Annotated in this window: 52 protein-coding genes, 1 tRNA gene, 1 riboswitch and 1 other annotated feature (1 of these 55 running past the window's edge); of the genes, 21 read left to right on the forward strand and 32 right to left on the reverse strand. The window is 58.9% G+C overall.

Features of this window, described 5'->3' with window-relative positions; all coding sequences use genetic code 11:
- On the forward strand, window positions 1–1492 hold a 1492-nt coding region (locus tag Q0K43_RS00220; RefSeq protein WP_297288555.1), incomplete at its 5' end, for a sodium-translocating pyrophosphatase.
- A 48-nt stretch (window positions 1493–1540) separates the two neighbouring features.
- Here Q0K43_RS00220 and Q0K43_RS00225 read toward each other — a convergent pair.
- The 3 genes from Q0K43_RS00225 to Q0K43_RS00235 are packed head-to-tail and all read right to left on the reverse strand — an operon-like array spanning window position 1541 to window position 5503.
- A complete protein-coding gene (locus Q0K43_RS00225) occupies window positions 1541–3343 on the reverse strand; it encodes an ABC transporter ATP-binding protein (protein ID WP_297288556.1) in 1803 nt (600 codons plus the stop codon).
- The gene (locus tag Q0K43_RS00230) at window positions 3312–5072 is read right to left on the reverse strand and encodes an ABC transporter ATP-binding protein (RefSeq protein WP_297288557.1); all 1761 of its coding nucleotides are present in this window, start codon (window positions 5070–5072) and stop codon (window positions 3312–3314) included. The genes Q0K43_RS00225 and Q0K43_RS00230 overlap by 32 nt, the downstream gene beginning before the upstream one ends.
- Window positions 5069–5503: a MarR family winged helix-turn-helix transcriptional regulator gene (locus tag Q0K43_RS00235; protein WP_297288558.1), complete on the reverse strand. Its 435-nt coding sequence runs from the start codon at window positions 5501–5503 to the stop codon at window positions 5069–5071. Before Q0K43_RS00235 ends, Q0K43_RS00230 begins: the two co-directional genes overlap by 4 nt.
- 155 nt (window positions 5504–5658) lie before the next feature.
- Between Q0K43_RS00235 and Q0K43_RS00240 the strand changes: the two genes are divergently transcribed.
- The 3 genes from Q0K43_RS00240 (at window position 5659) to Q0K43_RS00250 (ending at window position 9101) form a co-directional block, all read left to right on the forward strand.
- A complete protein-coding gene (locus tag Q0K43_RS00240; protein WP_297288559.1) occupies window positions 5659–7650 on the forward strand; it encodes a fructose-1,6-bisphosphatase in 1992 nt (663 codons plus the stop codon).
- 145 nt (window positions 7651–7795) lie between these two features.
- Window positions 7796–8284 (forward strand): DUF6530 family protein, encoded by a 489-nt coding sequence (locus Q0K43_RS00245; protein ID WP_297288560.1) that lies wholly within the window; start codon window positions 7796–7798, stop codon window positions 8282–8284.
- 196 nt (window positions 8285–8480) lie between these two features.
- Window positions 8481–9101, forward strand: coding sequence for a YczE/YyaS/YitT family protein (locus tag Q0K43_RS00250; protein ID WP_297288561.1), 621 nt, complete (start codon window positions 8481–8483; stop codon window positions 9099–9101).
- Between the two features lie 52 nt (window positions 9102–9153).
- On the opposite strand, the gene Q0K43_RS00255 is transcribed toward Q0K43_RS00250, so the two are convergent.
- From Q0K43_RS00255 to Q0K43_RS00265, 3 genes are all read right to left on the reverse strand, one after another.
- Window positions 9154–10524, reverse strand: a complete 1371-nt coding sequence (locus tag Q0K43_RS00255) for a radical SAM protein (protein WP_297288562.1) — start codon at window positions 10522–10524, stop codon at window positions 9154–9156.
- A gap of 199 nt (window positions 10525–10723) precedes the next feature.
- Window positions 10724–11962: a DNA polymerase IV gene (gene dinB / locus Q0K43_RS00260; RefSeq protein WP_297288563.1), complete on the reverse strand. Its 1239-nt coding sequence runs from the start codon at window positions 11960–11962 to the stop codon at window positions 10724–10726.
- Window positions 11963–12117: 155 nt separating this feature from the next.
- Window positions 12118–12723 (reverse strand): ECF transporter S component, encoded by a 606-nt coding sequence (locus Q0K43_RS00265; protein ID WP_297288564.1) that lies wholly within the window; start codon window positions 12721–12723, stop codon window positions 12118–12120.
- 82 nt (window positions 12724–12805) lie between these two features.
- Window positions 12806–12937: riboswitch (FMN riboswitch) on the reverse strand.
- Window positions 12938–13096: 159 nt separating this feature from the next.
- On the opposite strand from Q0K43_RS00265, the gene Q0K43_RS00270 reads away from it, so the two are divergent.
- Window positions 13097–13594 carry an SLOG family protein gene (locus Q0K43_RS00270; RefSeq protein WP_297288565.1) on the forward strand — a complete coding sequence of 166 codons (498 nt, stop codon included), beginning with the start codon at window positions 13097–13099 and terminating at the stop codon, window positions 13592–13594.
- A gap of 48 nt (window positions 13595–13642) precedes the next feature.
- Here the strand turns inward: Q0K43_RS00270 and Q0K43_RS00275 are convergent, their stop codons facing one another.
- From Q0K43_RS00275 to Q0K43_RS00305, 7 genes are all read right to left on the reverse strand, one after another.
- Window positions 13643–14197: a helix-turn-helix domain-containing protein gene (locus tag Q0K43_RS00275; RefSeq protein WP_297288566.1), complete on the reverse strand. Its 555-nt coding sequence runs from the start codon at window positions 14195–14197 to the stop codon at window positions 13643–13645.
- A 156-nt stretch (window positions 14198–14353) separates the two neighbouring features.
- Window positions 14354–15961 carry a potassium/proton antiporter gene (locus Q0K43_RS00280; RefSeq protein ID WP_297288567.1) on the reverse strand — a complete coding sequence of 536 codons (1608 nt, stop codon included), beginning with the start codon at window positions 15959–15961 and terminating at the stop codon, window positions 14354–14356.
- A gap of 71 nt (window positions 15962–16032) precedes the next feature.
- Window positions 16033–16905, reverse strand: a complete 873-nt coding sequence (locus Q0K43_RS00285) for an ABC transporter permease (RefSeq protein ID WP_297288568.1) — start codon at window positions 16903–16905, stop codon at window positions 16033–16035.
- A gap of 4 nt (window positions 16906–16909) precedes the next feature.
- Window positions 16910–17869: an ABC transporter permease gene (locus Q0K43_RS00290; RefSeq protein ID WP_297288569.1), complete on the reverse strand. Its 960-nt coding sequence runs from the start codon at window positions 17867–17869 to the stop codon at window positions 16910–16912.
- A 102-nt stretch (window positions 17870–17971) separates the two neighbouring features.
- Window positions 17972–19546, reverse strand: coding sequence for an ABC transporter substrate-binding protein (locus tag Q0K43_RS00295; RefSeq protein WP_297288570.1), 1575 nt, complete (start codon window positions 19544–19546; stop codon window positions 17972–17974).
- Between the two features lie 19 nt (window positions 19547–19565).
- A complete protein-coding gene (gene glmS, locus Q0K43_RS00300) occupies window positions 19566–21398 on the reverse strand; it encodes a glutamine--fructose-6-phosphate transaminase (isomerizing) (RefSeq protein WP_297288571.1) in 1833 nt (610 codons plus the stop codon).
- A gap of 98 nt (window positions 21399–21496) precedes the next feature.
- A complete protein-coding gene (locus Q0K43_RS00305) occupies window positions 21497–21766 on the reverse strand; it encodes a YlmC/YmxH family sporulation protein (RefSeq protein WP_297288572.1) in 270 nt (89 codons plus the stop codon).
- A gap of 130 nt (window positions 21767–21896) precedes the next feature.
- Between Q0K43_RS00305 and Q0K43_RS00310 the strand changes: the two genes are divergently transcribed.
- From Q0K43_RS00310 to Q0K43_RS00320, 3 genes are all read left to right on the forward strand, one after another.
- A complete protein-coding gene (locus Q0K43_RS00310) occupies window positions 21897–22844 on the forward strand; it encodes an AEC family transporter (protein WP_297288573.1) in 948 nt (315 codons plus the stop codon).
- Between the two features lie 139 nt (window positions 22845–22983).
- Complete coding sequence (locus tag Q0K43_RS00315) at window positions 22984–24336, forward strand: MATE family efflux transporter (RefSeq protein WP_297288574.1); 1353 nt, start codon at window positions 22984–22986, stop codon at window positions 24334–24336.
- Window positions 24337–24354: 18 nt separating this feature from the next.
- Complete coding sequence (locus Q0K43_RS00320; RefSeq protein WP_297288575.1) at window positions 24355–25209, forward strand: patatin-like phospholipase family protein; 855 nt, start codon at window positions 24355–24357, stop codon at window positions 25207–25209.
- 42 nt (window positions 25210–25251) lie between these two features.
- On the opposite strand, the gene Q0K43_RS00325 is transcribed toward Q0K43_RS00320, so the two are convergent.
- From Q0K43_RS00325 to Q0K43_RS00335, 3 genes are all read right to left on the reverse strand, one after another.
- Window positions 25252–25725, reverse strand: a complete 474-nt coding sequence (locus Q0K43_RS00325) for a hypothetical protein (RefSeq protein WP_297288576.1) — start codon at window positions 25723–25725, stop codon at window positions 25252–25254.
- 52 nt (window positions 25726–25777) lie between these two features.
- Entirely contained in the window at window positions 25778–26284 is a 507-nt protein-coding gene (locus Q0K43_RS00330) for an RNA polymerase sigma factor (RefSeq protein ID WP_297288577.1), read from the reverse strand.
- Window positions 26285–26402: 118 nt separating this feature from the next.
- Window positions 26403–27713 (reverse strand): MATE family efflux transporter, encoded by a 1311-nt coding sequence (locus Q0K43_RS00335; protein ID WP_297288578.1) that lies wholly within the window; start codon window positions 27711–27713, stop codon window positions 26403–26405.
- A gap of 190 nt (window positions 27714–27903) precedes the next feature.
- On the opposite strand from Q0K43_RS00335, the gene Q0K43_RS00340 reads away from it, so the two are divergent.
- Window positions 27904–29079, forward strand: coding sequence for a M20 metallopeptidase family protein (locus tag Q0K43_RS00340; RefSeq protein WP_297288579.1), 1176 nt, complete (start codon window positions 27904–27906; stop codon window positions 29077–29079).
- A gap of 449 nt (window positions 29080–29528) precedes the next feature.
- Here Q0K43_RS00340 and Q0K43_RS00345 read toward each other — a convergent pair whose 3' ends face one another.
- Together Q0K43_RS00345 and Q0K43_RS00350 are read right to left on the reverse strand one after the other, a co-directional pair.
- Window positions 29529–31376 (reverse strand): family 10 glycosylhydrolase, encoded by a 1848-nt coding sequence (locus Q0K43_RS00345; protein WP_297288580.1) that lies wholly within the window; start codon window positions 31374–31376, stop codon window positions 29529–29531.
- A gap of 22 nt (window positions 31377–31398) precedes the next feature.
- The gene (locus Q0K43_RS00350; RefSeq protein WP_297288581.1) at window positions 31399–33186 is read right to left on the reverse strand and encodes an ABC-F family ATP-binding cassette domain-containing protein; all 1788 of its coding nucleotides are present in this window, start codon (window positions 33184–33186) and stop codon (window positions 31399–31401) included.
- Window positions 33187–33343: 157 nt separating this feature from the next.
- Between Q0K43_RS00350 and Q0K43_RS00355 the strand changes: the two genes are divergently transcribed.
- From Q0K43_RS00355 to leuA, 7 genes are all read left to right on the forward strand, one after another.
- Window positions 33344–33736, forward strand: coding sequence for a GntR family transcriptional regulator (locus Q0K43_RS00355; RefSeq protein ID WP_297288582.1), 393 nt, complete (start codon window positions 33344–33346; stop codon window positions 33734–33736).
- Window positions 33733–34458 carry a hypothetical protein gene (locus Q0K43_RS00360; protein WP_297288583.1) on the forward strand — a complete coding sequence of 242 codons (726 nt, stop codon included), beginning with the start codon at window positions 33733–33735 and terminating at the stop codon, window positions 34456–34458. The genes Q0K43_RS00355 and Q0K43_RS00360 overlap by 4 nt, the downstream gene beginning before the upstream one ends.
- Complete coding sequence (locus Q0K43_RS00365) at window positions 34448–34963, forward strand: hypothetical protein (RefSeq protein WP_297288584.1); 516 nt, start codon at window positions 34448–34450, stop codon at window positions 34961–34963. Before Q0K43_RS00360 ends, Q0K43_RS00365 begins: the two co-directional genes overlap by 11 nt.
- Window positions 34951–35688 (forward strand): ATP-binding cassette domain-containing protein, encoded by a 738-nt coding sequence (locus Q0K43_RS00370; RefSeq protein WP_297288585.1) that lies wholly within the window; start codon window positions 34951–34953, stop codon window positions 35686–35688. The genes Q0K43_RS00365 and Q0K43_RS00370 overlap by 13 nt, the downstream gene beginning before the upstream one ends.
- A 4-nt stretch (window positions 35689–35692) precedes the next feature.
- A complete protein-coding gene (locus tag Q0K43_RS00375) occupies window positions 35693–37120 on the forward strand; it encodes a hypothetical protein (RefSeq protein ID WP_297288586.1) in 1428 nt (475 codons plus the stop codon).
- Window positions 37117–38172, forward strand: coding sequence for a hypothetical protein (locus tag Q0K43_RS00380; protein ID WP_297288587.1), 1056 nt, complete (start codon window positions 37117–37119; stop codon window positions 38170–38172). The genes Q0K43_RS00375 and Q0K43_RS00380 overlap by 4 nt, the downstream gene beginning before the upstream one ends.
- Before the next feature lie 44 nt (window positions 38173–38216).
- Window positions 38217–38452: a binding site (T-box leader), on the forward strand.
- Window positions 38453–38506: 54 nt separating this feature from the next.
- Window positions 38507–40198 (forward strand): 2-isopropylmalate synthase, encoded by a 1692-nt coding sequence (gene leuA, locus Q0K43_RS00385; RefSeq protein WP_297288588.1) that lies wholly within the window; start codon window positions 38507–38509, stop codon window positions 40196–40198.
- A gap of 69 nt (window positions 40199–40267) precedes the next feature.
- Here leuA and Q0K43_RS00390 read toward each other — a convergent pair whose 3' ends face one another.
- From Q0K43_RS00390 to Q0K43_RS00400, 3 genes are all read right to left on the reverse strand, one after another.
- A complete protein-coding gene (locus Q0K43_RS00390) occupies window positions 40268–40657 on the reverse strand; it encodes a NifB/NifX family molybdenum-iron cluster-binding protein (RefSeq protein ID WP_297288589.1) in 390 nt (129 codons plus the stop codon).
- 138 nt (window positions 40658–40795) lie between these two features.
- Window positions 40796–42289, reverse strand: a complete 1494-nt coding sequence (locus Q0K43_RS00395) for an S-layer homology domain-containing protein (protein WP_297288590.1) — start codon at window positions 42287–42289, stop codon at window positions 40796–40798.
- A gap of 233 nt (window positions 42290–42522) precedes the next feature.
- A tRNA-Leu gene (locus Q0K43_RS00400) sits at window positions 42523–42610 on the reverse strand.
- 179 nt (window positions 42611–42789) lie between these two features.
- Here Q0K43_RS00400 and Q0K43_RS00405 point away from each other — a divergent pair.
- On the forward strand, window positions 42790–43401 hold the full coding sequence (locus Q0K43_RS00405; RefSeq protein WP_297288591.1) for an FMN-dependent NADH-azoreductase: 612 nt from the start codon (window positions 42790–42792) through the stop codon (window positions 43399–43401).
- Entirely contained in the window at window positions 43402–44397 is a 996-nt protein-coding gene (locus Q0K43_RS00410) for an asparaginase (RefSeq protein WP_297288592.1), read from the forward strand.
- A 45-nt stretch (window positions 44398–44442) separates the two neighbouring features.
- Here the strand turns inward: Q0K43_RS00410 and Q0K43_RS00415 are convergent, their stop codons facing one another.
- Together Q0K43_RS00415 and Q0K43_RS00420 are read right to left on the reverse strand one after the other, a co-directional pair.
- Window positions 44443–44868 (reverse strand): flavodoxin, encoded by a 426-nt coding sequence (locus tag Q0K43_RS00415; RefSeq protein WP_297288593.1) that lies wholly within the window; start codon window positions 44866–44868, stop codon window positions 44443–44445.
- Between the two features lie 28 nt (window positions 44869–44896).
- Window positions 44897–45463, reverse strand: coding sequence for a DUF3793 family protein (locus tag Q0K43_RS00420; protein WP_297288594.1), 567 nt, complete (start codon window positions 45461–45463; stop codon window positions 44897–44899).
- A gap of 190 nt (window positions 45464–45653) precedes the next feature.
- Between Q0K43_RS00420 and Q0K43_RS00425 the strand changes: the two genes are divergently transcribed.
- Together Q0K43_RS00425 and proC are read left to right on the forward strand one after the other, a co-directional pair.
- Entirely contained in the window at window positions 45654–46607 is a 954-nt protein-coding gene (locus Q0K43_RS00425; RefSeq protein ID WP_366086118.1) for a tRNA dihydrouridine synthase, read from the forward strand.
- A 5-nt stretch (window positions 46608–46612) separates the two neighbouring features.
- Window positions 46613–47686 (forward strand): pyrroline-5-carboxylate reductase, encoded by a 1074-nt coding sequence (gene proC, locus Q0K43_RS00435; RefSeq protein ID WP_366086117.1) that lies wholly within the window; start codon window positions 46613–46615, stop codon window positions 47684–47686.
- A gap of 57 nt (window positions 47687–47743) precedes the next feature.
- Here the strand turns inward: proC and Q0K43_RS00440 are convergent, their stop codons facing one another.
- The 9 genes from Q0K43_RS00440 to Q0K43_RS00480 all read right to left on the reverse strand — a co-directional run bounded on the left by Q0K43_RS00440 (window position 47744) and on the right by Q0K43_RS00480 (window position 57172).
- A complete protein-coding gene (locus Q0K43_RS00440) occupies window positions 47744–50290 on the reverse strand; it encodes an ATP-dependent Clp protease ATP-binding subunit (protein ID WP_297288596.1) in 2547 nt (848 codons plus the stop codon).
- A 90-nt stretch (window positions 50291–50380) separates the two neighbouring features.
- Complete coding sequence (locus Q0K43_RS00445) at window positions 50381–50920, reverse strand: CDP-alcohol phosphatidyltransferase family protein (protein WP_297288597.1); 540 nt, start codon at window positions 50918–50920, stop codon at window positions 50381–50383.
- A 48-nt stretch (window positions 50921–50968) separates the two neighbouring features.
- On the reverse strand, window positions 50969–51673 hold the full coding sequence (locus Q0K43_RS00450) for a CvpA family protein (RefSeq protein ID WP_297288598.1): 705 nt from the start codon (window positions 51671–51673) through the stop codon (window positions 50969–50971).
- A gap of 15 nt (window positions 51674–51688) precedes the next feature.
- Window positions 51689–52921: a DUF5711 family protein gene (locus Q0K43_RS00455; protein WP_297288599.1), complete on the reverse strand. Its 1233-nt coding sequence runs from the start codon at window positions 52919–52921 to the stop codon at window positions 51689–51691.
- Window positions 52921–53670, reverse strand: coding sequence for a tRNA pseudouridine(38-40) synthase TruA (gene truA / locus Q0K43_RS00460; RefSeq protein ID WP_297288600.1), 750 nt, complete (start codon window positions 53668–53670; stop codon window positions 52921–52923). The genes Q0K43_RS00455 and truA overlap by 1 nt, the downstream gene beginning before the upstream one ends.
- Window positions 53671–53716: 46 nt before the next feature.
- Window positions 53717–54529 carry an energy-coupling factor transporter transmembrane component T family protein gene (locus tag Q0K43_RS00465; protein WP_297288601.1) on the reverse strand — a complete coding sequence of 271 codons (813 nt, stop codon included), beginning with the start codon at window positions 54527–54529 and terminating at the stop codon, window positions 53717–53719.
- Complete coding sequence (locus Q0K43_RS00470; RefSeq protein ID WP_297288602.1) at window positions 54530–55399, reverse strand: energy-coupling factor transporter ATPase; 870 nt, start codon at window positions 55397–55399, stop codon at window positions 54530–54532.
- A gap of 51 nt (window positions 55400–55450) precedes the next feature.
- The gene (locus Q0K43_RS00475) at window positions 55451–56296 is read right to left on the reverse strand and encodes an energy-coupling factor transporter ATPase (RefSeq protein WP_297288603.1); all 846 of its coding nucleotides are present in this window, start codon (window positions 56294–56296) and stop codon (window positions 55451–55453) included.
- Window positions 56297–56308: 12 nt separating this feature from the next.
- A complete protein-coding gene (locus tag Q0K43_RS00480; RefSeq protein ID WP_297288604.1) occupies window positions 56309–57172 on the reverse strand; it encodes a class I SAM-dependent methyltransferase in 864 nt (287 codons plus the stop codon).
- Window positions 57173–57320: 148 nt separating this feature from the next.
- Here Q0K43_RS00480 and Q0K43_RS00485 point away from each other — a divergent pair, with 148 nt between their 5' ends.
- A protein-coding gene (locus Q0K43_RS00485; protein ID WP_297288605.1) for a hypothetical protein crosses the window boundary here: on the forward strand, window positions 57321–57671 show its start. The gene runs 351 nt beyond the window's last position; the window shows 351 of its 702 coding nt (coding positions 1–351); its start codon is at window positions 57321–57323; its stop codon lies beyond the right edge, outside the window.

The following is a 57671-nucleotide window of genomic DNA, read 5'->3' on the forward strand; positions in this document are numbered from 1 at the left end:
AATCCCTGAGGATGACCCCCGCAACCCCGCTACCATCGCCGACAACGTGGGCGACAACGTGGGCGACGTGGCCGGCATGGGCGCTGACCTGTATGAGTCCTACGTTGGTTCTATCCTGGCTACCTTTGCCCTGGGCGCCGCCGCTTATGCCACTGAAAATCTGACCTGGAACGCCATGCTGCTGCCCCTGGCCATCGCTGTGGTGGGCGTGATCTGCTCCGTTCTGGGCAGCTTCCTGATCCGCACCAAGGAGAATGCCACTCAGAAGTCCCTGCTGGCCACCCTGCGTAAGGGTACCTACACCGCCGCTATTTTGGCTGCCATTGCCGCCGCCCCCATCACCTACTTTATCATGGGTTCCTGGGGTCCCTACATCTCCATCCTGGCTGGTCTGGTGGCCGGCTGCGCCATCGGTTACTTCACCGAGTACTATACCTCCGACACCTACAAGCCCACTCAGGGCCTGGCCGACTCCACCGAGACCGGCGCCGCCACCACCATCATCGGCGGTATCTCCCTGGGTATGATGTCCACCGCCGCTCCTATCATCATCATCGGCATCGCCATCATTGTCTCCTTCCTGGCCTCCGGCGGCTCCCTGACCACCGGCGGGGCGGAGTATGAGATTCTCTTCTCCAAGGGCCTGTACGGCATCGGCATCGCCGCTGTGGGCATGCTGTCCACCCTGGGCATCACCCTGGCTACCGACGCCTACGGCCCTGTGGCCGACAACGCCGGCGGCATCGCCGAGATGAGCGGCCTGGGCGAGGAAGTGCGCAACCGCACCGACGCGCTGGACTCCCTGGGCAACACCACCGCCGCTACCGGCAAAGGCTTCGCTATCGGCTCCGCCGCACTCACCGCTCTGGCTCTGCTGGTCTCCTATGTAGACGTGGTCAAGGGCAAGCTGGATCACGCCATGGATCTGTCCCTTACCAACCCGGCTGTGCTGGTAGGACTCTTCATCGGCGCTATGCTCACCTTTATCTTTGCCGCCCTCACCATGAGCGGCGTGCAGCGGGCTGCCCAGTCCATCGTGGTGGAAGTCCGCCGTCAGTTCCGTGAGATTTCCGGCATCATGGAGGGCAAGGCCGACCCCGACTATGCCTCCTGCGTGGATCTGTGTACCAAGGGCGCTCTGCATGAGATGGTCATCCCCTCCCTGCTGGCTATCATCGTTCCCGTCATTACCGGCCTGATCCTGGGTGCTGAGGCTGTGGTAGGCCTGCTGGGCGGCGTTACCGTCACCGGTTTCGTTGTGGCCGTATTCATGTCCAACGCCGGCGGTGCCTGGGACAACGCCAAGAAGTACATTGAGGCCGGCCACCACGGCGGCAAGGGTTCCGACTGCCATAAGGCCGCCGTTATCGGCGACACTGTGGGCGACCCCTTCAAGGACACCTCCGGTCCCTCTCTGAACATCCTGATCAAGCTTTGTTCTACCGTTTCCATCGTGTTCTCCGGCCTGATCACCACCATTCACCTGTTCTAAGAAACCATAAAAAAAGGACGCCTAAAGGCGTCCTTTTTTTATGCTATTTCAGCTCAACTCAAACATCCCATGATACAACTGGTAGTATTCCCCCTGCTGAGCCAGCAGGTCTTCATGGCTGCCCCGCTCCACGATCCGCCCGTGTTCCAGCACCATGATGGCGTCGGCATTGCGGACGGTGGACAGCCGGTGGGCAATGACAAATACCGTGCGCCCCTCCATCAACTGATCCATGCCCTTCTCGATCAGGGCCTCGGTACGGGTGTCGATGGAGGAAGTGGCCTCATCCAGGATCAGCACCGGCGGGTCGGCCACCGCCGCCCGGGCAATGGCCAGCAGCTGCCGCTGGCCCTGGGACAGGTTGGCGCCGTCTGCCGTCACCATAGTCTCATATCCCTGGGGCAAGCGGCGGATGAAGGAATCGGCATTGGCAATTTTCGCCGCCTGCTCCACCTCCTCCATGGTGGCGTCCAGTTTACCAAAGCGAATGTTATCGGCAATGGTGCCGGTAAAGAGGTGGGTGTCCTGAAGCACCATGCCCAGGGATCGCCGCAGATCGTCTTTCCGGATGTCTTTCACGTCAATCCCGTCGTAGATCACCCGCCCCTTCTGCACGTCGTAGAAGCGGTTGATCAGATTGGTAATGGTGGTCTTTCCTGCGCCGGTGGACCCCACGAAGGCAATTTTCTGACCCGGTTTGGCAAAGAGGCTTATATCCTTCAGAATGGGGTGGCCGGCGTCATAGCCAAAGGTGACATCCTCGAAGCGAACGTCCCCACGCAGGGGCACCGCAGAGCCGTCCGGCTTGCGCCAAACCCAGCCTCCGTCCCGCTTCTCCATTCTCACCTGACCCTCATCCACCTCCGGCGGCTGGTCCATAGCCTCAAAAACCCGTTCGGCACCTGCCAGGGCAGCCAGCATAAAATTACTCTGCTGGGTGAACTGGTTGATGGGCAGGGCTGCCTGCCGCACAAAAACCAGATAGCTGGCCAGGCTGCCCACATCGGTCATGCCCCGCATGGCCATATAGCCCCCCAGTGCAGCCACAATGGCATAATTAAAATAGGAAATGCTTACCACCGCCGGGATCATGGTGGCGGCATAACCCTGCGCGCCGGTGCCCGCTTTGCGCAGGGACTCGTTCTTCTCCCGGAAACGGCGCAGATTCTCCTCTTCATGGTTGAATACCTTGACTAGCTTTTGCCCGGCCACCATCTCCTCAATATAGCCGTCCAGATCCCCCAGTGCCGCCTGCTGCTTGTTGTAGTAAGCTTTGCTCCGCTTCCCGCTGTAGCGGATGTAGAGGAACATGACCACATAACACACCGCCACTACCAGAGTAAGCCGCCAGTTCAGGATAAAAAGCATGGTTAACGTACCGACCACCTGGATAAAACTCTGGATTACCATGGCAAAGCTATTATTCAAAGCGTCCGAAATGGTATCCACATCGTTGGTAAAGTAACTCATCACATCGCCGTGGCGGCGTGTATCGAAAAAGTGCAGCGGCAGCTTCTGGAGATGGGCAAACAGATCCCGGCGGATATCAAAAAGCACCTTCTGGGCCGCCTTGACCATGGTCTGGGTATAACCCCAGGCGGCCAAAGCGCCTGCCAGATAGATGAGGGCAGTGAGGGCCACCCCTCGCAGCAGGGCTTCCACCCCCCCTGTTGCCAGGTTGTTGACCAATGGCCGGATCATATAGGTGCCCAGCAGGTTAGCTAACGCACTGATCGTAACCAGCACGGCCACTGCCAGCAGCAAAAACTTGTGCCGCCCCAGATAGGATAGGAGGGTACGCAGGGTATAGCCCAAGTGTTTAGGTTTCCTGCTGCTGATCTGACGGGCCATCTTCCTCCCCTCCTTTCATCTGGGATGCGTAAATTTCCTGATATACGGGGTCCTGCGCCAATAGTTGTTGATGGGTACCGCAAGCGTGGATCTTACCGTCCTCCAGAATTACAATGAGGTCGGTATTCATCACCGAGGTGACCCGCTGGGCAATGATAATTTTGGTCACACCGGTCAACCTGGCCAGAGCTTCTCGAATTTTGCCCTCAGTAGCGGTGTCCACTGCGCTGGTTGAATCATCAAAGATCAGAATCTTCGGCTTTTTCAGCAGGGCCCGGGCAATACATAACCGCTGCTTCTGTCCGCCGGAGACGTTGACGCCTCCCTGCCCCAGATCGGTATCCAGGCCCTCCGGCATCCGCTCCAGAAACTCGTCTGCGCAAGCAGCCCGGCAGGCGTTCCACAGGGTCTCGTCATCCGCATTGGAGTCGCCCCATTGCAGATTCTCCCGGACGGTACCGGAGAAAAGCACATTTTTCTGAAGCACAATGCTGACCGCGTCACGCAATACTGTCAGGTCATAGTCCTTTACGTCATGTCCCCCTACCCTGACTACACCCTCAGTCGCGTCATACAGTCGCGGAATCAGCTGCACCAGTGTGGTCTTGGCCGATCCGGTGCCTCCCAGCACACCCACCGTTTGCCCTGCCCCAATGTGCAGACTCACTCCGGACAGGGCATACTCCCTGGCACGGGCGTGGTATTTGAAAGAGACCCCCTCAAATTCCACGCTACCGTCCGGCACCTCTTTGACAGGCTCCGGCGGATTAGTCAGAGCCGGTTCCTCATCCAGCACTTGAGCAATGCGGTGGGCGCTGGCCAGAGACCGGGTAAGCAGTAAAAAGACGTTGGAGATCATCATAAAGGAGTTCATAACCTGGAGTACATAGCTGAGAAAACCGGTCAGTTCCCCCACCTGAAGGCTGCCGTCCAGGATCATACCACCGCCGAACCACAAAAGAAGTACGATTGCGGTATACATGGTGAACTGAAACGCCGGCAGATTGAATACAGCAATATGGAACGTCCGCTGACTGGTTTCCATCAGTTCCTCATTGACCTGCCGGAATTTCTCCTCCTCATATTCGCCGCGCACAAAAGCTTTTACCGCCCGGATGGCTGTCAGCCCCTCCTGCACCACGTTGTTAAGCCGGTCCATGGCCCTCTGGAGTCTGCCGTACATGGGCGCCACTTTGCGCACCACAAAATAGAGAATAAGCCCCAGAATGGGGGCGGTCACTACAAAAATCATGGTTAGGCGTGCATTCATCCAAAAGGACAGGCCCAGACCCATCACCAGCATCACCGGACTGCGCACCAGGGGACGCAGCCCACCGTTGACGGCATTCTGGAGTACCGTCACATCGGTAGTCATGCGGGTAACCAGGGAGGCGGTCTCAAAATGGTCCAGATTAGAGAAGGCATAACCCTGCACTTTCTCATATTGCGCCTCACGGATCCGCGCGCCCCAGCCGTAGGCAGCCCGGGCGGCAAAGCGGGCATACAGCAAACCGGTAATCAGCGCCAGCAAGGCGCATCCACCCATCTGCAGTCCTTTTATTACAATGTAGTGCAGATCCCGGTTTTCCACACCCACGTCGATCAGATCCGCCATCAACACCGGTATCACCAGCTCAAACGCAGTCTCCACCAACACCAAAAGCGATCCGATGAGCATGTCCCGCCGATACGGCCCCAGGTAGGACAGCAGGCGCCTGAGTTCATTCACGGCTGCTCCTCCTTCCCCGTTTTCAGGTTGCAGTATGCCCGGCTCAGATAATCGGCAAACTGCTCCCGCTCTTCAGGCGCAAAACCTGCCAGCATTTGCTCCTCCATTTGCCGGCAGCAGGCCTGCCAGGCATCGTAAGCCTGACGCCCGGCAGGGGTGATTTCCAGCCTGTCCCGGCGTTTGTCCTGCCCGTCCGCACTGCGGGTCACAAACCCGCCCTTTTGCAGACTATCCAACATCCGACATACCGCAGCGGGATCAATCTCAAAGTAATCAGCCAGCCGCCGCTGAGAACTGGGGCCATGGCTGCTCAAATACCCCAGCAGTTTGGGCTGCCCTGTTCCCAGTCCCACCTGTGCCAGGCAGGGCCGCAACGCCCCCCGCTGAGCATGAAACGCCCGGTAGAGCAGCATATGGAACGATTTCTCCATCTCTCTCCCCTCCAAATTGATATGTCAATCATTGATATATCAATTATAGTTCTAAGAAAATGCCTGTCAAGCCCTTGTCGCGGCCTTTCCACTTGCAACACGGCCCGCAACGTGGGATAATATTACCACCCAATGCAAAAAAGGAGGCCCTCCCCATGGAAGGTAAGAAAGCATACCGCCCGGAAAACCTGCACTACCTGAAAATGCTGGCCCGACAGTACCCCAACGTCCAGGCCGCCAGCACCGAGATCATCAACCTCCACGCCATCCAGAACCTGCCCAAGGGTACCGAGCATTTTATCTCCGATGTCCACGGGGAGTATGAGGCCTTCCTCCATATCCTGAATTCGGCCTCCGGCGTGGTGCGGGAAAAGCTGGATTCCCTGTTTGCCACCACCGTGTCCAAGGCCGACCTGGATCAGTTGGCCACCCTCATCTACTACCCCCAGGAAAAGCTGGAGGAGATCGAACGAGAGACCCCCGACATGCGGGAGTGGTACCGGATCACCTTCCATCGTCTGATTGAGATGTGCCGGCTGGTCAGTTCCAAATACACCAGATCCAAAGTCCGCAAAGCCATGCCGCCGGAGTACGCCTACATCATTGATGAAATGATCCATACCCACTATGAGGATATGGACAAGCGGGACTATTACGAAAATATTATCTCCACCATTATCGACATCGACCGGGCCTCCAACTTCCTGGTGCAGCTGTGCGAACTCATCAAGCGTCTGGCCGTGGATCACCTCCACCTGGTGGGCGACATCTTCGACCGGGGCCCCCGTGCGGACATCATTCTGGACTCTTTGATGGACTACCACAGCGTCGACATCCAGTGGGGCAACCACGACGTGCTGTGGATGGGGGCCGCCTCCGGCTCCCGCACCCTGGTGGCCACCGTGCTGGCCAACTCCCTGCGCTACAATAACCTGGAGGTCATCGAAACGGGCTACGGCATCTCCCTGCGCCCCCTGTCCGTGTTTGCCAACGAGGTGTATAAGGACTGCGACGTCCACTGTTTTGAGGTCAAGCTGACCGGTGAAGACGCCGCTCACTACACTGAAAAAGACAAGCTGCTGGCCGCCCGGATGCACAAGGCCATCACCATCATCCTCTTCAAGCTGGAGGGTCAGAAACTGCTGCGCAATCCCTGCTTCGGCATGGCAGACCGGCTGCTGCTGGATAAGATCGACTACGAGAATAAGTGTATCACTATCGACGGTACCACCTATCCCCTGAAGGATACCGACTTCCCCACCGTGGATCCCAACGATCCCTATACCCTCACCCAGGAGGAGAGCGCCCTCATCAATCAGCTGACCAGCTCCTTCCTCCACAGTGAAAAACTTCAGCGCCACGTCCGCTTCCTCTATTCCAAGGGCAGCCTGTACAAGATCTACAACGGCAACCTGCTCTTCCACGGCTGCATTCCCATGACGGAAGACGGCCAGCTTCAGTCCTTCACCATCGGCGGCGTTACTCTGTCGGGCAAGGCTTTCCTGGACTATGCCGACACCAATGCCCGCCGTGCCTATTACAGTAAGCCTGGAACCGAGGAACGTGAGTTCGGTATGGACTTCCTTTGGTTCCTGTGGGCGGGCCGCAACAGCCCCATCTTTGGGCGGAACCGAATGACTACTTTTGAGCGGCGGCTCATTCTGGACGAGTCCACCTGGACCGAACCCAAAAATGCCTATTACCAGCTGTACAACGATCCCGCAGTCTGCGAATTCCTCCTCAGGCAGTTTGGGCTGGAGGGCCCTCACTGCCATATCATCAACGGCCACATCCCGGTGAAATCCAAAAAGGGCGAGAGTCCCATGAAGGCAGGCGGCAAGCTGCTGGTCATCGACGGCGGGTTCTGCAAGGCCTATCAGAAAACCACCGGCATTGCAGGCTATACCCTCATCTACAACTCCTCCTGCTTCCGGTTGGTCTCCCATGAACCCTTTGTGGGCAGGGCCAATGCCATTCGTGAGAATCAGGACATCGCTTCCACCTCTGTGGTATTCGAGCGGCTGGAGTCCCGGCTGAAAATTGCAGGCACCGACGTAGGCCGCCAACTCCAGGAGCAAATCGACGATCTGATGGCTCTGGTTCAGGCATTCCGCAGCGGCGAGATTGTAGAGGATCACAAGGATTAATACACCGACACAGGGGACGGCGTACTTGTACGGCGTCCCCTGTGTCAATCTCAGGATGCTCGGGGGCTTGACGATCTCCCAACAGCCTGATATACTTTTACTAATTTAGTAAATTAGTAATTTACTTATATTTTGGAGGTATACGATGCGGATTCCAACCAATTTAAAGCACAAGCCTGTCTTTGTAGTTGAAGATTACGGCAACATTGATGGCCGTTACGCTTATGATACCGATGCCCAGGGTCTTAGCCTTGGTCTGGCGCAGTGGAATGACCGAGGCCGGGTAGACGTCTCTGCAAAAGTCTGGCGGCATACCGGTGAGAAGTGGTCCCGCCAGTCGGAAGAACTGCCCCTCCATCGTGTGCTGGATCTGGCTATCCTCACCTGTCGGGCGGTTCACTACATCCGGGAGGAGAGTTACCGCTACCCCGCCCTGTTTGACCCCGATCATCCGCAAATTGATCGGGTGGGGCTTCAGGGCGATGCGATGACGGTGGCGGTATGTACGAAAAACGAGTGCATTGGCCAAGATATCGCCCTGTTCCGGGACGCGCTGGCCCGGGACGGCGATCTGCTTGGCGAGCGGATGCAGACACTGGCCCGCCTGCTGGCTGAGTTAGGCTATCACGGCTGAAGGCAGCAAGTTATCTTTTTTTGACAATTGTCTGGTAATTCGCTATACTGTTATAGGCTGTTTCAGCGGCGCCTCAATCTGTGCCCAGGAGCGTTTCCTCCGGCAGCGTAGATTTCTATTTGAGTCTGTTGGGAAAAGAGGTTCATACCACATGGTTTCTCACTATCCCCGCCGTTTGTTATGGGTCGTATTGGGAATGGTTGTCAGTGCAGTGGGCATTGTCATGATGCTTCAGGCCAATATCGGATTGGAGCCATGGAGCGTATTACAGCAGGGTATGGCTCAGACTTTCGGCATTACCTACGGTACCGCTTCCGTCATTGTCGGCGCCGCCGCCATCGGTGTTGCCATCCTTTTCGGAGAGGGCTTCGGCATCGGCACCATTCTGAATATCACCCTGTGCGCCATCTTTATTGATTTCATGCTGGCCCACGGCTGGATGCCCCTGATGCAGAATCTGTTCTCCGGAACGCTGATGCTGCTGGGCGGGCTGGAGTTGTTGGCCATTGGTACCTGGCTTTATATGAAGGCGGCGCTGGGCGCCGGTCCGCGGGACTCTCTGATGGTAGCGTTGGCTCGAAAAAGCCACCATTCTGTCGGCCTCTGCCGGGCTCTGGTGGAGATCGGCGTGATTATCATCGGCTGGCTGCTGGGCGGACAGGTCGGCATCGGCACCGTGATCTCCGCCGTGGTACTGGGTACCCTTTTCAATTTGAATTTTGCATTGTTTCGCTTTCGGGCCGCAGAGGTCCATCAGGAAAACCTGGCGGAAAGTATCCGCAATCTCACCAAACGCGGTACCACCACACGTTCATAAAACAAGGCCTCCGTCCCGCGGGACGGAGGCCTTGTTTTATTATGTAGGTTTTTTACTTGCCGCTGCAGGCGGTGCAGCCACCGCACTGGGGGTGCGCCTGCTGCCACAGCTTATCGGCAGTGGGCTTCCAGTTGTCGGCATAGGGATGAGTCTTGGCCGTCAGATGCTCCACGGTCTCAGGAGACTGGGGATCGGTAGAGTGGGCACCGGTCTCCCGTACGATCTTTTCAATACACTCGGGATTCTCCAGCATGGGGCAGGGACGAAGCATATTGTCGTTAAACGGCTGGTTGTTGTGGTACGCCATAAACAGCGGGGACTGCAGACACTCCAGCAGGGTCTTCTCATGGATGTTGGAGTCGGAGTAGTGAATGAAGACGCAGGGATCCACATCGCCGTTGGCGTTGATATGCAGGTAGCGGCGGCCGCCGGCAATGCATCCGCCCACATACTCACCGTCGTTCTGGAAGTCCATGGCGAAGATGCCCTTGGTCTGGCGCATGGCGCGGATACGGTGATAGATCTCCTCACGCTGCTCGGGGGTGGGCATCAGCTCGGGCGCGGCGTCATTGCCCACGGGCATGTAATGGAAGAACCACACAAAGTAGGCGCCCAGGTCGATGATCTTGTCGTAGAACTCCTCGCTGGTGATGTCCTTGTAGTTGACGCTGGTATAGCAGGTGGAGATACCGAAGGGCAGGTGATGGCTCTTCAGCAGGGCCATAGCATTGGTAACCTTCTCGTACACACCCTGGCCACGGCGGCTGTCGTTGGCCTCCTCAAAGCCCTCCAGGCTGATGGCGGGAATAAAGTTCTTTACCCGCAGCAGATCCTGGCAGAACTCCTCGTCAATCAGAGTAGCGTTGGTGAAGGACAGGAACGCCGCATCGCTGTGCTTCTCACACAGAGCGATAATATCCTTCTTGCGCACCAGAGGCTCGCCGCCGGTGTAGATGTACATATAGATGCCCAGTTCCTTACCCTGAGTAATGATAGAATCGATATCATCAAAGGTCAGGTTGAGCTTGTTGCCGTACTCAGCCGCCCAGCAGCCGGTGCAATGCAGATTACAGGCAGAAGTGGGATCCAGCAGGATAGCCCAGGGAATATTGCAGCCATACTTCTCCCGCATCTTCTCCTGCTTGGGCCAACCCACCAGGTTGGCGTTGACAAAGAAGTTGTTGAATACCGTCTTCAGGACATCGGGATCCGTCTGAGTCCAGACCTTCTCGATCAGCTGGTGCCAGCAAGAATCTTTATCGTTGATGACCCGATCAAAAGCCTCGCGCTGAAGAGACAGGGTATCCCCTGCAAATTTATTGACCAGATCCATGACCTTGCTCATATTGTTCATGGGATCTTTATCCAAATAATCAAACACCTTGGCCAGACCGTATCGCTTCAGGCTGTCAGGAATTTTCATCTTTCTTTACCCCTTTCACGGCATAACAATACCTATCGTTGTGGTCATAATACCGTTTTTGATGAAAATTGAAAATAGACAAAACCCGTTTCCTGTCCAAACTCTATACAAAAACGGCAGTTTGCTTAAAAACCTTTCAGAATCTTCCTCTCTATTTATATAATTTTTACCACTCCGCCATATAATATTTCATATTATATTAGCCAGACGGCGGCAATTTCTGGTTGTCACGCTCCCGCTTTTCTCCGGAATGGACGACGGAAGCAATGGCAATCGATTTGTGACCGTACTTGTCCCGAATGGAGTCCATGGCTCTTTCCAGCTTCTCCAGTTTATCCCGGCGAGGAATGGCATTGGCTGCGAACAGGTCTACCTGTTCCCCTGCCGTCTCTTCTTCCAGCAGATTCTGAGCGGTAACCGTAAGGGCGCGTACCGGCTGGCGCTCGCTCCAGCAGGAGCGCAGCAGTTCCATTGCCCCCTCGGTCAGATCCCGGGATACATAAGTGGGCGCGGTAAGCCGCTTCTGGCGGCAGATGTCTTTGAAAGCTGGGTCGCGAACTGTAATTTGCACAGTGGTACACTTCAGGCCGTGTTTGCGCAGGCGGACTGCCACCTCGTCGGCCAGTTCAGACAGCGCGGTATGCAGCTGCTCCCATCCAACCAGATTGCGTGGAAAGGTAAGCCCACTGCCCACCGATTTGGGGCCGGGCATTTCACGGGCCGGAATCACCGGCCCATGTTCCCTGCCGGTGGCATAGTCGTGGAGGGTGTAGCCACCCTTCCCCAGGATCTCCCCCAAACTCTCCCGGTCAAAGCGGGCCAGATCCCCAATGGTACGCACACCGTACCCTGCCAGTACCCGGGCCGCCGCCCTGCCCACAAAGAGCAGATCAGTCACCGGAAGAGGCCACAGCAACTCCCGATAATTCTCCCGCGTGATCACAGTGGTAGCGTCCGGCTTTTTATAGTCACTGCCCATTTTGGCAAAAACCTTATTGAAAGACACTCCCACCGACACGGTGAGGCCCAGCTCATCCCGAATCACACGGCGTATCTCATCGGCCAGCGCCTTCCCGTCCCCGCCGAACAGGTGGAGCGTTCCCGTCACATCCAGCCAGCTCTCATCAATGGAAAAGGGCTCCACCAGGTCGGTATATCGCTCATAGATAGCGTTGACTTTCCGGGAGTACTCCCGATATTTCCAGTGGTGGGCGGGCAGCAGCACCAGGTCCGGACATTTCCGCCGGGCCTGCCAGATGGTCTCGGCAGTCTGAACCTTATATCGTTTGGCCGGCTCATTTTTAGCCAGGATAATGCCGTGACGGCTCTCCGGGTCTCCACATACCGCCACCGGCTTGTCCTTCAACTCCGGATGGTCCAGCAGTTCCACCGAGGCATAAAAGCTGTTCAAATCACAGTGAAAAATGACCCGGTCCACATCCGCCCCCTCCTTCCTGCCAAAAGGATACGGTCTTTTCTTATATTATATGCCTTCTTTCTTTAGAAGTCAAACATCCGTTCTATATCTCCGTAGGTTTTATTTGCTGGAAGCAGCAAAAAAGACCGGCGTATGGGCCGGTCTTTTTGCTTGTATTACCGTTTACCGTGGATCAGAGGAGACAGGGGCTTATAGACCAAAAAGCAGATAGCTGCTACCAGTAATCCCTTCAACAGGGTAAAGGGCGCATTGAACACAATCAGGCACTCCAGCAGCCCGTTGACCGAGGGCCGGATGGCTTGATACATACTGATGATCGTATCAATGGGCATAAAGTTGGCATAAATAGGGTAAGTCACATAGTAGTTCAGCGGAATGGACAGCAGGGCCATGATGACCGCTCCAATCAGCGCACCAAGAATAGCGGTCTTGCGGGATTTATGCAGCCGGTAGATCAGGCCCGCCGGAAACACAAAGCAGGCGCCCAGCAGGAAATTGCACAGTTCCCCCGCACCACCGGTGGTGGTGATGAGCAGATGGAGCAGGTTTTTCACCAGGCACACCACCACACCGTACACCGGCCCCAGGCCGAAGGCTGCCAGCAAGGCAGGCAACTCGGATACATCCATTTTCACAAAGCTGGGGATGATAGGAAGAGAAAATTCCAGGAACATCAGCACAAAGGCCACAGCCGAAAACATAGCTGTGACCGTAACGGCACGAGCCCCAACCCGCCGCCGGGCGGAAACAGAATTCGTCATAACAAAACACTCCTCATTACTGGATCTGCTGAACCAAACTGCCGTTCAGAGTTCCAAGCAATGGGAGCGTGCCAATGGTATCACACGTCTTCTTCCATCCAGACTTCGCAAGTAAATGCGTCACTGTCGGTCCCGGAATTTCACCAGGTCAGCCACAAAACGGCTCGCGGACTATACCGCCGATCGGGATTTTCACCCTGCCCTGAAGACAGTCATTCAGTTATCATTCCCTATTATACACATTTCAGCTTTATTTGCAACCACTTTCTGTGTGCTGAAATTTGCAAAACAAATGTTCGATTTTTCATTGACTTGTCCTGCTGAATATACTACAATATGGTTCATAAGATGAACTTGGAGCGGGGGGTGCGCCATGCAACGGGAGATCAGCTGCTGTTTTACCGGCCACCGGCCGGAAAAACTGCCCTGGGGGGAAGCGGAACAGGACCCACGCTGTCTGGAGCTGAAAGACAAGCTGGCAACCGCCGTGGAAACGGCCTATGAGGCGGGATGCCGGCATTTTTTGTGTGGGATGGCCCGAGGCTCAGACTTCTATTTTTGCGAGGCGGTGCTGGCTCTGCGGGATCGGCTGCCCGGTGTTACCCTGGAGGCGGTCATCCCCTGTGAGGAACAGGCCGCCCGGTGGTCTGAACGGGACAGAGACCGATACTACGCCTTGGTCGCTTCCTGCGACGGCGAAACCATGGTACAACGTCACTACGACAAGAACTGCATGCTCCGGCGCAACCGTTATCTGGTAGACCACGCCGCCCGGCTCATTGCCGTTTACGACGGAATGCTGGGCGGTACGATGTATACCATTGGTTACGCTATGAAACAGGGCCTTACGCTGGATATTCTTTATCTTTAAACGTAAAAACGGTGGAAAAGGGGGCAGCCCCTTTTCCACCGTTTCATATTACAGATCTTTACCTGCCCGGTAGGCCAATACCACATACTCCCAATGTTCCTCTGCCTCCGGGCGGAGACCGCCATGCTCTTCCAGGTAGCGTTCTACCAATTCCATCAGTTCTATCCGCTGGGCGCTGTCCAGATGGAGGGCCCCAAACCGGAGTACCCCGTAGTCATGCAGCGTCTGTTCATCATAACGATACACATTGTCCAACAGGCTGCGGTATGTACTGTCCACCAGATTGGCTGCCAACGCCTCCCGTTCACCCTGGAAGGGATCTCTCCGCCCCAGGCACAGCCGCAGCTTCACGTCCCGCATCTGGTAATAAGTCGTCTGACTCCCGTCCACCCGCTTACCTTCCTTGGCGGATACCAGCCCCATCTTTACCAATTTAGTCAAATGGGTGTGGGCCGCATTGGGTGAAAGCTGCATCCGTTCCGCTACCTCGTTGGCGGACAGGGGCCTGGCCACCAGCCGCAGCAGATGGACCATCTCCTGCCGTACCGGATTGAGCATGACCCGGAACTGCTTTTTTTCCACCAGATCAATTATCCCGTCCACCGTTGTAGCCCCCTTGCTGGACAGTTCCTTTCCTGCCTCGGCGGTATATTAGGTATCAAAAGGCGTTCTCTCTGCTCTGTTGATATTATGATAACACTTTCCTTTTGGTAATGGCAAGGTTTTTTCTGGCTGGTGGCCTATTTTTTCCCTCTCATTTCAGGACTGAACATCCTCCCCTTCGCTGACTACCAGCGTGTCGCCCTGGCAGAGTACCGTACCTCCTTTCGGCACCACGGCAGTACCATCCGCACGGCGAACCAACACAATAAGTGCCTCCCCAGGCAGATCCAGCTCCCGGATAGTGCGGCCGATCCAGTCTTTGTGTTCCTTCACCGGTAATTCCTTCAGACTGACTCCTCCGTCGTCCTCATAGACCGGCGTACTCACCACCAGCAGGTCCCCTGCACAAATTACCGTGCTTCCATTGGGGATCAGATTTTCTTCGCCGCGCCGGATGGTGACGACCAGAGCATCGGCAGGCAAACTGCACTCTCCTACGGTTTTCCCTTCCCAATGATGTCCGGCCTCTATCCGAAAACGAGTTAAATGCAGTTGCCGCTGATCCTGGTAGTCGTTGAACGTACGGCTGACATTATCCTCAGTATCCACCATATTCAGCCGTCTGGCCACCAAAGGCAGCAGAGAACCCTGTACTGCCACCGACAGCAGCGAGATACAAAACACGATGTGAAACAAGTCGTAGCCGATCTCCGCTCCGCTGGCCAGAGCCATAATGGCAAAGACGATGGACGCCGCGCCGCGCAAGCCCGCCCACGATACCAGCAAGCACTGCCGCACCTTGCATCCAAATGGAAGCAGCATGAGAAAGACCGCCGCCGGTCTGGCCACAAAAGTAAGGAAGAGGGCGATAGCGACAGCAGGAAAAAGTACGGCGGGTATCTGTGTGGGATAGGAGAGCAGGCCCAGCAGAAAGAAAATCATGATCTGCGCCAGGCCGGTGAGCCCATCAAAAAAATGGACCAACGATACCTTGTGCGGGATCTTGGCATTCCCCAGAAGAATGCCCGCCAGATAAGCGCCCAGATATCCGTTGCCCCCTACGGCGGCAGGTAGGGCATAAGACAGCAGCGCGGCTGCCAACACAAAAATTGAATCCAGTCCATCAGCCAGGGGCAGCCAGCGTAACACCAGGATGGCCAGCCCCGCTACCGCCACCCCCAGCACAATGCCAAAGGCCACCTGAGCAAAAATCATTCCCGCCAGATTACCGTTCTCCCCCACACCCATCAGTGATAGTGCGATCATCGTCAGCATATAGGAGACCGGGTCGTTGCTGCCACTCTCCAATTCCAGAAGAGAAGCCGTGTGATACCGCAGGCTCAGTTTCTTGGATCTCAGGATGGAAAAGACCGAGGCGGCATCGGTAGAACTGATGACCGCACCGATGAGAAAACTAACAAGCGGCTGAAAGCCTAGCACAAAGTGGCAAAAAAGCCCGGTCAGCAAAGCCGTCGCCGCCACACCCAGGGTGGAAAGGGCCACCGCCCGCACTGCCGCCGGCCTGGCCGCCTCCCAGCGGGTGCCGAAGCCGCCATAAAACATAATAAAAATCAGCGCCACCGAGCAGGTTTGCTCCGCCACCGTAAAATCATCAAACGGAATCCGCAGCAGCCCGTCAGAACCAAAAAGCATTCCCAACGCCATAAACAGCAGCAGCGCAGGCACACCAGCCTTTTGGGACAGCCGTCCGGCCAGAATACAGGCTATCAGCACCACCGCGCACAAAAGCAAAACATTTACCATATATTCCCTTTCATTGTTTAAAAAATAGCTTCGGTCCTATACGGGCCGGAGCTGGACGTACAGTTTGAGCGTCACCGCGCAACTCTCCCAGCATAATATCGGGGATCCAGGGCATCCCTCAGCCCGTCGCCGATCCCCGCCAGACACAGCACTGTTAAAATAATACAAAGTCCCGGCGGCAGCCATACCCAGGGCCGGCCTGTCAATACCGTCAGGTTGCTGGCATACTGGATCATACTGCCCCAGGAGGCCTGGGGCGCCCGGATACCGAAACCCAGAAAACTGAGGCTGGACTCAGATAAAATGGCCCGCCCCGCCCGCAGGGGAATGGAACACCACACCGGGGAAATAACGTTGGGCAGTACGTTGCGCCGCAGAATGGTACCCGTCCTGGCGCCCAAAGCCCTGGCCGCCACCACATATTCCCGGTCGCGCACCGCCAGAGTATTGCCGTATACCAGCCGGGCGATGCCAGTCCATCCCAGCAGTCCCAATACCAGCACAAGATTGAGGACCGAGGCGCCCGTCAGCGTTACCAGGCACAATACCAGCACAATACTGGGAAAGGTTTGAAAGATATCGGCAAGCCGCATGATCCAAAATTCCCACGCGCCCCGGCGATAGCCTGCCAAAAGGCCCAGAGGCACGCCTACCGCCACACTGATGGCCGCAGAACTCAGGCCGATCAGCAGAGAGACCTGCCCTCCGCTGAGCAAACGGGCCAACAAATCCCGGCCCACATCGTCGGTACCCAGGGGGTGTTCCGCCGAGGGCGGCGCCCAGAAGCCGGCCTCCAGATCGCTGACATTGGGCGCAAGGCCCAGCATCGGGGGCAGCAGAAAGACTGCCAGCAGCTCCAAACTCAGGATCAACAGGCAGGCCATCGCTCGCCGATCCCTTCGAAACCGGGCCCAGGGGCCCCGGTCCAACCGTGTCATTTCCATGGCCCTACCCCTTCCCATAGCGCACCCGGGGATCGGCAATGCCGTAAATCAGATCCAGGAGCAAATTGGTCAGGAGTACCGTCAGGGCAATGATCACCGTGACTCCCATCACCACAGCATAGTCCCGACTTGAAATACCGGAAAACAGCAGGCTGCCCATACCGGGCCAACCGAATACCTGCTCCACCACCACGGACCCGCCGATGATGTGGGGAATATGGCTGAGAATGGTAGTGAGTACCGGGATCAGCGCACCGCGAAACGCGTGACGCACCATGACCGCCCGGTCGGTCAGTCCTTTGGCCCAGGCAGTACGGATATAGTCCTCACCCATTACTTCCAGGCAAGCAGTCCTGGTCTGTTTCACCAACTCCCCTACGCTGCTCAGGCAAACCACTCCGGCAGGCAGAATCAGATGGCGGATCAGGTCACCCAAACCGGTAAACCGCCCGGCGGAATACATCCCATTGGCCGGCAACCAGCCCAGGGTAACGGAAAAGAGGAAGATCCCCGCCAGGCAAAGGAAGAATCCGGGTACCCCGAAGCTGACCAGGCTGAGGGCGGAAGCCGTACGATCCCATCCGGACCGCGGCTTCCAGGCAGCCATCACACCCAAAGGCAAGGCAATCGCCACAGCCAGAACTACCCCTGTGCCGGTCAGCAGCAGGGACGGCCCCACCCGCTGGGCAATGAGATAGGCCACCGGCCTCCCATTGGCATAAGAGGTACCCAGATCCCCCTGGAGCAGGTCACCCAACCAGGCAAGATATCGCTGGGGCAGAGACTGATCCAGGCCCAGCGATGCGGCCAGGGCGGCGCGGTCGGCATCGGTTGCGCCGCTCCCCTCCCCCATCAGGTCCAGAATAGAACCCTGGGCCAGATTGAGCATGCAGAATACCAGGATTGTGATCCCGAAAAAAACCGGGATGGCCGTCAAAAGGCGACGTCGAATATAACATCCCATAAGTATCGCTTCCTCCTGCACTTCCGGCCCCGGGAACGAGGCACGGGCCGCTATGGGCGGCGGCCCTACGGAGGTTTATCATTTGATTTAGGCAAGGCCCCGTCAGGCCGCCTTCATGCGCCAGGCCCAGATATTCTCGTTGGAGAAGCTGGACGAGGGGTAGTCAATGTGATCCACGGTAGGCGACTGCACATGGAGGGTACGGCCAAACCACAGGGGAATAAAAGGCCGCTCATCCGCCAGCAGCTCCTGGAGCTTATCCAGCAGCACCTGGCGCGTCTCCCAGCCGGAAGCCGCTTTGATCTGGTCGATGTAGTAGGTATAGGGCTCCAGATCTGTAATGTGGAAGATATTATTGCTCTCACTGAGTCGGCTCTCGGTAAACCACAGGGGCAGAGCGCCGGGGGTATGGCTGGCAATGGCCATATCGTACTTGCCATCCGCCATACCGGAGAAGAGGGCGGCGGAGTCTACCGTCTCGATGGTCACATTCATGTCCACCTCGGCCAGTTCCTGCTGCATGAGGGCGGCAAGGCCCGAGCGGTTGGAGGTGCAGGCCAGCGTATAGGTTTGACCATCATACCCGCCCTGCTCCAGCAGCCTGCGGGCGCCCTCCACATCCCGTGACCAGGTCAGGGCGCAGGTATATTCCGTGCCCGGAGTCACATCGGTGGCAGTGGGCTCACCCAGGCCCCGGGTGGACTGAAGGCACAGGGCCTCCTTATCCAGAGCCAAATCAATAGCCCGGCGTACCTGGGCGCTGGGAATGGTCTCACAGTTGAGCATCAGTTCGTAGAAGGTGTTGGGTACTTCTCCTTCCACAACCTCCAGACCGGCAGCCCGGGCGGTCTCGGCGTCCTCCACCGACACATTGCCGCCAAAGGCATAGTAATCCAGGTCTCCCGCAATAAGGGATGACAGCAGATTGGACTTATCCATCACTGTGATCACCAACTGGTCAAAATCCGGACTTCCCAGCTGATAATTTTGATTGACTTCCAGCACCAGCTGGCTGCCGGGGAGCTCCTCCACAAACTTGCAGGGGCCGGAACCCACCGGGGCGTCCCACAGATCCAGATCCATGATTTGGGCGGGAGCGGTATCCGTCAGCAGATGGGTGGGCAGCACATAGAGTTCCCGGTTTTTGTCCAGCAGGAAATCCTCCGGCGTGGTGGGACTCTTGAAGGTCAGCTTGAGGGTATGCTCGTCCACCGCCTCCGCCCCCAGCTGCTCCCCCTCCACGGCACAGCCGTTGCTGTCGGTGCCGGCCAACACGGAGAAGGTACCACGGCCCAAAGCAGGACAATCCGGGTTGGTGATCAGCGCAATGGTATCCGCCCAGTGCTGGGCGGTCACGGGTGTACCGTCATGGAAGGCCGCCTTCTCATCCAGGTGGAATACCACAGCAAGGCCATCCTCCGTGCTTTCCCAACTCTTGGCCCCCCGGGGATCCAGGGTACCGTCGGCGTGAACATAGGCCAAACGGTCATAGATCTTGTCGCAGATAATGCGGGTATAGTTGCTGCCGGACGGGCTGTTATATGGCATCAGAGAATCCCAGGCGTTGGACAGACCATAGCGTACCGTGACCTGCTCCGCGGTCTCTTCCTCTCCGCCGCAGGCTGTCAGCCCCAGGGCCAGAACGGCTGCCATCAGCAATGCGATCAGTCGTCTCATGTCATTCCTCCGTCTTTTTTTATTCCACCGTCACAGATTTAGCCAGGTTTCTGGGTTTGTCAATATCACACCCCCGCTGGAGGGCGGTATAGTAGGCAAACAGCTGCATGGGCACCACCGCTAGGGAGGGCAGCAGCATGGGGTGGGTCTCCGGGATGGCGATCACATGATCCGCCGTCCGGCTCAGATCCGCCGCCCTGTCCCGGGTGGTAAGGCCCAGTACGTCGGCCCCCCGACTCTTGACCTCCACCGCGTTGGACACTGTCTTTTCAAACAGAGGCCCGCATCCAGCCAGGGCTACCACCAGAGTACCCGGCTCGATCAGGGAAATGGTGCCGTGCTTCAGTTCGCCGGCAGCGTAGGCCTCCGAGTGGATATAGGAGATCTCCTTCAGCTTCAGGGAACCCTCCAGCCCCACAGCATAGTCCAGGTTCCGTCCAATGAAAAACATGGAGGGCCGGTTGAAATACAGGGAGGCAAAATACTGGATATCCGCCCGATCCTTCAAAATCTCCTCCAGCTTGTCCGGAATACGCTGGAGTTCCGACAAAATAGCGTCATAGGCCGCCCGATCCAAAGTACCCAACAGATCGGCACAGTACAGGCCGATGAGATAAATCACCGCCAGCTGGGTGGAGTATGCCTTGGTGGTGGCCACAGCGATCTCCGGCCCGGCCCAGGTATAGAGTACGCTGTCGCTCTCCCGGGCAATGGTGGACCCCACCACGTTGACGATGGATACCACCTTGGCCCCCAACCGCCTGGCCTCCCGCATAGCGGCCAGGGTGTCGATGGTCTCGCCGGACTGGCTGATCACCAGGGTCAGAGTATGCTCCGACACGATGGGATCGCAATAGCGAAACTCGGAGGCCAGTGTCACCTCCACCGGCTTGCGCAGCAGTTTCTCCAGAATATACTTGGCCGCCACACCCACATGGTAGGAGGACCCGCAGGCGATGATATACAGCCGGTCCATCTCCTGGAGTTCCCTGGCGGTCAGCCGCCAGTCGTCCAAAACCACCCGCCCGTCCCGAATGCGGGGAGAGATGGTCTTACGGAAGGCTTCCGGCTGCTCCATGATCTCCTTGATCATGAAATGTTCATAGCCGCCCTTCTCCGCGGCGGAGATCTCCCAATCAACGTAATGGCGCTGCTTCTCCACCGGGCGAAGATAAGAATCATACACCCACAGGTGATCGGCGGTCAGTTCCGCGATCTCCCCGTCCTCCAGCCAGCACACCTCCCGGGTATATTTGATGAGGGCAGTGACGTCGCTGGCCAGGTAATGGGCGCCGTCGCCAAAACCCAGGATCAGCGGGCTGTCTTTGCGGGCCGCGATCAGTCGGTCAGGGCAGTCGGCGCACAGGATCCCCAGGGCGTAGGCGCCCCGGATGGCATGGAGGGTACGGGTCACCGCGTCCAGCAGATCCCCCTGATAATAATACTCCAACAGCTGGGCCGCCACTTCGGTGTCGGTCTCCGAAACAAACTGTACGCCTTCCGACTGGAGGAACTCCCGCAGCTCGGCATAGTTTTCAATGATCCCGTTATGGACCACCGCAAAATGGCCTTTCTGGCTGACCTGGGGGTGGGAGTTCACGTCCGAGGGGGCTCCGTGGGTGGCCCACCTGGTATGCCCTACGCCGATGGTACCGTGCAGGATCGCTCCACCCTGAACCAAATCATAGAGTACCTGAAGACGACCTTTGGCTTTGGCGACCTGCATTCCTTCCCCTGCGCCATAGACCGCAACACCGGCGGAATCATACCCACGGTACTCCAGCCTGGAAAGGCCGTCCAGCAGAATGGGCGCGGCCTCATCCCTTCCAACATATCCAACGATCCCGCACATGGCGTTCCTCCTGCGTATTTGACTTATATGACATATGGTACTTTAAAGTAATAGTATACCATGTAAGAGCAGGTAAAACAATGGTGGAACGGCCAAAATTAATCACGTCCCCTCCGCTCCCTCTGTCTGAGCTGTGTCCCCTCCACCAAAATAGTATCCGCGCCAAAACGGCGCACCGCCGACCAGGGAAACACCGTATCAGGCTCCCGCCCCAACAGTCCAAACAGTCGCAGCCGTCCCGGCACTACCAGGGCGTTCACCTTCCCGTCCTCCAGATCCATGACCACATCTCCCACATATCCCACACGGCTTCCGTCAGTGACATTGATGATCTCCTTGTATCGCAGCTCAGAACCCCGGCATTCCATTGCGCATTCCCCCTTTTTTCCATCCCTATGCGTTCCCTGGCTGGCCCATTCCCCTTACCGTTTGGTAATCTTGCGCTCATGAAGCAAAGCGTCTATAATGAAATCAGTGCATATCCTGGAGGGGATCGCCATGCTGGATAATCTGATCTACTGTCTCAATGGTACCGTACCTATTTTTCTGCTGATGCTGCTGGGTGTTCTGTTCCGCAAGATGGGCTTTTTTACTCAGGCCTTTGCGGATAAGCTCAACAGCTATGTGTTTAAAGTTGGCCTGCCCGTTATGATGTTTCAAGATCTAACCGGCTCGGACTTTTTCCAGGTTTGGGATACCGCTTTTGTGGTATTCTGCTTTTTGGCGACCCTGGCCTCCATCCTGCTTACCGCCCTGCTCAGCCGCCTGCTGAAGGAGCCGCCCCTCCGGGGTGAGTTCATCCAGGTAGGCTACCGCAGCAGCGTGGCCCTGCTGGGAGCCGCTTTTCTGGAAAATCTCTATGGCAACGCCGGCGCCGCCAGTTTGATCATTATCGGCGCGGTACCCCTTTACAACGCCGCGGCGGTAGCCGTTCTCTCCCTCACCAGCCCCAGCCAACAGGGTCTCTCCAAAGGGGCGGTGAAAAAGGTACTCAAAGGGATCGTCACCAACCCCATCATTCTGGGAATCATCGTGGGTCTGGCCTGGACTCTGCTGCGTATCCCCCAGCCCACTATCCTGCAAAAGACTGTGAAGAGCATCTCCGCCACCGGCACACCCCTGGGGCTGATGGCTTTGGGCGCCTGCTTCGACTGGAAGAAGGCCATCGGCCGCATCAAGCCCGCCCTCTCCGCCACCGCCCTTAAGCTGGTGGTTTTTGTGGTCATCTTCCTGCCCATTGCCGTGGCAATGGGTTTTCGGGACGACAAGCTGGTGGCAGCCCTTACCATGTTGGGCAGCCCCACCACCGTCAGCTGCTTTGTCATGGCTCGTAACATGGGTCATGACGGCACCCTTACCTCCAGCACCGTTATGCTTACCACAGGCTTCAGCGCCTTTACCCTGACCCTGTGGCTCTATGTACTGAAAACCCTGGCGCTTATTTGAGTTTTACAAAAATTGACGGAGGATGGCCCCCAGATCAGGAGAAAAGACAGCATTTTTCCCCCTTGCATTTTGAGATGGAGACACTATACTAATACGGTACTTTCTATTTTCCATCTTTGCACCGAAAGGAAGCCCCTCCATGGAACAAGCAACCGTTCTTCGCCGGCGTGAGTCGGGCATTTTATCCCTCACCTGGCCCATCTTCATTGAGCTGCTGCTCCAAATGTTGGTAGGCAACGCCGACCAGGTCATGGTAGGCCACTTCGATCCCAATGGAGTGGGGGCCATCGGCAACGCCAACCAAATCACCAATCTGGTGCTGCTGGTCTTTTCCGTCGTCTCCACCGCCTCCACCATCCTGATCTCCCGCTATCTGGGGGCGGATGACAAACGAAGGGTCAATGAGACCTATACCCTCTCCCTGCTGGTCAATGGCATCTTCGGTCTGGCGGTGGGCGCTTTGCTCATGGTTCTTTGCGGCCCTGCCTTTACGCTCATGCAGGTGCCGGCGGAGATCTTTGAAAAAAGCTGCCTCTACCTGCGCATCATCGGCGGCGGCATGGTATTCCAGGCAATTTATCTTACCTTCACCGCCTTCTTCCGCAGCAATCAAATGATGAAGGAGAGCATGATCGTTGCGGTGGTGATGAACCTGCTCAATATCGGCGGCAACGCCGTGCTGATCGGCGGCGCCTTTGGCCTGCCCGCCCTGGGGGTGGCAGGAGCGGCTCTGTCCAGTGATATCTCCAGAGCGGTAGGGGTTCTTCTGATCGTGCTGCTCTTCCGCCGCAAATTTGGCCCTGTCCTGTCCTGGAAGCTGCTGCGCCCCTTCCCTGTCGATCAGCTGCGGCTGCTGCTGCGCATCGGTATCCCCGCCGGCGGGGAGTCCATCTCCTACAATCTGTCCCAGGTGGCCATCCAGTCTATCTGCAACCTGTTTGCCATTTTTGTGATCAACACCCGGGTATATGCCAATATGTTCGCCATGCTCACCTATATGTTTGGCTCCGCCATTTCCCAGGCCGCGCAGGTCATGACAGCGCACTTGATGGGCGCTGATCGGGTCGCCGACGTAGACCGGCTGGTCAAACGTACCCTGGCCGCCGCCATCACCATCTCCTGCCTGGTGGCTGTGGTGCTGCTGATATTCTGCCAGCCTCTGCTGCGCCTGTTCACCCAGGATCCCCAGGTGCTGGACCTGTTTCGCGTTATCATGATCATTGAGATCCCTCTGGAACTGGGCCGGGCGGTCAATATGGTGATGTGCCGTGCCCTCCAGGCCTGCGGTGATATCCGCTTCCCCATCACCATCTGTGTTTTCAGCGCATGGCTCACCGCCGTGGGCGGCGGGTTTCTGTTGGCTGTGCCGCTGGGTCTTGGTCTGGCAGGCCTGTGGATCGCAATGGCCTGTGACGAATGCCTGCGGGCGGTTCTCTTCCTGCTGCGTTGGCATAGCCGGGCCTGGTGCCGCAAGAATGTGCTGTCCATGTAAGGAAAGGATGTGGTACCCATGAAAACTGGTATCGTTCTGGAGGGTGGCGCCATCCGCACCATTTTCTCTTCCGGCGTGTGCGACGCCCTGCTGACCGGCAATATTATGACAGATTATGTCATCGGCGTCTCTGCCGGGATCGCTTATGGCGTCAGCTATGTATCTAAGCAGATCCGCCGCAATCTTGATATTATGGTAAACTACGTCAACGACAAGCGATACATGGGTATGGGCAATCTGCTCCGCCGGGGCAACCGGGCCTATTTCGGTTTGGACTTTGTATTCGGAGAGATTCCCAACAAGCTGATTCCCTTTGACTACGATACCTTTTACGCCTTTCCCGGCGAAGTGGAGGCGGCGGTCACCAATCTGGACACCGGCAAGGCGGAGTACCTTCCGGTGGATCGGAGCGACAAGAAATTTACCATTCTCCAGGCCACCTGCGCCCTTCCCTTTCTCTTTCCCATCTTTCACATTGACGGCAAACCCTGTATGGACGGCGGCGCAGCCGACGCCATCCCATTTGACCGGGCCTTTGCCAAAGGATGCGACCGGCTTATCGTGGTACTCACCCGGGAACGGGACTTCCGGCGGCAGCCGGAGAAACTCCAACCCCTCATTGACCGGGTTTACCGGAAATACCCCAAATTCTGCGACACCATGCGCCGCCGGGCTGACACCTATAACGAGGCTCGGGAGAAACTCTTCCAACTGGAGAAAGAGGGACGGGTGCTTCTCTTTGCTCCCCACAACACCCAGGGTTTCAGCCGCACCGAGCGGGACGTGGCCAAGATCCAGGCCTTGTGGCAGGACGGCTACGATGAAGGTATGGCCCGGCTGGATGAGGTGCGTTCTTTTCTGGCAGGACAATAAAAGAGGACCCGGACGGCAGCCGCCGTCCGGGTCCTTTGCGTCTTATTCCACTCCGCTGATCTCTGTGACCATAGCCATGTTGGCATCCTGCTCCGCACCGTCGGGCAGAGTCACATGGGAGACAGCCACAGGCTTGCCGTCCTCATCCAAAGTCACCTGAACGGTAACTTTTGCTCCCTCATCCTCCCGGGTCCAGAGGTAGCTGCCGTCCCGCTCCATGGCGTCAGTGATATCCGTCTCCTCACCGTCCACGATGAGAATGATGCGGTTGTCTCTCTCCTCCACTGCCGTATCGGGCAGGCGCAGGGCGGTAATGGTCTCGCCGGTATCATCCATCACAATCTCTTCCCGGTAATCTCCAATAGAGCTGGACGAGCGGATGGTGGCCAGCAGGCCTTCCAGTGCCTCCGGATTGGCGGCACTTACAGTCACCATCAGAGCCACGGTTACCGCGGCGGCGATCAGGCCCACCCGCAGCGGGCGGCGGACCGGCTTCTTTTGTTTCTGTTCTGCCATTTCAATGACCTCCTGTAGGGCTTCTTCGGAGACGTGAAGCTCCGAGCATCGTTCACGGTATGCGTTGTGGTCGAACATCATCGTTCCCCTCCTCTTCTTCGGAAAGCGTCCGGCGCAGCCGAGTCCGGGCCCGCTGGAGCCAGGTCTGCACGGTGGAGGGATTGACCCCCATGGCGGCCGCTGTCTCCTTGACGGAACAGCCCTCATAGTAGTAGAGGTAGATGGTCAGGCGGTACTTTCCATCCAGCGTCATCACCGCCTGAAACACCTCCTCCCGGCGGTCCTCCACCGGAGGGGGCGCCTCATCCCGCTCCTCCAGCGGTACCGCACGGCGGCGCCAAAAGGACCGCATCACCTTCCGGCTCTCATTGACTGCCACCCGCAGCAGCCAATGCTTCAGGTGGTCCTCGCTCTCAAAGCCGTCCTGCTGGTAGAGCTTGAGAAGCACCGTCTGCACCACATCTTCCGCATCCGCCTGGGTCCGCAGGGCGTGGTAGGCCACCCGGTAGAGCATGTCACCATAGGTACGGGCCGCCTGTTCAAATGTCTCGTCGGTCATGACTACTCCCTTTCTGTGGGTTGGTTTGAAAGGCCTTTCATCAGGAATATCCCCCGGAGGGACAAAAAATCTCACATAGAATAAAAAATTTTGGGGCGTCGTCCGGACGCCCCAAAACTCATTCCTTGCCCAACTGTCGGTAAACTGTAGCATACATGGCGATGATACAGGCCAGGCCACCCAGCACGTTGGAGATAGGCTCGGCCAGAAACACTCCGTCGGCTCCGAACCCCACCGCCGGCAGGATGAGGGTCAGGGGTGCTACAATAAAGGCTTTGCGAAGCAACGAGAAAAAAACGGCGTTTTTGGAGCGGCCCAGCCCCACAAAAACCGACTGGCCGATAAACTGAAAGGACATAAAGAAAAAGGTCGCAAAGTAGATACGGAAGGCCGGTATGCCCACGGAAATGAGATCGGGCTCATTGTTGAAGATGCGGATCAGAGGTTCAGGCAGCAGCATCACCACCGCCCAAACAGCAACGGAATAGCCCACCGTAAGTACGGTGGTAAAGCGGATGCCCTGCCGTACCCGCTGATACTGGCCTGCGCCGTAATTGTAGCCCAGTACCGGCTGGCATCCGTTGGTGATGCCCTGGACAGGCATGGTAATGATCTCCCGGATAGAATTGATCACCGTCATGACCCCTACATACAAATCGCCGCTGTAGGCCTCCAGAGATGCGTTACAGAGTACTTGGGCCAGGCTGTTGGTCATGGACATGACAAACCCGGAGGTACCCAGGCTCAGGATGCGCTTGACCCGCTCCGCCTTGAGTCGGAGGGCGGACATCCGCAGCTTAAGGATGGCCTTTTTCCCGGTGAGAAACTTCAACACCCACACAGCCGAGCAGGCTTGGGAGATCACGGTGGCCAGAGCGGCTCCCTTCACCCCCAGATCCATCAGAAAGATAAAGATCGGGTCCAGCACAATGTTGACCACTGCACCCACCGCCACCGTGATCATGCCCATGCGGCTGAAGCCCTGGGCGTTGATGAAGGGATTCATACCCAGACTGATCATAACAAAGAGGGTACCCAGGATGTAAATGGTGAGATAGTCGTTGGCATAGGGAAAGGTGACGTCGCTTGCCCCAAACAGATAGAGGATAGGCCGGCGGAACATGAGGCACAAAACAGTGAGGGCTGCACCGAACAGCAGCAGCAGGGAGAAGGAGTTGCCCATGATCTCTTCAGCCTCGTCGTTCTCCCCCCTGCCCCGACATATGGAACACAGGGGCGCGCCGCCCATACCGCACAGGTTGGCAAAGCCCATCAGGATGGAGATGATGGGCAGGCACAGGCCTAAACCGGTAAGAGACAGATGGCCCGGCAGCCGCCCTAAATACATACGGTCTACAATGTTGTAGAGGATATTGATCAGCTGCGCCACCGTCATGGGTACAGCCATGTAGATGATGTTCCGGGCCATGCTGCCCCTGGAAAAATCATTTTGCATCTTGGCTTGCGTGGCTGGTCACTTCCTCTCTTGCAATTTGGGCATATTTGGAGTATACCTATAGAAAACAAAAAGGCCCGCTGTATGTATCGGGTTTTGACGAATTTAGTATTATATTATACTCCAATTTAAGAGTACAGGCAATGGAAAGGAACTGATTTCTTTGACTCTGTTGGAACAGGCACAGGCCCTGGCGCCCCAGCTGCGGGCCATGAAAGACGATCTGCACCGCCATCCGGAGCTGAGTTTTCAGGAGAAACGCACCACCGGTATCCTGCAGGAGAAGCTGACCGCGCTTGGGCTGGAACTGATCGACCTGGGTATGGACACCGGCGTGGCAGCCCTGCTGCGTGGCAGCCGCCCCGGCAGGACGGTGGCCCTGCGGGCCGACATTGACGCCATCGCCCAGCAGGAGGCCCCCCACGACGGGGCGGTGTCCCAGTGCGCTGGGCTGATGCACGGCTGCGGCCATGACTTCCATACCGTGGGACTCTACGGCGCGGCCGAGTTGCTGGCGGGCCGGAAAGAGGAATTGGGGGGCAACGTGGTCTTTCTCTTCCAGCCCGCCGAGGAGATCACCCAGGGTGCCCAGGCCATGATCGACCACGGCCTGTGGGACAGGCTGCCTGCCAGACCTGATTGCCTCTTCGGCCTGCACAACCGGCCTGAGCTGCCCGCCGGACAAATTGCCGTCATGGAAGGGCCGGTGATGGCAGGCAAGAGTCATTTTGTGGTCACCCTCCACGGGGTCTCCGGCCACGGCGGCTCCCCGCACAAGTGTACCGACGTCATTGTGGCCGGAGCGGCGGTGGTCAACGCCCTGCAAACGGTGGTCAGCCGCAACACCGACCCGCTGGAGAGCGTGGTATGCTCGGTCCTCTCCATTCACGCCGGCACGCCGGACAATTTTGTTCCCGACACCCTCACCATGACGGGCAGCATCCGAGCCCACTCCCCTGCCGCCCATCGCCATGCGGAGCAGCGGCTGGAGGAACTGACCCTGGGGGTATCCGCCGCCTACGGCTGCACCGCCCAGGTGGAATTCCATCCCGGCGTACCCGCCACCATTAACTCCCCCGCCATGACCGCCCTGGCCCGAAAGGCCGCCCTGGCCCTGGTGGATGAGGCCCAGGTGGTCTCCCCCGCTCCCGACATGGGATCGGAGGACTTCGCCGTCTTTGGTCAGGACGTCCCCGCCTTCTTCTACTGGCTGGGTTCCGGCTTCCCCGGCCAGGCCAATCCCTGCTGGCACAATGAACATTTCCGCACCGACGACGACGCCCTGCCTCTGGCCGCCGCCCTGCTGGCCCAATCCGCTCTGGTGGGACTGGAAAACTGAATCTGCCGACGTAAAACAGCGGCACAGCTCCCCGATTTTTTGGGGAGCTGTGCCGCTTACATTTTGATCCATTACCCAACGTCAGCGGGGCAGACAGACCGCGCCGATAGCCCTGTATTGACGGGAAATCGAGCCGCATAGTTCGTTATAATATTTTAAGTAGTCTTTCTTTGCCTGGCGTTCCCGACTCTTCTGCTGCTGAAAATCCGCCCAGCGGGTACAGTTCTTGTGACACCCTTCGCAGTAGTCGGAACAGGTCGATTGACACGGAATCATGGCGGAAACCCCTTTCTTTGCCTGTCCGGGTATTTGCGCCCGGTGGTTCCATTGTATCGGGTTCTCCGCGCCCTTTCCATCAAGTTTTGGTAAAAGGATTTCAAAATATTGACCCAAATTTCCCGCACAACAGGTTCTTTTCGGGCCGTTGCGCGCCAATTTTACCGCCCCGCTTACAACCAGGTCTCGCCCCGGTCCGTCTTTCTGTAATCATGGGCCACAGAGGCCTCCAGGATCTCCCAATAAGCCCAGTGATCACGGGACACATCGGCAAAGGGGAACTGCGTATCCCGTTCCCCGGCCTCACGGCCCATCGCCTTGTTCAGGATTTTGACCGCCTCCCCGCGGGTCACGCTGCGCCCCGGCTGAAAGGTGCCGTCACTGCCGCCGGAGATCCATCCCTGGGCGGCGGCAAAGGCGATCTCCCTGGCCGCCCAGTATTCGGAAGGCACATCGGAGAAGCTATGGCTGCCGCCGGTTACCGTAAAGAAGGCGGTCACCATCTTCACCAGTTCCGCCCGGCGGACAGGCTGGGTGGGTCGGAAGGTCCCGTCCCCATAGCCCTGTACAATGCCGTATTTTTTGGCAAAGTGGACGTAGGAGCTGTACCAGTCGCCTGGGCTCACGTCGGAAAAGCCGCCGGTTCCCTCCTCAAAGCTGTAAAGCAGTTTTCCATTACGGTCAACCGCCAATCGGGCAAGCATGGTCACCACCTCGGCCCGGGTCAAAGATCCGTCAGGATGGAACCTCCCGTTGCTGCCCTGCACATAGGCCATATGATCCACTGTGTTCAGGGTCGCCTCCGGCTCTGCGGTATAAAACTCCTGATAAAGTTCCTTTAATTCCTGATTTTGCGCTAAAAATTGATACCGGAAGTGGACTTCTCCGTCTACCTGGGCAATGGTCTCGTTCAGCTCCAGCTGCTGCCGGATGGCCTCCACCCCATACCAAGGGCTGGAGGGATCGGTATTACCTGCCTGATAGTCGGCCATTCCGATGTAAAGTGAAACTCCTGTACCCTTCACCGTGTCCGCCCACCATTTCACGATGGTCTCATAGTCCATACTTTTATGACCCATATACCAGTAGACCTGGGGACAGATGTAGTCAATCCAGCCCTCTTTTACCCACTTCCGGCTATCGGCGTAGGCGGCGTAATAGCTCTCGTAACCGCCGGTGGTATTGGAACCCTGGGGCAGGCTGCTCCTGTCCGCCCACACGCCGGAAGGGCTGATGCCATAGGACAGGTCGGGGTCAATGGCGTGGAGCCGCTCCCCCAGTTCCTTCACCAGTTGGTTCACGTTGTCCCGGCGCCAGTCCCCGATGTCGGAGAAGCCGCTGCCGTACTTGGCGTAGGTATCGCCGTCGTCAAAGGCGGCGCCGGGATAGAAGTAATCGTCCAGATGGACGCCGTCAATGTCGTAGTGTTCCGCCAGCTCCTCGGCGCTCTGGATAATGTACTCCCGCACCTCGGGCAGGCCGGGATCAAAATAGAATTTGCCGTCGTACTCCACCACCCAGTCCGGATGGACTTTGGCCGGATGGTCGGCGGTCAGGCTGTCAAATTCCGACTGCCCGCCCTTGGTCACCCGGAAGGGGTTGATCCAGGCGTGAAGCTCCAGCCCCATCTCATGGGCCTTCTCCACCCAGTAGGCCAGGGGATCAAAGCCGTCTGCCGGGGCCTGGCCCTGCCGGCCCGTCAGGTCGGCGCTCCAGGGGTAGTAGCTGGAGGGATAGAGGGCGTCGGCGGAGGGCCGCACCTGTAAGATCACAGCTGTCATGCCCATATCGGCGCAGGTCTGCAAGATCTTGTCCGCGTCCGCCTTAAGTACCGCCGGGTCAGTGGTAGCCTTGCTGGGGTAATCCAGCCGGTACACCGTACTCACCCACACCGCCCGGAACTGATCCGGGTTTTTCACTTCGTTTTTCCCGGCGCTGGTCTGGGTGCGGATAGCCATGCCTGCCAGCGCCAGGGCGCCGATCAGCACAACGGCCACCACAAATTTCCATACTTTTGTCATTCAGGGTCTCCTTTGCTGGGGTCTAGTTTTCCTGCGCCGCGATCTGCTCCGCCAGGTCGTTGAGGTAGACCCAGCGTTCCATCTTCTCCTCCAGGGCGGCCTCCAACTGGGCCTGCCGCTCCTGAAGTTCCTGGAGCGCCACATAGTCGGTGGCTTTTGCGGCCTGCTCCGCCTGTACCCGGGCAATCTGCCCCTCCAGGGCGGCAATATCGTCGTCGATAGTCTCAAATTCCCGCTGCTCTTTGTAGCTGAATTTCAGCTTTTTGGGTGCGGCAGGGCGCTCCTTGCCCTTGTCGGCGGCGGGGATTTTGGGGGCTTTGGCCTTTTCCTCCGCCCGCTTGGCCGCCAGATACTCGGTGTAGCCGCCGGGATAGCCCTTTACGGCACCGTCCTCTTCCACGGCAAACACACGCCGCACCACCCGATCCAGGAAGTAGCGGTCATGGGATACGGTGATCACCGCGCCGGGGAAACGATCCAGATAGTCCTCCAGAATGGACAGCGTCTGGATATCCAGGTCGTTGGTGGGTTCGTCCAGTAGCAGCACATTGGGAGCGGCGGCCAATACGGCCAGCAGATAGAGCCGCCGCTTCTCCCCACCGGACAGCTTGCAGATGGGGGACCATTGCACCTCCGCCGGGAAGAGAAACTGCTCCAGCAGTTGGGAGGCCGTGAGCATCCCCTCTGCCGTCTCAATATGATTGCCGATCTCCTTGACATAGTCGATGACCCGTCTGTCCCCGTCCATATCCGGCACCTCCTGGCGGAAGTAGCCGAAGCGGACGGTCTCTCCCACCTCCACCGTGCCGGAATCGGGGGTCAGGACCCCCGCCATCAGGTTGAGCAGGGTGGACTTTCCGCTGCCGTTGGCGCCCACAATACCGATCCGGTCGTCCCGCAGAAGCATACAGTCAAACCCCCGGATCACCGTTCGGTCACCAAAGGCTTTGGACACGCCCCGCAGTTCCACCGTCTTTTTCCCTAGACGGCTGGAGCGGGCGGACAGTTCCAAGGTACTTTTTTCCGCGGGGCCGGTCTGGGCCTTTAGTGCCTCATACCGCTCCAGCCGTTCCCGGCTTTTGGTCCCCCGGGCGGTCGGCCCCTGCATCACCCACTGGTACTCCCGGCGGAGGATGGCCTGCCGCTTGCGCTCGCTGGCTTTCTCGCTCTCCAGCCGGGCCGCCTTCCGCTCCAGGTATTTGTCGTAATTTCCCTCGTAGGTGTAGAGGCTGCCCCCCTCCACCTCCACCAGTTTGGTCACAATACGCTCCAAAAAGTACCGGTCATGGGTAACCATCACCAGCGCACCCTTCCAACCTTTCAGATAATCCTCCAGCCAGTTCACCATTTGGTCGTCCAGGTGGTTGGTGGGCTCGTCCAGCAGCAGCACATCGCAGGGCCGGGCCAGTACCGCCGCCAGGGCCACCCGCCGACGCTCTCCGCCGGACAGCTGCCCCACCTTCTGGTCAAACCGGGATACCCCCAGCTGGTTCAGAATAGTCTTTGCCTCATATTCCGCCAAGGCCCGGTCCTCCCCCTCCAGCCCCAGCAGCACCTGCTCCAGCACGGTGTGTTCCCCGGGAAATACCGGGTCCTGGGGTAAATAGGACAGGCGCATGTTGGGGTCGGGCCGCACGGTGCCTCCATCCGGCTCCTCCGCCCCCGCCAGCAGCCGCAGCAACGTGGATTTCCCGCAGCCGTTGGTCCCAATAACGCCGGTCTTGTCCCCCGGCTCCACATAAAACGAAACAGAGTCCAGCAGGCTGCGGGTCCCGTAGGTCTTGGTCAGTTGTTCCGCCGATAACAGCATAGCGTTCCCTCGCTTTGTTGATGTCCCATTCAGTATAACGGAAAGAATCCAAAAAGAAAAGCCCCGGAGGCCCTTGACAAGCAACCGTATTACTCATATAATACAGTTGAAAACCGTATTAGTTATGTAATACACTTTGGACAGGAGGTGAAGCGCCATGCTCTCCTTTTCCCGCTTTGTTCCGGAGGAGGGGCTGCCCATCTATTTGCAGATCATCCGCCATGTCAAGCGGGGCATTGCCGCCGGGACAGTACAGGGGGGCGACGAGCTGCCCTCCCGCCGGATGCTGTCGGCCCAGCTGGGTGTAAACCCCAACACGGTGCAGAAGGCCTATCGTCTGCTGGAGGAGGAGGGGCTCATCGCCTCCCGCTCGGGGGCCAAGAGTGAGGTGGTTCTCTCTCCAGGCACGGTGGAACAGGTACGAAACCAACTGTTGGAACAGGAGGCGGGGCTGCTGGTACAAGCCCTGCGGCAGGCGGGGCTGGATAAAGAGGCCGCGGTGGCCCTGCTGGAACGACTTTGGGAGGAAACAAAGGAGGAAACGCCATGAATCGCTATCTGACTGCCCTGGCCCCCGCCGCCCGGCTGGCGGTCTGGAAAACCCTGCTCATTGCCCTGGGGGCCGCCGCCGTCCAGGCCGTCCTCTTCTTCCTTGTCCTGTCCCACTGGGGCGGAGAAGCACCCCCTATTTTGGAATCCCTGATCCAGGAAGGGCGTCTGTCTCTGGCCTTTGCCGCCGGGCTGCTGATCCTGTGCGCCATCCTTATCCTGCCCGGCTGGGACAAAGGGGCAAAGACCAGCTACACCCTCCGGCGGCTGGCGGTAAACGAGGGAAAGCTCTCTCTGCTGTGGGGGGTGCAGAACGCACTGCTGCTCTTTTTCTACTGGGTGTGCCAGTTGGCGGCGGCACTGATCCTCTGCCAGAGCTTCCTTGCCTCCGCCGACCCCGCTACCGTCAACCACCAGTCCCTGTTTCTGGCCTGCTACCGCAGTCCTTATCTCCACAGCCTGCTGCCTTTGGCGGACTGGCTGGTGCTGCTGCGCAACCTGAGCGGGTGCCTGGTGTTGGGACTGGCAGCGTCCGCCTTCTCCTTCCACCGGCGGCACGGGCGCAATAACCTGCTGATCCTCCCCCTGGCGGTGGTGGCAGCCGTGGGCTTCCCCGTCTACGCCGGCAATCCCGTACTCTCTCTCGGCGCCACGGTGATCTTTCTGCTGCTCTGCTTCTATTTCTGGAAAAGCGTCACGGGGGTGCATGAGGATGAGGAGTAAGCTGGCTAGAGGCCTGGCCCAGCTCTTCCCCGCCGGCTGGCCCTGGCAGACCACGGTGGAAGTGACTCTATGCGCGCTTCTGGTGTCCTGGTGTTCCGCTGTTCTTTGCTTTCTGATCCACTTTGACCGGGCTAAAATCCCCCTCTACAGCTCCCTCTCCGAACGCATTCTGGATGGGCATACCCATATTGTCCCCTTCGCCGAAATTTTTGGCCGGGGCCTGCTGGGGTTCTGGATCGTGGCTCTGTGCCTGGTACTGCTCCCCCTCTTCCATTTTCTCTGGCACTGGCAGGGGAGCAAAAGCATCTACCTGATGCGGCGGCTCCCCCGGCGGCGGGAGCTGTATATCCGCTGTCTGGCGGGGCCGGCGGTACTGCTGGTCCTGACGGTATTGGCCGCCGCTTTGTCCCTGCTGATTTGTGTTTTAAATTATCTGTCTCTCCCGGCGGGCCATCTGCCGGAGGATCCGTGGGCCGGAATGGGAGGTATCTTATGCTGGTTTTAAATGATGTGAAAAAGACCTATCTGAAAGGCGAAGAGGCTCTACAGGGGGTAAGCCTGTCCCTGGGCCCCGGAGAGATCGTGGGCCTGTTCGGGGAGAACGGGGCCGGCAAGACCACCCTGATGAAGTGCATCCTGGGCCTGCTGCGGTATCAGGGGGAGATCACCCTGGACGGGGATCCCATCACCCCCAAAAATATTGCCCGGATCTCCTTCGCCACCTGCGAACACTCCTATTTCCCCGCCCTCTCCGCCGCCGCCCACCGGGATTTTTATCGGGAACACTTCCCTGCCTTCCGGGAAAAGCGGTTTACCGCCCTGATGGACTTCTTCCAGCTACCCCTGAACAAGACCATCCGCAGCTTTTCCACCGGCCAGAAGAATCAATTTGAAGTGATCCTGGCCCTGTGCCAGGGGGCGGACTACATTTTGATGGATGAACCCTTTGCCGGCAACGACATCTTCAACCGGGAGGATTTTTACAAGGTGCTGCTGGGCATCCTGGAGCCCAATGAAACCATTCTGCTGTCTACCCACCTGCTGGAGGAGGTGCAGCATTTCATCGGCCGGGCCGTCCTGCTCCATCAGGGCCGGATCGCAGGAGACATGGCCACCTCCCAGCTGGAGGACGAGGGACGCAGTCTGATGGATTATGTGAAGGAGACTTACCGCTACCAGGCTGACCGGGTCAGCAAGGCCCTGGATCAGCTGACCGACCAGAAGGAGTGAGACCATGAAACGCGCCTCTATTTTGGTTTTGCTGCTGGCCCTGTTATCCGCTGCCGCACTCACCGGAACCTCCATCGCCGTCCAGTGGAAAGGCAGTTCCGTCACCGTGGAGGCCGAGGCCCTGGCCGGGGATCCGGCGGCGGCGGAGGGGTTGGAGTTATCCCTGCCCGTCTACTGCCAGAACGCTATGCTGTGGGAACTGACTGTACCCGCCGCCCAGCCGAGGGACACCGACAGCCGCTTTGGATTTTCCTCTTTTGGTCTGCGCAACGCCCAATTCAACCTGCTCAATCTTGCCAGTCCCTATCCAGTGGTTCGTTCCGTCGCCGGAACCCCGGACACCCTGAAAATCGAGATCCCCTTGGGCAGCAGTTCTTACTGGGAGGAGGCCGTCCAGCTGGTGTCCGATGAGACCCCCGCCGGGGAGGAGCGCACCCGGCAGATCCATCTGGCGGAGGTCTATGACGCCTGGCCCATGAGGGTCTATCTGGAGGGGAACGGCATCTGGAACCAGCCTGTGGGCCAGACCTTTGCGGACTACTTCTCCATTCCCATCCCCCAGGACTATCAGGTGAAGATCACGGTCATAAAGAATGAACGGGGCAAGGAGACCGGCATTTACATAGAGAATGACCCACAGTGCAGCCTGGAATGCACCGTTGACACGGTGGAGATCGACGACGCCATTCTCTTCCTCCTGAAGGTTCGCTACTTCAGCTGGGAGAGCTACCAGGAATTTTCTGCCGACGGCAGCGCCATTCCCGGCGGCTGGGGGATCTACCGCCTGACCACCAACGAGGACAAAACCGAGGGCAGCCTGGAGACCCTCTTCTCCCTGCCGGAGGGCAGCATGGCCCAGCAGTTCTGGGCCAGTGAGGATGGCTCCACCCTCTTCCTGCTCACCGTGGAGGAGGGCGTCCTCCGGCTGCGGATCTTTGACCGGAACATGGCGCTGCTGGACACCCAGGACCTGATGCCCGCCGGGGAAGAGGCTCCCTTCTACGATCTGCTGCAGGGGGAGGACTTCTTTATGGCCGTTGTTGCTGACAAGGACCGGTTCCGTTTCACGGTGGTGGAAGGTCAGGACGGGGCCTGGACTGCCGCCTTCTCCGCCCACACCCTGACCCAGGAGCAGTCCGGCTACTCCTTCTACTCCAAAGACGGCTATGGAGCAAACTTGCTGGGCGTGGATTATGCTCAGGACCGGCTGGCGGTGTGCGCCACCAACCACGACCTGGAGCCCGGCTTCTATCTGTCGGTGTATGATCAGGAGGGGCTGGCCTACCTAGGGCTCTATACCACCTCCCTTCACCCCAAGGCGCTGGTCCCTCTGAGGACCGACCTGGGTATGGAATTTGGAGAAACTCCCTTCGACACCCTGTCCCCCAGCATCCGCTGGCAAGGAGGCACAGAGAAAGGAGGCACATCATGAGGCGCAGTTTTGGCCTGATTCTTCTTTTGGCCCTGCTGGGCGCCGGGCTGCTGGCAGGCGGCTCCTTTGCCGTACAGCGCCAGGGCGATCAGGTGGTTGTCACCGCTGAGACGCTGGCAGGCGCCCCGTCGGCGGCGGAGGGGCTTACGGTAAACCTTCCCCTGGTGCGAGGGAACTGCCTGCACTGGGACATCTCCTTCCCGGAGGATTATGAGGTGTCCCTCACCATTGCCAAAGATGACACCGGCGACATCTCCTCCCTGACGGTATCCAGCGACCCGCGGTACCAATACCAGGCGGAAGGCTGGAGCGCGGACACCCCCCAGGGGCTGCTCTTTACCTTCTGCAACTATTACGAGGACTTTGAAAACACCCAGCAGGTCCGTCTGATGGACGGCAGCTCCATCCCCGGCGGCTGGGGAATCTACCGTCTGACCGTGGATGAGGCCAGGGGACGGGGCAGCGTGGAGGCCGTGTACACTCTGCCGGAGGGCATCCAGATACTGGACTTTCGGGGCGTCGATGACAGCTCCGCCTTCTTCCTGCTGACCCGGGAGGCGGACATCCTGCGCCTACGGGTCTTTGACAGCCAGCCGGCCCTGCAAACCACCATCGACCTGTTCTCCATGAAGGAGGGCGAACGCTATATACAGCTCTATCAGGGAGACGATTTCCTGATCCCCATGCTCTATGGCGATGACTCCGGCAGCTGGCGGCTGGCAGTGGTGGCTTCCGGCTCCCAGGGTTGGCAGCTGGACTTTACTGCCGATCTGGAAGAGCAGATCGCACTTGGCTGCCACAATCTGACCGATTCCGCCCTGTCTATGGACTACCAGGACGGGCGGCTGGCCATCCGCGGCGCTCACCAGAGGCCCGGCTTCTATCTGGCGGTCTACTCCCAGGCGGGACTGGAGTACCTGGGCGTCTGCGCCACCTCCCTGGCCCCTCCCGCCGTCCAGGATACCATCGCGGACTACGAGGGTCAGGGTTACTACGCCCTGGCCCAGGGGAGCCCCCTCCCCCTGGTGGACTGGTCGGAAACTGCCTCTTGACAAAACCGGGCGGTTCGGCTAGAATGGATGAAAATCAAATCCCAGAACAGGCAATGATGGGAAGAAGGCACGTCCCGTCCCGCTCAGAGAACCGGTGGTTGGTGCGAACCGGCGTGGGAAAGCGTGCGGATACTGATCCCGGAGCCGCCTGCCTGAAGCATCGGTTGTAGGGCAGGCCGTCACGGCCACGTTACCGGCCGGGGCCTTGTTGGAGGCCGTGAGCGTCCGCCGGTGACGGCGGGCGGAAGCAGGGTGGTACCGCGTAATTTACGCCCCTGACCAGAATCTGGTCAGGGGCGTTTTTCGTACTCTGGCCCAAGGAGGAATTTTTGTTATGAAACCTGCACAGGAAAAGTACATCCCCTTCGTTCCCCTGAAAATGGAGCGTCGCGCCTGGCCCGACAAGGAGCTGAAAGCGCCCCCTATCTGGTGTTCCGTAGACCTGCGGGACGGCAACCAGGCCCTCATTGATCCCATGAACGTGGAGGAAAAGCTGGAGCTGTTCCACACCCTGGTGGACATCGGCGTCAAGGAAATCGAAGTGGGCTTCCCCTCCGCCTCCGAGACCGAGTATGAATTCATCCGCACCCTCATCGAGGGGGGCCATATCCCCGACGACGTGACCATCCAGGTGCTGGTCCAGGCCAGAGAACATCTGATCCGTAAGACTTTTGAGGCCATCGACGGGGCTAAGCACGTCATCTTCCACTTCTACAACTCCACCTCCACCCTCCAGCGGAAGGTGGTGTTCCACACCGACGTAGCCGGCGTCACCAAAATCGCTGTAGACGCCGCTCAGCTCATCCGGGAGCTGAGCCAGCCCGCCATTGACGCCGGCATGGACCTCCGGTACGAATACTCCCCCGAGTCCTTCATGGGCACCGAGATGGATGCCGCCGTGGAGATCTGCCAGGCGGTCATTGAGGCCATCGGTGCCACCCCCGACCACAAGATCATCCTCAATCTGCCCACCACGGTGGAGAACTGTATGCCCAACTACTTCGCCGATGAGATCGAGTACTTTATCAGCAAGCTGCCCAGCCGGGAGTGCGCCATCATCTCCCTCCACCCCCACAACGACCGGGGCGAGGGTGTGGCCACCGCGGAAATGGGTCTGCTGGCAGGGGCCGAGCGCGTGGAGGCCACCCTCTTCGGCAACGGCGAGCGCACCGGCAATGTGGATATGGTCACCCTGGCTCTCAACCTGTACACTCAGGGCGTGGACCCCAAGCTGGACTTCTCCAACATCAATAAGATCCGGGACGTATATGAGAAGGTCACCAAGATGAAGATCGGCGAGCGGCAGCCCTATGTGGGCGAGCTGGTGTTCACCGCCTTCTCCGGCTCCCACCAGGACGCCATCAACAAGGGTACCCGCTACATGGAGGAGAGCGGCACCGAATACTGGGAGGTGCCCTACCTGCCCATCGATCCCGCCGACGTGGGGCGACAGTATGAACCCATCATCCGCATCAACTCCCAGTCGGGCAAGGGCGGCTCCGCCTTCGTCATGCAGCACTCCTTCGGCTTTGACCTGCCCAAGGCCATGCACCCCGAGTTCGGCCACATCGTCCAGGTGGAGACCGACCGGGTGGGCAAGGAACTCAAGCCGGAGGCCATCTACGACCTGTTCAAGACCCATTATATTGACGCCACAAAGCCCTACGAGATGGTGCGCCACTCCTTTGCCGAATTTACCGACGAGGAAGGTCACTCCCACGTCACCTTTGCCGGCACCCTGCGGCACGCCGATACGCTGTTCCAGGTTCAGGGTTCGGGCAACGGACCTATCGACGCCTTCTTTAACGCCATCCACGGCCAGAAGATGGACCGCTTCACTTTCATCGACTACAAGGAACACGCCATTAAGCAGGGTTCCGACTCCCAGGCCGTGGCCTACATCCACCTCCAGGATGAAAAGGGCAAGGACTGGTTCGGCGTGGGTATGAGCCACAACATCAACCTGGCCCCCCTCAAGGGCATCCTGTCCGCCATCAACCGGGCCGTCAACCACGACGGTCTGTAACAAACCTTCCCAGCACAAATAGTAAAGCGGTCCCGCCGGTTGATCGGCGGGACCGCTTTTTCAGTTCTCTTATGCGTCGTGATGGTGACCGCCGCAGTGGTGGTCATGGTGATGTTCATGCTCATGGTCATGATGATGGCAGACGGCGTCTGTGGATTTCAGTTCTCCCTTCAGGTACTGCTCCACCGCGGCGCGGGCATCGCCCTGGACGCCCATCATGATCTGAATCTTGCGCTGCTGGAACAGAGATACGGCGTGAGCCCCCATACCGCCTGCAATCACGACCTCCACTCCCATATCACCCAGGAAGTTGGGCAGGAAGCCGGGCTTATGTTCGGGGTTGGGTACCAACTCCTCACCGGTGATCTGGCCGTTCTCCGCCGTATAGATGCGAAAATGCTCACAATGACCAAAATGGCCTCCTACCTCTGTTCCCACGCTGGCAACTGCAATTTTCATGCCCTGATGCTTCCTTTCCTGGCATATGCCATCTATTTAATGCTATCATACACCCGTTTCCGGCATATGTCAATATTCTAGTCCCGTTGAAACAGGTGTGGGGCGCCGCTGACGCGGCGCCCCACAAGGCAACACATATTATGATTTGAGATCTGTCAGGCAGATGTTCAGGTCCACCCGGCCTTCAATCCCATTGACCGATCCGCTGCTGGAGTACTGCCACATATCATAGTAATAGGGAAATGTGGTGGGAGCCCAGCCGCTGGTATAGTGGGCCAGCCAGAAGGGATACTCCTGAAGCTGAGAGAGGTCAAAGCCCTTATTGACCAGATAGGGATTACTGTAGGCCATCGGCTGGTACCCGGCGCTCTGGATCACCCGGTTAAACACCTTGGTGCAATCAATGATTTCCTGGTACGTCATATTGTAGGTACGGCTGCTGCTGTCGCTGATGTACTCCCAGTCAAACACCACCGGGTAGGTGACATCATATCCTTCAATCCACTCCAGCGTCTGGTAGGCCTCTTCCAGTGCTTCCTCCTCATTGATTGCCTGAGAGAAGAAATAGACACCTACATCAATACCCACACGGGCGGCGTTTTCCATGTTATAGTCGAAATAGGAGTCCTGGACGATCCTGCCCACCGTATAGCCCCGGTATCCCGCACGAATGATGGCGAAATCCACACCGGACTCGGCCACCAGATCCCAGTCGATCCTACCCTGGTGAGAGGAAACGTCGATCCCTACATAGCTCTCCGCATCTCCGGCATAGCTGAGAAAACCATCCTCATTGACAAAAAACGCCTCGCTGTCATAGGGGTTGGGCGGAACAGGGGTGGGTGTTGGCGTGGGTTCCGGCGTGGGGCTTTCACTGGGGGTCGGTTCCGGCTCAGGGCTTTCACTGGGCGTTGGGGACGGCGTAGGGGTGGGTGTCGGTGTCGGCGTCGGAGTCGGCGTGGGGGTGGGTGTCGGCGTCGGCGTGGGGGTTGGCGTGGGCTCCGGCTGGCTGTTCTGGTCGTAGCGGGTCAGGATGACCGCCGTCTCCGCCCGTGTGGCCTGGCCAGAGGGATCAAAACGATTGCCAGGCTTACCGCTGATGACCTGATCGGCCTGGGCCCAGTCCACCGCAGATACCGCCCAGGACGAGATCTCATCGGCATCGGCATAGGGTGTGCCGGCACTGGCGGCAGGGCTGCCGGCATAGCGCCACAAAATGGTGGCCACCTGCTCCCGGGTCACCGGGTCGTTGGTACCAAAAGTCTGACTGCTGTAACCGGTTACATAGCCGCTCTGCTGGGCCCACAGCACTGCATTCGAGTACCAGGCATTGGCCTCTGTATCGGTAAAGCCGTCCTGTCCGCTCACAGCCGGGCTGCCGGCCATGCGATAAAGTACCGTAGCCAGCATGGCACGGCTCATGGAAAGTTCAGGGGCAAACAAGCTGCTGGAAACACCGCTCATCAAGCCATTGTCATATACATAGGATACCGCGCCGGCATACCACACGCCGGGGGTTACGTCTGTAAACGTGTTACCAATTCCGGCAGCCGGAACGGTTCCAACAGATATGGGAAGCACAGCCGCCAGCAATGTGCCTGCCAGCAGCCGGGATGCAGTTCTCTTTTTCACGATGGGTTTTCCTTTCTCTCCGGGGGTTTTCGGCCTTACCGCCGAATCTCACTTTTATAGCATAACAGAAATCCTCTTGTTCGGCAAGTTTCGATCTTAACTTTTACAAAATTAGCAGAAATGACACATTCCTTCGTCTATAATGTTTCGTATAGTATACATAATACATCAAATGCACCACACCTGATTTCTAAAAGAAAAAAACGGAGCAAGCATATGCTTGCTCCGTTTTTTGGTGCGCGAGGCGGGACTTGAACCCGCACGTGCGTAATGCACACTAGAACCTGAATCTAGCGAGTCTGCCAATTCCACCACTCGCGCATATTTTACTGCGCCCTCATTCAGCGCGAGATTTATATTACCACGCTCCTCCTGGATTGTCAACTCTTTTTTCGCGTGTTTTTTTATTTTTTCCACCCAGCCCCATATTGGCCGGCCCGCTTGCACCCCGGCCTGTTCTGTGATAGCATAGACAGGAAAACAGCGGCAGGAGCGTGAGTATGAAAATGGAACAACTTCTTTTTGTCAATGCCTGTGTACGGGGTGAGCGGTCCCGCACGTTGAAGCTTGCCCGCCGGTTCCTGGAAAACTGGCAGAGGAACCACTCCGACGGCGTCATCACCCAGGTGGATCTATGCAAAGACCGGCCGGTGCCTCAGTATCCCGAGGTGCTGGCCCAGCGGGACGAACTGTGGAACGCCGGCAAACTGGACGACCCCATGTTTGACCTGGCCCGGCAGTTTGCCGCCGCCGACCGGATCGTGGTGGCCGCTCCCTTCTGGGATCTCTCCTTCCCCGCTATTCTGAAAATCTATCTGGAGCGGATCTCAGTGACCAACATTACCTTCGGCTACGACGAGCAGGGCAACAACGTGGGTCTGTGCAAGGCGGGGAAGCTGCTGCTCATCACCACCCGGGGCGGCAACTTCTCCCTGCCTGAGACGGCGTGGATGGAGATGGGCGCCCGGCAGTTGGAGGCCCTGTGCGCCATGTATGGCATTCCCTCCTTCCAGTGCCTCGCCGCCGAGGGCCTGGACGATATCCGCAACGACAAGGAGGCCATCCTGGCCGAGGCCATGGGCCGGGCAGACGCCATGGCGGAGGTGTTTTAAGTGAAGAGCCGCATTCTCCTGCTGACCACCGGCGGCACCATCGCCTCCCTGCCCACCGACGACGGCCTGGCCCCCGGCCTGGACGGGGAGGATCTGGCGGAGCTGCTCCCCCGGGGCGTTACCGACTCCTATGATATCACCATTCAGGATATCCTCCATCTGGACTCCTCCAACATTCAGCCCGAGGAGTGGCAGACCATCGCCCGCCACGTCTTTGAGCAGATGGGGGCCTATGACGGCATTGTCATTACCCACGGCACCGACACCATGGCCTATACCGCCTCCATCCTGTCCTTCATGCTCCGGGGCATCGCCATCCCGGTGGTACTCACCGGGGCTCAGCTGCCCATGACCCATCCCCTCAGCGACGGCATGGAAAACCTGCGCACCGCTCTGGCTATGGCGGCCTCCGGGGTGGCCGGGGTGTTCCTGGCCTTCGACCGGAAGGTGATTCTGGGCTGCCGGGCAGTCAAGACCCGCACCACCGACTTTGACGCCTTTGAGAGCGTCAACTGGCCCCTGGCCGCCTCAGTGGACGGCAAGGGCCTTCAGATCTGCCGGGAGGCCATTCCCACCACCGCCGGGGCCTGTACCCTGCGGGACAGGCTATGCGACAAGGTCTTTCTCATCAAGCTCACCCCCGGTCTGGACCCGGAGATTTTTGACATGCTCCTCCAGATGCACTACCGGGGCATCGTCATTGAGGCATTCGGCGCCGGCGGGCTCCACTTCGTCCGCCGGGACCTGATCTCCAAGCTCCAGACGGCGGCCCAGGCGGGCATGACGGTGGTGGTGTGCAGCCAGTGCCTGTATGAGCCCAGCGACTTCTCAGTCTACGAGGTAGGGCAGAAGGTGCTGGCCCAGGGAGTTATCCAGGGCCGGGATATGACCACCGAGGCGGCAGTCACCAAACTCATGTGGGTACTTGGTCAGACCGACGACCCGGAGATTATCCGGGACTACATGGAGCGTTCCCTGGCGGGAGAAATGGCATAAGACAGCAAACGGGCGTGCCGCACAAGGCGGCACGCCCGTTTTTTCTTAACTAACCAGAGCCTTGCCCAGATCCCGGCAGGCGTCGGCGGCGTCGGCGTCCGGGGCTTCATGGGCAATCACCGGCTGGTCGGCCAGCTTGCAGCCCAGATCCTCGCACTCCTCCGCCCAGGTACGCATCCACTCGCCGTCCCCCCAGCCGTAGGAGCCGAAGAGGCCGATGGTCTTGCCCCCCAGGCTACCCTTAACGGCGTCAAACATGGGCTGGAACTCCCCCTCCTCCAGCTGCTCGGCCCCCATGGAAGGGCAGCCAAAGGCGATGGCATCGTAGCCGCTCACCAGATCGGGAGTAAAGAGGGCGGGCGGCAGCAGGTCGGCCTGGCCGCCAGCAGCCACGATACCCTCCTCCACCAGCCTGGCCATGGCCTCGGTGTTGCCAGTGCCGCTCCAATAAACCACTGCTATCTTGCTCATCTGAACCTTCCTTTCTGAATCACCTTACTTATGCCGCCACGGTCAGCTGTCTCAGGGTCGCCCCTGCCGCAAACCGGCGGCGGTAGACATTGGTACACTCCTTGAACCGGCGGAACTGCCGCTGGGCCTCTCCGGGATCGCCGTAGCACTTCCAGCAGCCGCAGAGGGTGAAGTTCTTCCCCTTGTGGCGGATAAAGCCCTTCACGTCGGAGAGCGGATAGCCCAGGAACACCCCGATCTCATGGGGGAACTCCCCCTCCAGGCACAAACGGGCGGCCAGCTGACGCAGACAACCCCGGCTCTCCGTCCAGGGCTCATACCCCATCTCCCGGAGAAAGGCCCGGTGATCCGGCTGATCCAGCAGCCCCGCCAGAGCCTCTTCCCGGTAGAGGTAGACCAGATAGGCCCCCGTCCTCCGGCAGCCCTTCAACAGGGTGAGTACCAGTCCCCGCCCCTCCAGCGCCCTCCGGCAGGCAAGAAATTCCCCGGCAAAGTCTCCCCCCTCCTGGGGCTGGAATCGAAACAGACTGGCGGGCTTCAGCCCCGCCAGGGTGGGAGCGCCATGCTCAACAAGTGCGGCTTGCAGGGACATCATTGGTACTCCTTTCGAGGTTAGTTTTAACTAACTACTTTGCTTTATTTTTGGTTAGCCATCGCTAACCACGTCATAAAAATACCATACTTCCTCTTCCCTGTCAACCCCTTTTTGCGTTTCCCGCCGCTTGACGGCGGCGGCCCGTCCTGCTACAATTTTCTTTAGCATGACAAAAGGAGCGAGTTGTTTGATGGTATCCCTCGCCCCCATGGAGGGGCTGACCACCATTTACCACCGGCGGGCCCTGGCCCGCTGGTTCGGCGGAGTGGACCGGTACTTCACTCCCTTTCTTACCCCCACCCGGGATCACCGTTTTACCAAGCGAGAGCTGCGGGAAGTGCTGCCGGAACAGAACGGAGGCCTGCCCACGGTACCCCAGCTGCTCACCCGGAATGCGGAAGATTTCCTCTGGGCGGCGGGCGAACTGGCCGCCATGGGCTACCGGGAGGTCAACCTGAACCTGGGTTGCCCCTCGGGCACCGTAGTGGCCAAGGGGAAGGGCTCCGGCTTTCTGGCCCATCCGCCGGAGCTGGACGCCTTTCTGGAGGAGATTTTTTCAAAAGCCCCCTGCGCCATCTCGGTGAAAACCCGGATCGGCCTGAAGGACCCGGAGGAATTTCCCGCCCTGCTGGCTATCTACCGAAAATACCCTGTGGCGGAACTCATCGTCCATCCCCGGGTACGGACTGACATGTACAAAAACACCCCCCGATGGGACCGCTTCGGGGCGGCGCTGGAGGACTCCCCCTTCCCGGTGTGCTACAACGGGGACATCTGCACCCCAGACGACGCCGCCCGGCTCCAGGCCGCCTTTCCGTCGGCGGAGCGGCTCATGCTGGGCCGGGGGCTGGCAGGAGATCCTGCCCTGGCCCGCCGCCTCAAGGGCGGCCCTTCCGCCGGGCGGACGGAACTGAACTGCTTCGTGGAACAGGTATATGAGAGCTATGCAGAAGCCTTTGGCAGCCGCCGCAACGCCATGCTGCGGATGAAGGAGGTCTGGTTCTATCTCATCCGTCTGTTCCAGGATGGGGACAAGCTGTCCAAGGCCATCAAGAAGGCCCGTGACCCCCTGGACTACGAGGGGGCGGTACGCGCTGTCTTTGCCGACCTGGAACTGTCTCCCGTCCTTATACCCAACTGGTGATGACGATGGGATACTGGGTCTATATCCTCCGGTGTGCCGACGGCAGCCTGTACACCGGCACTGCCGCTGACGTGGACAAGCGTGCAGCGGTCCACAACCGGGGCAAAGGGGCCAAATATACCCGCTCCCGCCTGCCGGTGGAGGTGGTCTACCGGGAGGCCTGTCCCGACAAGGGGACGGCACTCCGGCGGGAATACGCCATTAAGCAGTTGCGCCGGCAGGACAAGCTGGCGCTCATCGCAGATTATCAAGGAAAGCTGGGATCTTGTATGAAAAAAGCGGCATTTATCGGCGCGGGCAACATGGGGGGCGCCCTCATCCAGGCAGCCTGCGAGGCTTTGGGGCCGGAGCAAGTGGTCATTACCGACCACGCCTATGCCAAGGCGGAGGAACTGGCCGGAAAGCTGGGCTGCACCGCGGTTCAGGACAACGGGGAGGCCCTGCGGCAGGCGGAGTACGTCTTTCTGTGCGTCAAGCCCCAGGTGATGGAGGGGGTGGTGAAGGCCCTGGTCCCCGCCCTGCGGGAGAAGCCGGACACTGTGCTGGTGACCATCGCCGCCGGTATCCAGATCGCCACGCTCCGGGGCTGGCTGGGGGACTGCTCCCCCGCCATCCTGCGGATCATGCCCAACACCCCCGCCGCCATCGGCATGGGGATGCTGGCCCTTACCGGCGAGCCGGAGGCCAAGGAGGAACACTATCAGGCCGTGGAGGCCATTCTGGCCAAGGCGGGCCGGGTAGAACGGCTGACGGAGGGTCAGATCGACGCCTTCTCCGCCGTGGCGGGCTGCGGCCCCGCCTTCGTCTACCCCTTCATCGAGGCCCTGGCCGACGGGGCGGTAAAGGTGGGCCTGCCCCGGCAGCAAGCTATGGTGTATGCCGCCCAGATGGTGCTGGGCTCCGCCGCCATGGTGCTGGAGAGCGGCAAGCACCCCGGTCAGCTGAAGGATGAGGTATGCTCCCCCGGCGGGTCCACCATCGCAGGGGTAGCAGCCCTGGAGGCCCGCGCCTTCCGCTCCGCCGCCATTGAGGCGGTGGAGGCCGCCTACCACAAGACGGTGGATCTGGGTAAGGTATAACAACTCCATAAATAAAAAACCAGGGTGTGTCTTTGCGACACACCCTGGTTTTTGCGCTTATTCCGCTGTCACAATGGCCTTCTCCCCGTCCGACGTGGCGTGGATGGCGGAGATGGGATGGAGGTAGCTGTCGATGAGCTTGGTGGCAATATCGTCCTCCAGGTCCTTCTGGATCTGGCGGCGCAGGTTGCGGGCGCCGTAGGTCTGGGAGTAGGACTTGCGGACCAGGTGGTCCAGCAGAGCGTCGTCCCAGGTAAAGGTGATGCCCTTTTCCTTCAGGGTATCCCGCAGCTCGCCCAGCATGATGGCGGCGATGGCCTTGAAGTTGTCCTCGGTCAGCTTATTGAAGTAGACGATCTCGTCCACCCGGTTGATGAACTCAGGCCGCAGGAAGGACTCCAGGGCCTTCATGGTCCGCTCCCTCCCCTGCTCGTTGGCGGTGCGGCCGAAGCCCACACTGCCGGCGGAGGTGCGGGTATCGCTGCCCGCGTTGGAGGTCATGACGATGACGGTGTTCTCGAAGTTCACGTTGCGGCCCTGGGCATCGGTAATATGGCCGTCGTCCAGGATCTGGAGCAGGATGTTCAGCACATCGGGGTGGGCCTTCTCGATCTCGTCGAAGAGGATGACGCAGTAGGGCTTGCGGCGCACCTTCTCGGTAAGCTGGCCGGCCTCGTCATAGCCCACATAGCCCGGGGGCGAGCCGATGATGCGGCTCACAGCGAACTTCTCCATAAACTCCGACATATCCAGCCGGATGAGGGACTCGGGAGAGTGGAACATATCCATGGCCAGCCGCTTGACCAGCTCGGTCTTGCCCACGCCGGTGGAACCCACGAAGATGAAGGACACCGGCTTGCGCTTGGAGGCAATGCCTACCCGGCCGCGGCGGACCGCGGCGGCCACGGCGTGAACCGCCTCGTCCTGACCAATAAGATGTTCGCGCAGCCGCTCCTCCAGCTTGGCCAGACGCTCATACTCGGCTTCCTGGATCTGGCTGGCGGGAATCTTGGTCCACAGCTCAATGACCCGGGCCAGGTGGGCCACTGTCAGGGGCGGGGCGCTCTGGGCGGTCAGCTTGCTCAATTCGTCCTGGAGCTGGATCTCCCGGCTCTTGATGGCGGCCAGCCGCTCGTAGTCCTTGCTGCTGCCCTGGTCGGCCAGCAGCCCCTCCCGCTCAGCCGCCAGGTTGTCCAACTCCTTACGGAAGTTGGCCTGCCGCCGCTCGTTGGCGCCCAGGGCCTCGGTGGTAGCGGGGTTGCCCATAAGGGCGTCATGCTCGGCTGTGAGCTTGCTCAGCTCCCGGCGGATCTCGCTCTGACGGCCCTCATTGTTCTTGAGGGCGGTCTGGCGCTTGTAGTCCCGGTCGTTGGCCTCCACCATCAGGTTCTCCCGCTCCTGACCCAGGGCCTCCAGCTCCTTCTTCACCTCCACCTCACGGGCCAGGGCCTTGTTGTGGAGGTTCACGTCGGAGCAGGCCTCGTCAATGAGGTCGATGGCCTTGTCAGGCAGGAAGCGGTCGGTGATATACCGCTCGCTCATAGTCACCGTCAGACGGCACATCTCAGGGGAGATGGACACAAAGTGGTACTTCTCGTAGTAAGGGGCGATACCCTTGATGATCTTGATGCTGTCTTCAATGGAGGGCTCCTCCACCATCACCGGCTGGAACCGCCGCTCCAGGGCGGAGTCCTTCTCAATGTACTTGCGGTACTCGGTGAGGGTGGTGGCGCCGATGACCTGGATCTCCCCCCGGCTGAGGGCAGGCTTGAGGATATTGGCGGCGTTCATGGAACCCTCGGCATCGCCGGCGCCCACGATGTTGTGGACCTCGTCGATGACCAGGATAATGTTGCCCAGCTTCTTAATCTCCTCAATGAGGCCCTTCATGCGGCTTTCAAACTGGCCCCGGAACTGGGTGCCCGCCACCAGGGCGGTGAGATCCAGCAGGTAGACCTCCTTATCCAGCAGCTTGTAGGGTACGTCCCGCTGGTAAATCTTCTGAGCCAGGCCCTCGGCGATGGCAGTCTTGCCCACGCCGGGCTCGCCGATGAGGCAGGGGTTGTTCTTCTGCCGGCGGTTAAGGATCTGGATGGTGCGCTGGATCTCCTCGTCCCGGCCGATGATCTTGTCCAGCTTGCCGTCGGCGGCCTTCTGTGTCAGGGAGATGCAGTAGTTCTCCAAAAACTTCCGCTTGGGAGGCTTATCGCCCTTCTTGTCCTTGTCCGTGCGTTCAGAGCGGTTGTTCTCCCGCTCCGGAGGCTGGTTCTGAGGATTCTGGGCTCCGCCGCCGAACAGCTTGTTCAGGAAGGGGAAGGTGGCGGTCTTACCCTCGTCCTCCTCGTCCTGCTCTCCATCGTCGCTGGGCACCAGGCCCTCCATTCCCTCGGCTCCCCCGAAGGCGGACATCATTTCGTTGGTCAGGCCCTCCAGGTCCTCGTCGGTAATGCCCATCTTCTGCATCATATCTTCCACGGGCTTGATGCCCATTTCCTTGGCGCACTTGAGGCACAGCCCTTCACTCTTGGTGGTGCCGCCCTCCATCTTCTGAATGAAGATGACGGCCACATTCTTATGACATCTGGTACAAAGTGTGGGTTGCATATATGTTCAGCTCCTTTGGCGGGGACGGTCCCATGCAGATCCTCTCCCCGGAGAGATGATTCTAATCCGAAATTATGAACTTGGTATGAATCAGGCCGGCTTTCTTTCCTTCATAATACGGCAATATTGATAAATATACCCCACCAGAGCAGCCAGAGTAAGCGCAAGGGCGCCGCCGATCATGGCGGTGCGCCCCGCTCTGGGGATGTCGGAGAAGAGCATCAGGGCCACGCACACCACAAAGAACACGCCAGTGGACAGCTTGCCCAGCCAGTTGGAGGGCATCACATCCCCCAGGCTGCGGTACATCAGATAGCCGCCAATGGCCATACACAGCTCCTTGCAGAAAAATACGATTACCGCCCACAGGGGAATGATACCGTCCACCGTAATGCAGATAATAACGGTAAAGGTCATCCACTTGTCAGCTGCAGGGTCCAGAATACGGCCCAGCTTGCTGATCTGGTTGAAGTGGCGGGCGATCCAACCGTCGGCGATATCGGTCACAAAGGCCACCAGATAGATAAGGGCCGCCCAGGTATGGGCGTCCGGTATGGGCTGGAAAAACACCACCGCGAACACCGGCACCAGAAACAGCCGGAACAGGGACAGGATATTGGGGACTGTCATGTCGATTCACCTGAATTTCTCTCTTTATTTCTCTTGCGCAGCAGGCCGTTACCATCCAAAAAACAGCGTCATGGGATTGGTGGTCATGAAAAATTTCAGCAGCGTGGTCTGCTCCACCGTCTCCGGCGGGATCAGATTACCCATAAACTGGATGGTCCAGGCGGCCACAAACAATACGACACAGCCCTGGAGCAGTCCAAACACCGCCCCCAACGTTTTATTGAGAAAGTGGAGTACCGGCAGCCGGGCCACCAGATCCAGCGCCCGGCTTACCACCTTCCACAGGATCACAATGATCACAAAGCTCACCAGGAACAGGATCAGGTACGCCACCGACTGGGCGATGGCGGCTGCTACTTTTGCCGCTGCGCTGGCGGCCACCTCGGTCATGCCGTTCTCTACCGCCTGGTCGATGCTGTCGATGAGAGACTCATACAACCCCATCGCCCGCAGGGCGTCCAGTACGCCCGGCAGGGGTACCTCCTCGGGCGCGGTAGCGATGTCGCCTTCCTCGGTGGTATATTCCGTGTGTTGAATGGACTCGTTGAGCTGCTCCTCAATGGCTGCGGCAAAACGGGGCTCCAGCGCATCGGCCACCACAGGGGACAGGGTACGGGCCACGGCGCCGGCGCCGGCAAAGGCAACCAGTACCCCGATCAGGCCGCACAGGGACAGCACCAGCCCCCGCTTTATGCCTAGCAGCACAAAAGCCGCCAATACAACCACTACAATAAGTTCGAATACGATTGCCATAGGGTTCCTCCGTGATTACTGTGGCAGATAGACCCGCGCGGTCTTATTGCCGACAAGCATGACGCTACCGTCGGCACGCTGGAGCGCCTTGCGGGCACTCTGAGTTCCCTCCAACGTATGATAATTCTCCAGTTCCTGGTTGTAGATATCCAACCGGTCGGCGGTCAGCACGCTGATGTATCGGCCGGCGGCAGAGATGGACAGCACCTGCTCGTCCATTGCCAGGGCGGCTATGGTCTGCCCCTCACCGTCTATGACCACCAACTCGGCGGCGCTGCCCGCCCGATATTTACCCAGCAGCAAAGCGGCGGTACCGCTTCCGTCCACGGAGAATCCCTTCAGGTATCGCCCGGTATAGGAATAGCTTCCCGTCAAAGCGGCGGCAGCATCCAGATGATAGATGTCGCTCTCCCCTACTGCCCAGATCCCATTGCTGTCCCAGGTCAGTTCCAAAATGACTTGATTACCCACCTGGACGCTGGCCTGAGGCTCCAGTTCTTCCGTAGAGGTGCCTGTGGTGGGAAAAAGTTCCACCCGGCTGGTAAATGCACTGTCGTCCAGGCCCATGGTAAGTAGGGCTACCGTCCTGTTATCCGGAGACAATGCGGCGTCTGCAATAAAGCGACTGGACAGGCTCACCTGCATTTTGAGCTGGAACTGACTGTCATATACGGTGACCACGCCCTTATAGCCGCTCTCCTGGGTCACCGTCACCATCCAGCCGCTGTCGTTCACATCGGCGGACAAAATCTCTTCGTCCTCCTCCAGTTCCAGGGAGAAAACTTCTTCCCGATCCCGGCAAACCAGCAAAACCCGCCCGCCGGCATCGTAAGCCAGGGCGGTGCTACCTGCAGCTACAGCTACCGGATGCTCCATGGTGACGGTGCGGTCCACATAGACCTGGCCGCTGGCCGAATAGAGCCGAACCCCAGTGGAAGAACACACCAGTAAGTCCCCGTCCAGGCTGGCAAAGGTGCTGGAACTGTCGCCATCGTAGGGAAAGGACTCGGCCTGGCCGCCCTCTCCCCGCTCCAGATCCCGATAGGCAAACCACCGCTTGACGGCGTCGAAATTCAGTTTGTCATAGTTGACGATGAGGAACACAGCGCCCAGCACCATAGCCACGGTAAGCAGAAAGGCCAGCAGCCGCAAAAACAGATTGGGCCGCTTTTCCTGCTTACGGGGCGGGTGGACGTCCTGGTCCTCGTTCAGTCTATGCGCCTTCTTGGAAAATATGTGGCGAGGCATTACAACACATCCTCATTGTACCATAGCTTGGTCATATACAGCCCGCCGGCGGGCACCGTGGGGCCCGCCGCAGTCCTGTTGCCGCCCTCCAGAATGGCGGGCACGTCGTCAGGGGAAAACTTTCCCTCGGCGGCATAGACGCAGGTGCCCACCATGGCACGTACCATGTTGTACAGGAAACCATCGGCGCACACCTTACATTCGATCATCAGCCCATCCCGGGCAATGTCAAAGTAGTGAACCGTCCGCACGGTGGTCCGGGTCTCGGTACCCACGCTGCGGACAGCGGCAAAATCATGGGTACCCACAAAGTGGGAGGCCGCCCGCTGCATGACCTGTTCGTCCAGGTGCTTGGGGTAGAACCAGGCCCGGTCCACATAGAAGGCGTTACGGATGTGGGAGTTGTAGATCCGGTAGGTATACTCCTTTTTCAGGCAGGAGCCGATGGCGTTGAACTCGTCCGGCACCTCGGTGGCCTTCACCACCACAATATCGTCGGGCAGCCGGGTGTTCACCGCCAGGGGCAGCCGGTCGCAGGGGATGCGGGAGGTAGTGCGGAAGTTGGCCACATAGGTCTCGGCGTGGACCCCGGCGTCGGTACGGCCTGCCCCGGTACACTTCACCGGATGGCCCACCACCGTGGCCAGTGCCTTCTCCAGGGTCTCTGCTACTGTGACGGCGTTCTTCTGCACCTGCCAGCCGTGGTAGGCCGTACCTACATACATCAATCTTAGCGCGATATTTCTCATAAATCTTTTCGTAAACCTTAAATTTGAGTAAAAGTTGATCTGTCCCTTACCAGCCGTAGTGAGCCAGCACACCGATCCCCACACACATAGCCAGGGAAAGCAGCAGGGCGACGATATCCATCCCCTTCATTTTCAGCTGCCGCAGGCGGGTGCGCCCGCTGCCGCCGTGATAGCAGCGGCATTCCATAGCCACCGCCAGCTCGTCGGCCCGGCGGAAGGCAGAGATAAAGAGAGGCACCAGCAGGGGTACCAGAGCCTTGGCCTTCTGGATCAGATTGCCGGTATCGAAATCGGCCCCTCTGGCCTTCTGTGCGGACATGATCTTGTCGGTCTCCTCAATGAGGGTGGGAATAAACCGCAGAGCGATGGACATCATCATAGCCAGCTCATGGATGGGGACCCGGATGGCTTTCAGGGGGCTGAGCAGCTTCTCCAGGCCGTCAGTGAGCATGATGGGGGACGTGGTGTAGGTCAGCAGGAAGGTGCAGGTAATGAGCATCATAATGCGCAGGATCATGAATACCGCCGCTCGGATCCCTTCCACATAAATGGTGAACACCCACCAGGACACCAGCGGTTCTCCCTTACCGGGGGTAAAGAACAGGTTGAGGATGGCAGTGATGAGGATGATGATAAAGATGGGCCGCATCCCCCGCAGGATACTCTTGACCCCCACTTTGGAAATGGCGATCAGAGCGGCCAGCAGCACCAGCAGAATGGCGTAGGTCACCACGTTGGCGGCCAGGAAGAGGGCCACGATATAGGCCACGGTACCGATGAGCTTGGTGCGGGGGTCCAACCGGTGGATGATGGTCTTGCCTGGGAAGTACTGACCCAGGGTGATGTCTTTCAGCGCCATTTACACCGTCCCCTCCTTTCGGGCCATCGCCGCCAGAATGGCGTCCCTGGCCTGCTGGATGGTGTACACCGAGGGGTCGATGTCCACCCCCATGGCACGCAGCCGGTGAAACACCCGGGTCATGGCGGGCACACCCAAGCCCATGCGCTCCAGCTCGTCCCCGTGGGCGAATACCTCCCGGGGGGCGCCGGAGAAGGGGATCTTGCCGTCGTTGACCACCACGATGCGGTCCACCGTACGGGCCATCTCCTCCATGGAGTGGGAGACGATGATGATGGTGGCGTTTTTGGCCACATGGTAATCATGGATATTGCTGAGGATAGACTCCACCCCTACGGGGTCCAGGCCGGCAGTGGGCTCGTCCAGGATCAGGACCGAGGGTTCCATGGCAATGACGCCGGCAATAGCCACCCGACGCTTCTGGCCGCCGGACAGCTCAAAAGGAGACTTCTGCAGCGTCTCCTCCTTGAGGCCTACAAACCCAGCGGCCTGCCGCACCCGGCGATCGATCTCCTCCGGATCCAGGCCCATATTGCCGGGGCCGAACGCAATATCCTTATATACCGTTTCCTCAAAAAGCTGATACTCAGGGTACTGGAACACCAGGCCCACCTGAAAGCGGATCTGACGGGTACGTTCCTTGCTTTCCCAGATATCCTTGCCCTCAAACAGCACCTTGCCCGAGGTAGGCTTCAAAAGGCCGTTGAGATGCTGGATCAGGGTGGATTTGCCCGAGCCGGTGTGGCCGATGATGCCCAGGTACTCCCCGCGGTAGGCGGTAAAGTCCACGTCCACCAGCGCCCCATGCTCGAAAGGGGTGCCGGCGGAATAGATATGGCTCAGGCGCTCCGTCTGAATGATCGGTTCCAATTCGCTTCAGTCCTTTATCACAATGGTGCATTCTCCTTACGGAGTAACGCCCTATTTCAGCAGCTGATACAGGGTTTGGGCGCATTCCTCGTCGCTGAGGGCGTCCAGGGACACATCCACCCCCGCCTTTTGCAGCTCCCACAGCAGTTCGGTGGTCTCAGGGACGGTGAGGCCCACTTCCTTCAGCGCCTCCACCTGCTTGAATACGTCCCGGGGCGCGCCGTCGGCAATGACCTTGCCCTTGGACATGACCACCAACCGGTCGGCCTGGGCGGCCTCATCCATGTGATGGGTGATGAGAACCACCGTTACCCCGGAGGTGCGGTTGAGCCCCTTGATGGTTTTCAGCACTTCGGCCCGGCCAATGGGGTCCAGCATGGCGGTGGGCTCGTCCAGCACGATGCACCGGGGCTGCATGGCAATAACGCCGGCAATGGCCACCCGCTGCTTCTGGCCGCCGGAGAGCAGGTGGGGCGCATGTTCCCGGTACTCATACATCCCCACCGCCTTCAGCGCGTCGTCCACCCGGCGGCGGATCTCCTCCGGGGGAACTCCCAGATTCTCCGGGGCAAAGGCCACATCCTCCTCCACCACATTGGCTACGATCTGGTTGTCCGGGTTCTGGAATACCATACCCACCGTGCGGCGGATGTCCAGCAATTTGCTCTCGTCAGCCGTGTCCATGCCGTCCACATACACCTTGCCGCCGGTGGGCAGCAGAATGGCGTTCATATGCTTGGCCAGGGTGGATTTCCCCGACCCGTTGTGGCCCAGCACCGCCACGAAGGTGCCCTCCTCGATCCGGAGATCCACCCCGTCCAGCACCACAGGGGTGGGACCCTCCTCCTCGTCGTAGCGAAAGTGCAGGTCCTTTGTCTCAAGAATGGTCTGTCCCATAGTATCTCCTTTTTAGTCGCACAGCCAGCGTCCGGTGGCCCCGCAGGGCAGCGCCAAGCCGGTGGAACTTACCGGCAGGCCCAGCTCCTGGCTCTCGGTATGGCCGCCGTATTTCCGTCCCACCAGGGTCTCCAGCAGATAGGTCAGCACAGACGGAGCCAGACCGGTGGTATAGGAGTTGATGAGGAAAAACAGGGGGTTGTCCGACAGCACCCCGGTCACCAGCTCCACAAAGGGGAACAGGTTCTCCTCCAGCTTCCAGATCTCGCCGGAGGGGCCCCGCCCGTAGGAGGGCGGATCCATGATGACGGCGTCGTATTTCCGCCCCCGTCGGATCTCCCGCTCCACAAACTTTGCGCAGTCGTCCACGATCCAGCGGATGGGGGCGTCGCCCAGGCCGGAAGAGGCCGCGTTCTCCCGGGCCCAGCTTACCATGCCCCGGGCGGCGTCCACATGACACACGCTTGCCCCCGCCGCAGCGCAGGCCACAGTGGCCCCGCCGGTATAGGCGAAGAGATTGAGTACCTGGATGGGCCGGCCGGCGGAGCGGATACGCTCCATGGCAAAGTCCCAGTTGGCGGCCTGCTCGGGGAACAGGCCGGTGTGCTTGAAGTTCATGGGCTTGATGTTGAAGGTCAGCTCCCGGTAACCCAGGGTCCACCGATCCGGCAGGTCCTTCTTGACCCAGCGTCCGCCGCCGGTGGAGGAACGCTGATACCGGGCGTCAAATTTCCGCCAGCCGGGGTGCTTCCCTTCCGCCCGCCAAATGGCCTGGGGGTCGGGCCGCACCAGGGTGAACTTGCCCCAGCGTTCCAGTCGCTCTCCCCCACCGCAATCCAGCAGCTCATATTCTTTCCATCCGTCCGAGATCCACATATGTTCCCTTCACGCCCTCCCGGGTATTGTTGTCATAATCATCCTATTATATCATCACGGTTCAGTCGAGTCAACGAGAAGAAAGAATTGTGTTATGGAGAAAACTGTGATAGAATAGGGATGAATTTGTGGAAACGAGGTGTCTGTTATGAGCGCCACTGAACTTCAGTTTCGTACTGCCGCTTTCGGCGGCTTTCAAAAGCAGGATGTATTGAGCTATATCGAATCCTCCAGCCAGGCCCATACGGAAAAGCTGGAACAGCTGCAGCGGGAGCTGGAGGAGCTGGCGGGCGCGAAGCAGGCTCTGGCAGCCCAGGTCGAACAGGCCAAGGGGCAGGCCGAGGAACTGGCCAGGGAAAAGGAGGATCTGACCGCCCAGCTGGAACAGGCCCGCAAGGAAACTGAGCAGCTGCGCACTCAGCTGGAACAAGCCCGGAAAGAGGCGGAGGATACCGCCGCCCAGCTCTCTGAGGTCAAAGCCCGGCTGGAACAGGCTGAG

The sequence above is a fragment of the uncultured Flavonifractor sp. genome (assembly GCF_944383115.1).
Classification (GTDB): Bacteria; Bacillota; Clostridia; order Oscillospirales; family Oscillospiraceae; genus Flavonifractor.

Excerpts from the sequence above, each read along its gene's own strand:
- Q0K43_RS00375 (WP_297288586.1), top strand. The coding sequence starts at position 35,693 with ATGAAACGCGCCTCTATTTTGGTTTTGCTGCTGGCCCTGTTATCCGCT.
- Q0K43_RS00335 (WP_297288578.1), bottom strand. The coding sequence starts at position 27,713 with ATGGCCCGGAACATCATCTACATGGCTGTACCCATGACGGTGGCGCAG.
- Q0K43_RS00355 (WP_297288582.1), top strand. The coding sequence starts at position 33,344 with ATGCTCTCCTTTTCCCGCTTTGTTCCGGAGGAGGGGCTGCCCATCTAT.
- Q0K43_RS00330 (WP_297288577.1), bottom strand. The coding sequence starts at position 26,284 with ATGACCGACGAGACATTTGAACAGGCGGCCCGTACCTATGGTGACATG.
- Q0K43_RS00450 (WP_297288598.1), bottom strand. The coding sequence starts at position 51,673 with ATGGCAATCGTATTCGAACTTATTGTAGTGGTTGTATTGGCGGCTTTT.
- Q0K43_RS00480 (WP_297288604.1), bottom strand. The coding sequence starts at position 57,172 with ATGTGGATCTCGGACGGATGGAAAGAATATGAGCTGCTGGATTGCGGT.
- Q0K43_RS00455 (WP_297288599.1), bottom strand. The coding sequence starts at position 52,921 with ATGCCTCGCCACATATTTTCCAAGAAGGCGCATAGACTGAACGAGGAC.
- Q0K43_RS00370 (WP_297288585.1), top strand. The coding sequence starts at position 34,951 with ATGCTGGTTTTAAATGATGTGAAAAAGACCTATCTGAAAGGCGAAGAG.
- Q0K43_RS00310 (WP_297288573.1), top strand. The coding sequence starts at position 21,897 with ATGCTGGATAATCTGATCTACTGTCTCAATGGTACCGTACCTATTTTT.
- Q0K43_RS00255 (WP_297288562.1), bottom strand. The coding sequence starts at position 10,524 with ATGAAAATTCCTGACAGCCTGAAGCGATACGGTCTGGCCAAGGTGTTT.
- Q0K43_RS00285 (WP_297288568.1), bottom strand. The coding sequence starts at position 16,905 with ATGGAAATGACACGGTTGGACCGGGGCCCCTGGGCCCGGTTTCGAAGG.
- truA (WP_297288600.1), bottom strand. The coding sequence starts at position 53,670 with ATGAGAAATATCGCGCTAAGATTGATGTATGTAGGTACGGCCTACCAC.
- Q0K43_RS00345 (WP_297288580.1), bottom strand. The coding sequence starts at position 31,376 with ATGACAAAAGTATGGAAATTTGTGGTGGCCGTTGTGCTGATCGGCGCC.
- proC (WP_366086117.1), top strand. The coding sequence starts at position 46,613 with ATGGGATACTGGGTCTATATCCTCCGGTGTGCCGACGGCAGCCTGTAC.
- Q0K43_RS00465 (WP_297288601.1), bottom strand. The coding sequence starts at position 54,529 with ATGGCGCTGAAAGACATCACCCTGGGTCAGTACTTCCCAGGCAAGACC.
- Q0K43_RS00365 (WP_297288584.1), top strand. The coding sequence starts at position 34,448 with ATGAGGAGTAAGCTGGCTAGAGGCCTGGCCCAGCTCTTCCCCGCCGGC.
- glmS (WP_297288571.1), bottom strand. The coding sequence starts at position 21,398 with ATGTGCGGGATCGTTGGATATGTTGGAAGGGATGAGGCCGCGCCCATT.
- Q0K43_RS00475 (WP_297288603.1), bottom strand. The coding sequence starts at position 56,296 with ATGGGACAGACCATTCTTGAGACAAAGGACCTGCACTTTCGCTACGAC.
- Q0K43_RS00425 (WP_366086118.1), top strand. The coding sequence starts at position 45,654 with ATGGTATCCCTCGCCCCCATGGAGGGGCTGACCACCATTTACCACCGG.
- Q0K43_RS00295 (WP_297288570.1), bottom strand. The coding sequence starts at position 19,546 with ATGAGACGACTGATCGCATTGCTGATGGCAGCCGTTCTGGCCCTGGGG.
- Q0K43_RS00245 (WP_297288560.1), top strand. The coding sequence starts at position 7,796 with ATGCGGATTCCAACCAATTTAAAGCACAAGCCTGTCTTTGTAGTTGAA.
- Q0K43_RS00440 (WP_297288596.1), bottom strand. The coding sequence starts at position 50,290 with ATGCAACCCACACTTTGTACCAGATGTCATAAGAATGTGGCCGTCATC.
- Q0K43_RS00320 (WP_297288575.1), top strand. The coding sequence starts at position 24,355 with ATGAAAACTGGTATCGTTCTGGAGGGTGGCGCCATCCGCACCATTTTC.
- Q0K43_RS00415 (WP_297288593.1), bottom strand. The coding sequence starts at position 44,868 with ATGAGCAAGATAGCAGTGGTTTATTGGAGCGGCACTGGCAACACCGAG.
- Q0K43_RS00225 (WP_297288556.1), bottom strand. The coding sequence starts at position 3,343 with ATGGCCCGTCAGATCAGCAGCAGGAAACCTAAACACTTGGGCTATACC.
- Q0K43_RS00250 (WP_297288561.1), top strand. The coding sequence starts at position 8,481 with ATGGTTGTCAGTGCAGTGGGCATTGTCATGATGCTTCAGGCCAATATC.
- Q0K43_RS00380 (WP_297288587.1), top strand. The coding sequence starts at position 37,117 with ATGAGGCGCAGTTTTGGCCTGATTCTTCTTTTGGCCCTGCTGGGCGCC.
- Q0K43_RS00290 (WP_297288569.1), bottom strand. The coding sequence starts at position 17,869 with ATGGGATGTTATATTCGACGTCGCCTTTTGACGGCCATCCCGGTTTTT.
- Q0K43_RS00265 (WP_297288564.1), bottom strand. The coding sequence starts at position 12,723 with ATGACGAATTCTGTTTCCGCCCGGCGGCGGGTTGGGGCTCGTGCCGTT.
- Q0K43_RS00280 (WP_297288567.1), bottom strand. The coding sequence starts at position 15,961 with ATGGTAAATGTTTTGCTTTTGTGCGCGGTGGTGCTGATAGCCTGTATT.
- Q0K43_RS00360 (WP_297288583.1), top strand. The coding sequence starts at position 33,733 with ATGAATCGCTATCTGACTGCCCTGGCCCCCGCCGCCCGGCTGGCGGTC.
- Q0K43_RS00390 (WP_297288589.1), bottom strand. The coding sequence starts at position 40,657 with ATGAAAATTGCAGTTGCCAGCGTGGGAACAGAGGTAGGAGGCCATTTT.
- Q0K43_RS00325 (WP_297288576.1), bottom strand. The coding sequence starts at position 25,725 with ATGGCAGAACAGAAACAAAAGAAGCCGGTCCGCCGCCCGCTGCGGGTG.
- Q0K43_RS00445 (WP_297288597.1), bottom strand. The coding sequence starts at position 50,920 with ATGACAGTCCCCAATATCCTGTCCCTGTTCCGGCTGTTTCTGGTGCCG.
- Q0K43_RS00350 (WP_297288581.1), bottom strand. The coding sequence starts at position 33,186 with ATGCTGTTATCGGCGGAACAACTGACCAAGACCTACGGGACCCGCAGC.
- Q0K43_RS00240 (WP_297288559.1), top strand. The coding sequence starts at position 5,659 with ATGGAAGGTAAGAAAGCATACCGCCCGGAAAACCTGCACTACCTGAAA.
- Q0K43_RS00305 (WP_297288572.1), bottom strand. The coding sequence starts at position 21,766 with ATGGAATGCCGGGGTTCTGAGCTGCGATACAAGGAGATCATCAATGTC.
- Q0K43_RS00315 (WP_297288574.1), top strand. The coding sequence starts at position 22,984 with ATGGAACAAGCAACCGTTCTTCGCCGGCGTGAGTCGGGCATTTTATCC.
- Q0K43_RS00235 (WP_297288558.1), bottom strand. The coding sequence starts at position 5,503 with ATGGAGAAATCGTTCCATATGCTGCTCTACCGGGCGTTTCATGCTCAG.
- Q0K43_RS00405 (WP_297288591.1), top strand. The coding sequence starts at position 42,790 with ATGAAAATGGAACAACTTCTTTTTGTCAATGCCTGTGTACGGGGTGAG.
- Q0K43_RS00270 (WP_297288565.1), top strand. The coding sequence starts at position 13,097 with ATGCAACGGGAGATCAGCTGCTGTTTTACCGGCCACCGGCCGGAAAAA.
- leuA (WP_297288588.1), top strand. The coding sequence starts at position 38,507 with ATGAAACCTGCACAGGAAAAGTACATCCCCTTCGTTCCCCTGAAAATG.
- Q0K43_RS00420 (WP_297288594.1), bottom strand. The coding sequence starts at position 45,463 with ATGATGTCCCTGCAAGCCGCACTTGTTGAGCATGGCGCTCCCACCCTG.